Annotated in this window: 54 protein-coding genes, 1 tRNA gene and 1 pseudogene; 29 read left to right on the forward strand and 27 right to left on the reverse strand. The window is 28.5% G+C overall.

The features are described 5' to 3' along the window. The 4 genes and pseudogenes from CRV02_RS13490 to CRV02_RS13505 form a co-directional block, all read right to left on the reverse strand. Positions 1 to 562 (reverse strand): annotated as a pseudogene (locus CRV02_RS13490) (hypothetical protein); the annotation flags it as partial. Between the two features lie 116 nt (positions 563 to 678). Further along, on the reverse strand, positions 679 to 2952 hold the full coding sequence (locus tag CRV02_RS13495) for a cache domain-containing protein (RefSeq protein ID WP_129090781.1): 2274 nt from the start codon (positions 2950 to 2952) through the stop codon (positions 679 to 681). Positions 2953 to 2964: 12 nt separating this feature from the next. Further along, positions 2965 to 3360 carry a PAS domain-containing protein gene (locus CRV02_RS13500; RefSeq protein ID WP_129090782.1) on the reverse strand — a complete coding sequence of 132 codons (396 nt, stop codon included), beginning with the start codon at positions 3358 to 3360 and terminating at the stop codon, positions 2965 to 2967. 9 nt (positions 3361 to 3369) lie between these two features. Continuing rightward, the gene (locus tag CRV02_RS13505; protein ID WP_129090783.1) at positions 3370 to 4770 is read right to left on the reverse strand and encodes a methyl-accepting chemotaxis protein; all 1401 of its coding nucleotides are present in this window, start codon (positions 4768 to 4770) and stop codon (positions 3370 to 3372) included. Positions 4771 to 5220: 450 nt separating this feature from the next. Between CRV02_RS13505 and CRV02_RS13510 the strand changes: the two genes are divergently transcribed. From CRV02_RS13510 to CRV02_RS13525, 4 genes are all read left to right on the forward strand, one after another. Then, the gene (locus CRV02_RS13510) at positions 5221 to 5916 is read left to right on the forward strand and encodes an endonuclease (protein WP_129090784.1); all 696 of its coding nucleotides are present in this window, start codon (positions 5221 to 5223) and stop codon (positions 5914 to 5916) included. Between the two features lie 21 nt (positions 5917 to 5937). Next, positions 5938 to 6282, forward strand: a complete 345-nt coding sequence (locus CRV02_RS13515) for a nucleotide pyrophosphohydrolase (RefSeq protein ID WP_129090785.1) — start codon at positions 5938 to 5940, stop codon at positions 6280 to 6282. After that, positions 6283 to 7950 carry a DUF2075 domain-containing protein gene (locus CRV02_RS13520; protein ID WP_129090786.1) on the forward strand — a complete coding sequence of 556 codons (1668 nt, stop codon included), beginning with the start codon at positions 6283 to 6285 and terminating at the stop codon, positions 7948 to 7950. Between the two features lie 72 nt (positions 7951 to 8022). Continuing rightward, entirely contained in the window at positions 8023 to 8451 is a 429-nt protein-coding gene (locus tag CRV02_RS13525; protein WP_129090787.1) for a hypothetical protein, read from the forward strand. Between the two features lie 85 nt (positions 8452 to 8536). Here CRV02_RS13525 and CRV02_RS13530 read toward each other — a convergent pair whose 3' ends face one another. Both CRV02_RS13530 and CRV02_RS13535 read right to left on the reverse strand, forming a co-directional pair. Continuing rightward, on the reverse strand, positions 8537 to 9142 hold the full coding sequence (locus CRV02_RS13530) for a hypothetical protein (RefSeq protein WP_129090788.1): 606 nt from the start codon (positions 9140 to 9142) through the stop codon (positions 8537 to 8539). Then, positions 9139 to 10167, reverse strand: a complete 1029-nt coding sequence (locus CRV02_RS13535; protein WP_129090789.1) for a hypothetical protein — start codon at positions 10165 to 10167, stop codon at positions 9139 to 9141. The genes CRV02_RS13530 and CRV02_RS13535 overlap by 4 nt, the downstream gene beginning before the upstream one ends. Positions 10168 to 10262: 95 nt before the next feature. Here CRV02_RS13535 and CRV02_RS13540 point away from each other — a divergent pair, with 95 nt between their 5' ends. The 5 genes from CRV02_RS13540 to CRV02_RS13560 all read left to right on the forward strand — a co-directional run bounded on the left by CRV02_RS13540 (position 10263) and on the right by CRV02_RS13560 (position 14742). Next, positions 10263 to 11411 (forward strand): hypothetical protein, encoded by a 1149-nt coding sequence (locus tag CRV02_RS13540; RefSeq protein WP_129090790.1) that lies wholly within the window; start codon positions 10263 to 10265, stop codon positions 11409 to 11411. 113 nt (positions 11412 to 11524) lie between these two features. Beyond that, entirely contained in the window at positions 11525 to 11782 is a 258-nt protein-coding gene (locus CRV02_RS13545; RefSeq protein WP_129090791.1) for a hypothetical protein, read from the forward strand. Positions 11783 to 11909: 127 nt separating this feature from the next. Further along, positions 11910 to 13262: a hypothetical protein gene (locus CRV02_RS13550; RefSeq protein WP_129090792.1), complete on the forward strand. Its 1353-nt coding sequence runs from the start codon at positions 11910 to 11912 to the stop codon at positions 13260 to 13262. Continuing rightward, positions 13246 to 13551 (forward strand): helix-turn-helix domain-containing protein, encoded by a 306-nt coding sequence (locus CRV02_RS13555; RefSeq protein ID WP_129090793.1) that lies wholly within the window; start codon positions 13246 to 13248, stop codon positions 13549 to 13551. Before CRV02_RS13550 ends, CRV02_RS13555 begins: the two co-directional genes overlap by 17 nt. 84 nt (positions 13552 to 13635) lie before the next feature. Next, positions 13636 to 14742 carry a site-specific integrase gene (locus tag CRV02_RS13560; RefSeq protein ID WP_129090794.1) on the forward strand — a complete coding sequence of 369 codons (1107 nt, stop codon included), beginning with the start codon at positions 13636 to 13638 and terminating at the stop codon, positions 14740 to 14742. Positions 14743 to 14823: 81 nt separating this feature from the next. On the opposite strand, the gene CRV02_RS13565 is transcribed toward CRV02_RS13560, so the two are convergent. Next, positions 14824 to 14900: transfer RNA gene (locus CRV02_RS13565), tRNA-Arg, on the reverse strand. A 114-nt stretch (positions 14901 to 15014) separates the two neighbouring features. Between CRV02_RS13565 and CRV02_RS13570 the strand changes: the two genes are divergently transcribed. Next, positions 15015 to 16805 carry a mechanosensitive ion channel family protein gene (locus CRV02_RS13570; RefSeq protein ID WP_129090795.1) on the forward strand — a complete coding sequence of 597 codons (1791 nt, stop codon included), beginning with the start codon at positions 15015 to 15017 and terminating at the stop codon, positions 16803 to 16805. Between the two features lie 20 nt (positions 16806 to 16825). Here the strand turns inward: CRV02_RS13570 and CRV02_RS13575 are convergent, their stop codons facing one another. Next, positions 16826 to 17638: a GGDEF domain-containing protein gene (locus CRV02_RS13575; RefSeq protein ID WP_129090796.1), complete on the reverse strand. Its 813-nt coding sequence runs from the start codon at positions 17636 to 17638 to the stop codon at positions 16826 to 16828. Between the two features lie 84 nt (positions 17639 to 17722). Next, entirely contained in the window at positions 17723 to 18595 is an 873-nt protein-coding gene (mqnP, locus tag CRV02_RS13580) for a menaquinone biosynthesis prenyltransferase MqnP (protein ID WP_129090797.1), read from the reverse strand. A 51-nt stretch (positions 18596 to 18646) separates the two neighbouring features. Between mqnP and miaA the strand changes: the two genes are divergently transcribed. The 8 genes from miaA to CRV02_RS13620 all read left to right on the forward strand — a co-directional run bounded on the left by miaA (position 18647) and on the right by CRV02_RS13620 (position 26056). Further along, positions 18647 to 19522: a tRNA (adenosine(37)-N6)-dimethylallyltransferase MiaA gene (miaA, locus tag CRV02_RS13585; RefSeq protein WP_129090798.1), complete on the forward strand. Its 876-nt coding sequence runs from the start codon at positions 18647 to 18649 to the stop codon at positions 19520 to 19522. Between the two features lie 84 nt (positions 19523 to 19606). Beyond that, complete coding sequence (rpmE, locus tag CRV02_RS13590; RefSeq protein WP_114838050.1) at positions 19607 to 19807, forward strand: 50S ribosomal protein L31; 201 nt, start codon at positions 19607 to 19609, stop codon at positions 19805 to 19807. A gap of 13 nt (positions 19808 to 19820) precedes the next feature. Next, positions 19821 to 20636 (forward strand): 16S rRNA (cytidine(1402)-2'-O)-methyltransferase, encoded by an 816-nt coding sequence (gene rsmI / locus CRV02_RS13595; protein WP_129090799.1) that lies wholly within the window; start codon positions 19821 to 19823, stop codon positions 20634 to 20636. 2 nt (positions 20637 to 20638) lie between these two features. Next, positions 20639 to 21322, forward strand: a complete 684-nt coding sequence (gene rlmB, locus CRV02_RS13600; protein ID WP_129083978.1) for a 23S rRNA (guanosine(2251)-2'-O)-methyltransferase RlmB — start codon at positions 20639 to 20641, stop codon at positions 21320 to 21322. 10 nt (positions 21323 to 21332) lie between these two features. Then, the gene (locus CRV02_RS13605; RefSeq protein WP_129083979.1) at positions 21333 to 22157 is read left to right on the forward strand and encodes a hypothetical protein; all 825 of its coding nucleotides are present in this window, start codon (positions 21333 to 21335) and stop codon (positions 22155 to 22157) included. Positions 22158 to 22160: 3 nt separating this feature from the next. Beyond that, positions 22161 to 23369, forward strand: a complete 1209-nt coding sequence (locus tag CRV02_RS13610; RefSeq protein ID WP_129090800.1) for an LL-diaminopimelate aminotransferase — start codon at positions 22161 to 22163, stop codon at positions 23367 to 23369. Positions 23370 to 23377: 8 nt separating this feature from the next. Next, positions 23378 to 24637 (forward strand): homoserine dehydrogenase, encoded by a 1260-nt coding sequence (locus tag CRV02_RS13615; RefSeq protein ID WP_129090801.1) that lies wholly within the window; start codon positions 23378 to 23380, stop codon positions 24635 to 24637. A 69-nt stretch (positions 24638 to 24706) separates the two neighbouring features. Beyond that, on the forward strand, positions 24707 to 26056 hold the full coding sequence (locus CRV02_RS13620; RefSeq protein WP_129090802.1) for an MATE family efflux transporter: 1350 nt from the start codon (positions 24707 to 24709) through the stop codon (positions 26054 to 26056). Here CRV02_RS13620 and CRV02_RS13625 read toward each other — a convergent pair. The 4 genes from CRV02_RS13625 to CRV02_RS13640 all read right to left on the reverse strand — a co-directional run bounded on the left by CRV02_RS13625 (position 26049) and on the right by CRV02_RS13640 (position 28527). Further along, positions 26049 to 26741, reverse strand: a complete 693-nt coding sequence (locus CRV02_RS13625; protein ID WP_129090803.1) for a putative DNA-binding domain-containing protein — start codon at positions 26739 to 26741, stop codon at positions 26049 to 26051. The genes CRV02_RS13620 and CRV02_RS13625 overlap by 8 nt on opposite strands. Beyond that, positions 26734 to 27555, reverse strand: a complete 822-nt coding sequence (locus CRV02_RS13630) for a DUF692 domain-containing protein (RefSeq protein WP_129090804.1) — start codon at positions 27553 to 27555, stop codon at positions 26734 to 26736. The genes CRV02_RS13625 and CRV02_RS13630 overlap by 8 nt, the downstream gene beginning before the upstream one ends. A gap of 18 nt (positions 27556 to 27573) precedes the next feature. After that, positions 27574 to 27882, reverse strand: coding sequence for a hypothetical protein (locus CRV02_RS13635; RefSeq protein ID WP_129090805.1), 309 nt, complete (start codon positions 27880 to 27882; stop codon positions 27574 to 27576). Between the two features lie 66 nt (positions 27883 to 27948). Next, the gene (locus tag CRV02_RS13640; protein ID WP_129090806.1) at positions 27949 to 28527 is read right to left on the reverse strand and encodes a YceI family protein; all 579 of its coding nucleotides are present in this window, start codon (positions 28525 to 28527) and stop codon (positions 27949 to 27951) included. Positions 28528 to 28633: 106 nt separating this feature from the next. On the opposite strand from CRV02_RS13640, the gene CRV02_RS13645 reads away from it, so the two are divergent. Further along, entirely contained in the window at positions 28634 to 29293 is a 660-nt protein-coding gene (locus tag CRV02_RS13645; RefSeq protein ID WP_129083990.1) for a response regulator transcription factor, read from the forward strand. After that, positions 29268 to 30446 (forward strand): cell wall metabolism sensor histidine kinase WalK, encoded by a 1179-nt coding sequence (locus CRV02_RS13650; RefSeq protein WP_129083991.1) that lies wholly within the window; start codon positions 29268 to 29270, stop codon positions 30444 to 30446. The genes CRV02_RS13645 and CRV02_RS13650 overlap by 26 nt, the downstream gene beginning before the upstream one ends. Here CRV02_RS13650 and CRV02_RS13655 read toward each other — a convergent pair. Then, positions 30443 to 30925: a hypothetical protein gene (locus CRV02_RS13655; RefSeq protein WP_129090807.1), complete on the reverse strand. Its 483-nt coding sequence runs from the start codon at positions 30923 to 30925 to the stop codon at positions 30443 to 30445. The genes CRV02_RS13650 and CRV02_RS13655 overlap by 4 nt on opposite strands. A 174-nt stretch (positions 30926 to 31099) precedes the next feature. Here CRV02_RS13655 and CRV02_RS13660 point away from each other — a divergent pair, with 174 nt between their 5' ends. Both CRV02_RS13660 and CRV02_RS13665 read left to right on the forward strand, forming a co-directional pair. Further along, on the forward strand, positions 31100 to 31915 hold the full coding sequence (locus tag CRV02_RS13660) for an OmpA family protein (RefSeq protein ID WP_129090808.1): 816 nt from the start codon (positions 31100 to 31102) through the stop codon (positions 31913 to 31915). Position 31916: 1 nt separating this feature from the next. After that, a complete protein-coding gene (locus tag CRV02_RS13665) occupies positions 31917 to 32330 on the forward strand; it encodes a hypothetical protein (RefSeq protein WP_129090809.1) in 414 nt (137 codons plus the stop codon). A gap of 23 nt (positions 32331 to 32353) precedes the next feature. Here CRV02_RS13665 and CRV02_RS13670 read toward each other — a convergent pair whose 3' ends face one another. The 8 genes from CRV02_RS13670 to CRV02_RS13705 all read right to left on the reverse strand — a co-directional run bounded on the left by CRV02_RS13670 (position 32354) and on the right by CRV02_RS13705 (position 37553). Beyond that, positions 32354 to 32557 (reverse strand): hypothetical protein, encoded by a 204-nt coding sequence (locus CRV02_RS13670; protein ID WP_129090810.1) that lies wholly within the window; start codon positions 32555 to 32557, stop codon positions 32354 to 32356. Between the two features lies 1 nt (position 32558). Beyond that, complete coding sequence (locus tag CRV02_RS13675) at positions 32559 to 32786, reverse strand: hypothetical protein (protein ID WP_128992100.1); 228 nt, start codon at positions 32784 to 32786, stop codon at positions 32559 to 32561. Positions 32787 to 32884: 98 nt separating this feature from the next. Continuing rightward, complete coding sequence (locus CRV02_RS13680) at positions 32885 to 33292, reverse strand: ester cyclase (protein WP_129090811.1); 408 nt, start codon at positions 33290 to 33292, stop codon at positions 32885 to 32887. Beyond that, positions 33276 to 34397, reverse strand: a complete 1122-nt coding sequence (locus CRV02_RS13685) for a peptidase M42 (protein ID WP_129090812.1) — start codon at positions 34395 to 34397, stop codon at positions 33276 to 33278. Before CRV02_RS13685 ends, CRV02_RS13680 begins: the two co-directional genes overlap by 17 nt. Before the next feature lie 44 nt (positions 34398 to 34441). Beyond that, positions 34442 to 34696, reverse strand: coding sequence for a hypothetical protein (locus CRV02_RS13690; protein WP_129083999.1), 255 nt, complete (start codon positions 34694 to 34696; stop codon positions 34442 to 34444). A gap of 310 nt (positions 34697 to 35006) precedes the next feature. Continuing rightward, positions 35007 to 35453, reverse strand: coding sequence for a low molecular weight protein-tyrosine-phosphatase (locus CRV02_RS13695; protein ID WP_129090813.1), 447 nt, complete (start codon positions 35451 to 35453; stop codon positions 35007 to 35009). Beyond that, positions 35450 to 36172 carry a carbon-nitrogen hydrolase family protein gene (locus CRV02_RS13700; RefSeq protein WP_129090814.1) on the reverse strand — a complete coding sequence of 241 codons (723 nt, stop codon included), beginning with the start codon at positions 36170 to 36172 and terminating at the stop codon, positions 35450 to 35452. Before CRV02_RS13700 ends, CRV02_RS13695 begins: the two co-directional genes overlap by 4 nt. Then, positions 36147 to 37553, reverse strand: coding sequence for a phosphomannomutase/phosphoglucomutase (locus CRV02_RS13705; protein WP_129090815.1), 1407 nt, complete (start codon positions 37551 to 37553; stop codon positions 36147 to 36149). The genes CRV02_RS13700 and CRV02_RS13705 overlap by 26 nt, the downstream gene beginning before the upstream one ends. Positions 37554 to 37626: 73 nt before the next feature. Between CRV02_RS13705 and CRV02_RS13710 the strand changes: the two genes are divergently transcribed. Together CRV02_RS13710 and CRV02_RS13715 are read left to right on the forward strand one after the other, a co-directional pair. Then, a complete protein-coding gene (locus CRV02_RS13710) occupies positions 37627 to 38310 on the forward strand; it encodes a response regulator transcription factor (protein ID WP_129090816.1) in 684 nt (227 codons plus the stop codon). Further along, a complete protein-coding gene (locus CRV02_RS13715) occupies positions 38297 to 39616 on the forward strand; it encodes a sensor histidine kinase (protein ID WP_129090817.1) in 1320 nt (439 codons plus the stop codon). Before CRV02_RS13710 ends, CRV02_RS13715 begins: the two co-directional genes overlap by 14 nt. Here CRV02_RS13715 and ccoG read toward each other — a convergent pair. After that, positions 39609 to 40946, reverse strand: a complete 1338-nt coding sequence (ccoG, locus tag CRV02_RS13720; RefSeq protein ID WP_129090818.1) for a cytochrome c oxidase accessory protein CcoG — start codon at positions 40944 to 40946, stop codon at positions 39609 to 39611. The genes CRV02_RS13715 and ccoG overlap by 8 nt on opposite strands. A 105-nt stretch (positions 40947 to 41051) precedes the next feature. Between ccoG and CRV02_RS13725 the strand changes: the two genes are divergently transcribed. Beyond that, complete coding sequence (locus tag CRV02_RS13725) at positions 41052 to 41681, forward strand: LysE family translocator (RefSeq protein WP_129090819.1); 630 nt, start codon at positions 41052 to 41054, stop codon at positions 41679 to 41681. Positions 41682 to 41683: 2 nt separating this feature from the next. On the opposite strand, the gene CRV02_RS13730 is transcribed toward CRV02_RS13725, so the two are convergent. From CRV02_RS13730 to trxA, 3 genes are all read right to left on the reverse strand, one after another. Then, entirely contained in the window at positions 41684 to 42010 is a 327-nt protein-coding gene (locus tag CRV02_RS13730; RefSeq protein WP_129090820.1) for a putative quinol monooxygenase, read from the reverse strand. Continuing rightward, entirely contained in the window at positions 42011 to 43243 is a 1233-nt protein-coding gene (locus CRV02_RS13735; protein WP_129084008.1) for a glutamate-5-semialdehyde dehydrogenase, read from the reverse strand. A 130-nt stretch (positions 43244 to 43373) separates the two neighbouring features. Continuing rightward, a complete protein-coding gene (trxA, locus tag CRV02_RS13740; protein WP_129084009.1) occupies positions 43374 to 43688 on the reverse strand; it encodes a thioredoxin in 315 nt (104 codons plus the stop codon). Between the two features lie 124 nt (positions 43689 to 43812). On the opposite strand from trxA, the gene CRV02_RS13745 reads away from it, so the two are divergent. Next, positions 43813 to 44169, forward strand: coding sequence for a helix-turn-helix domain-containing protein (locus CRV02_RS13745; protein ID WP_129084010.1), 357 nt, complete (start codon positions 43813 to 43815; stop codon positions 44167 to 44169). 15 nt (positions 44170 to 44184) lie between these two features. On the opposite strand, the gene CRV02_RS13750 is transcribed toward CRV02_RS13745, so the two are convergent. Beyond that, a complete protein-coding gene (locus tag CRV02_RS13750) occupies positions 44185 to 45159 on the reverse strand; it encodes a YhdH/YhfP family quinone oxidoreductase (protein ID WP_129090821.1) in 975 nt (324 codons plus the stop codon). A 134-nt stretch (positions 45160 to 45293) separates the two neighbouring features. Here CRV02_RS13750 and CRV02_RS13755 point away from each other — a divergent pair, with 134 nt between their 5' ends. The 3 genes from CRV02_RS13755 (at position 45294) to CRV02_RS13765 (ending at position 48580) form a co-directional block, all read left to right on the forward strand. After that, the gene (locus tag CRV02_RS13755) at positions 45294 to 45638 is read left to right on the forward strand and encodes a helix-turn-helix domain-containing protein (RefSeq protein ID WP_129090822.1); all 345 of its coding nucleotides are present in this window, start codon (positions 45294 to 45296) and stop codon (positions 45636 to 45638) included. Next, the gene (locus tag CRV02_RS13760) at positions 45639 to 46454 is read left to right on the forward strand and encodes an alpha/beta hydrolase (RefSeq protein ID WP_129090823.1); all 816 of its coding nucleotides are present in this window, start codon (positions 45639 to 45641) and stop codon (positions 46452 to 46454) included. Between the two features lie 185 nt (positions 46455 to 46639). After that, positions 46640 to 48580, forward strand: a complete 1941-nt coding sequence (locus tag CRV02_RS13765; RefSeq protein ID WP_129090824.1) for an autotransporter outer membrane beta-barrel domain-containing protein — start codon at positions 46640 to 46642, stop codon at positions 48578 to 48580. Positions 48581 to 48706: the final 126 nt, after the last annotated feature.

Below are 48706 nucleotides of genomic sequence, written 5' to 3' on the forward strand. Positions count from 1 at the left end.
CTTTTGCTGCTAGATTATTCATTGATGCTGTCATTGTTGCTGAGTTATTCTCTAGTGTTTGTCCATTATGTAAATTCGCTTTTGCGTTATTACCTAAGGCTTCTCCTAGTTTGTTGATACTTTGCATCAATTCTCTCATCTCATCAGTGTACTGTTCATACACTTTTACACTATCACTATAGTCATCCTTTGTATAACTTGATAAAACCCTTAATATCCTTGTAGTAGCGTCATCTAAACTATCAAGCATTTTATTAAGAGTATTTTTTAGTGTTACAACTGTTGGATTAGAACTTTCTGAATTAATTCTACACTTGAACATACCTTGTTCAACTTTATCTGTAGTAAGAACTATCTCTCCAATAACTCTCATATCTTCTTTTGTTCTTTTATCAACCTCTTTTATCTTTTTATTCCATCTTTTAAGCATTTCATCAACTTTTTTATTTCCTGTTGACTCAATATAATCAAATTCACTTTTGTTGTAAGAAATAAAATCAATAAATTGCATAAAATATTTATCTATGTTTTCTAAATCTCTATTTGAAATAGCGCTGAACACCTCTATCCTTTTTTATTTTTCCAATAATACTAAAAAAGAAGAACTATTGGTATATTATTTTTGTTATCTAATATCAATTCTAATTAATAGTTTTATAAACCTTGGTTAAAAAAATTTTACTTTTTAGAATTTATACTTAAGTTTATTTTGAAACTAGCTCCTTTGTAATATTTATTTTCATATTTAAACTTTTTATTTGAAACTGATATATTACCTTTTAATAATTTGGTAACTATTTCTTGAGACATATAAAGACCTATTCCTGTTCCTTGACTTTTATATTTTGTAGTGAAATATGGTTCAAAAACTCTTGTAATAATTTCTTCATCAATTCCATTTGCACTATCAAGAATCTCTATAGTAACACTCTCACTATCAACTTTTGAATTTATAATTATTAGTTTATTATCAATAGTATTTTCAAGTAAGGCATCCCTTGAGTTGTTTAAAATATTTATTAATACTTGAATCAGTTCATTTTCCAATGTAAATAATCTAATTTCTTCAATATTTTTTACGATAGTTATGCTTTTAGCTTTAAACTGAGCTTCAAGTAAAGCTAAAGATTTCTCAATAGCCTCTTCTAAACTAATCTCTTTAAAGCTACTATTTTTAGGATTAAAGAAGTTTCTAAAATCCTCAATTGTCTGAGATAAATATTGTGCTGACTTATTAATATTATCCATTGCATGAGTTAGGTCTTCATCCTTTAAGATATCCATATCTTTTTGTAGTTTTATTCCTGTTGCCGCTGTTGAGATACTAGACAAAGGTTGTCTCCATTGGTGAGCAATATTATTTAACATCTCACCCATAGCAGCCATTTTAGATTGTTGATAAAGAATTTTTTCTTGTTGTTCTTTTTCTAACTCAAGTTTTTTTCTAGCCGTAATATCTTGAATTGTTCCTATAAGAATATTGTTATGCTTATCTATTTCACCTTTACAATCAATCAATACAGATTTACTATTATCATTTTTTCTAATTTTATAAATACAACTATGTTCTTTATTGTTTAAGATTGAATTATTAATTGATTTTACAAAATAGTCTGTGTACTCTTTGTCCATTAAATCTTTCATAAAATCAAGATTCACTTTTTTATTTTTATCAACTCCAAATATTCTGTAAACCTCATCAGACCAATAAACTTCTTTTGTATTAAGGTCAAATTTCCAATCACCTAACTTTGCAACCTTTTGAGCTCTCATTAAATTCTCATTTTTATTTTTTAATGCAGTTTTATAAGATAAAAATTTTCTCTCTAAGTATTTAGACATAAAATAAGACAATACAAGTACTACAAGTAAAAATGCTGTACTTAAAATTACTAAATTTTTTAAATATTTATCATACTTTTTTTCTAAAATCTTTTGCCTTTTTTCAATAATTGAGTTTGCATCTTCCATATTAAAACCCGAACCAATAACCCAATCCCAATTATCAAATTTTTTCATATATGCAATTTTATTTTTAGGGTACTTATCCTCAATTGTTTTATATATCTTGTAATCAAAAAAATCTCCTCTTCTATTTGAATCTACAAAAAGTTTAAATCTTTTAGATAGTTCTCTATTAATATGAATATCATGGATATTCACACCAATCATCTTTTTGTGGATAGTACTAATAATCTTTCCATTATTATCAATAGCAAAAATATATCCATCATTTTTATACTTTAAATTTTGAACTATTTCTAATGCTTCTTTTTTCACTTCTTTTGTAAAGTCATTCATATACTCACCAGTACCAATAAACCAATCATAGGGTCCAAATCTTTTAAAGAAGCCTATTTTTAAAAAGTCTTCTTCTCCTTCATTTGGTTTATTCCAATACCACTCATAAAAAACCTCATCTTTTTCTTTTAGAAGCTTATTCATCTCTTGAAGAAGAAAAGTTCCTTTTGCATCAACATAATGCCATAGGCTTTTGCCTTCTAATTTAGGAAATGCCGAGTTTAAAACATTTATACCATTCATTTTATAAATGAAAAAATAACCTCTACCGTTTAAAAAACGTATCTCACGGAGTGCTTCTTTTATTAATTTAATAATCTCTTCTTTTGATTTTATATCTTTATTATTTTCATATATAGCCATAGCAATATTATGTGCATTTGTTACATGACTTTTAAGTGTTAACTTTAAGGTTTTAGTTTTTGATTTATCTTTTTTCTCTATGAAATCATATGCTTTGTTTGTAATAAACTCTACTCTTTCTCTCTCTTGTTCTACAAAGTCTTTTTGTATCTGCTCTTTTTCAGATTTTATATTTTGATCATGTTCTATTTTTATAAGATACCCAATAAAAATAGCAATTGAAAAAATAAAAATAATAGGTGAATATTTTATTATATTTAAAATTCTATTTTCATTTTTATCAATCATAATATTACTTTGTTATTTTTCTTCTTTTATCCACTTTTTATATAAAGCCTCATGCTCATCAATCTCTTCTTTTGAAGCTTTCCTTCTACAAGACATATAGCCCTTTGTGCCATCATAGCTCTCAAAAGGATATACTGTTGCAAAAACCCAATAATATCCTCCACTTTTTGTAGCATTTTTTACATAACCAGACCAAGTTTCACCTTTTTGAACTGTATCCCAAAGAGTTTTAAATGCAGCCTTTGGCATATCTTTGTGCCTTACAATATTATGTGGCTGACCTATTAACTCTTCAAAACGGTACTCAGCTATTTCGCAAAATGCATCATTTGCAAATCTAATTATTCCTTTTTCATCAGTTTCACTAACTAAAAAGGTATATTCACCTAAAATCTTCTCTTCAGACATATCTAGCCTTTAGTTAAACTGTTTCTGTTTTGCTTCATCAACTAAATCATTTGCCATAGATAAAGTATTATTTGCTACTTGTGCAACATTATTTGCTTCACTTGCATTTTCTTGAGTTACTCTATCTAACATTGAAACAGTATCATTGATTTGTTCTATTCCAGTCATTTGCTCTTTAGAAGCACTTGAAACATCTGAGATAATTTCTAAGGTTTCAGAAATATGGGCATTTAATTCTTCATATCCTTTTATCATACTATCCGATATCTCTTTACCTTCAACTGTCTTGTTTCTTGCATTTTCCACTAAATTTTTAATTTCTTTTGCTGCTTCAGCAGATCTATTTGCTAAATTTCTTACTTCTTGAGCAACTACAGCAAAGCCTTTACCCGCTTCTCCTGCTGTTGCTGCCTCTACTGCAGCATTTAAAGATAAAATATTTGTTTGGAAAGCAATTTGATCAATAACAGTAATCGCTTCATTAATAGAAGCAACCTCATCATTAATCTCATCCATTGATTTTGCAGTTTTAGAAGCAAGATTTTGTCCACTCTCAACTGATTTTTGAACTGTTCCACCTAAATTTGCCATTTGTACTGCATTGTTAGCATTGTTTCTTGTAATAGATGTAATCTCTTCTAGTGCCGCAGCTGTCTCTTCCAAAGAAGCTGCTTGTTCATTTGCTTTATGCGCAACATTTTTCACTGAGTTATTCATACTAATAGAATTTTTCTCTAACCGTTGCCCATTTTCAAGGTTTTTCTTTGCATTAATTGATAGACTTTCACCTAAAATATTAATTGATTGCATAACCTTTAGCATATCTTCACTAAGTTTAGGAGAGATATCTATTTTTTCTCTATAATCATCATTTGCATACTTCTCTAAAGAGCTTTTTAATTGATTCATATTCCCTTCAGTTGTATCAAGCATCGTATTAATAGTATCTCTTAAAGCTTTAATCATAAAATTTTTTGACTCACTATGAATTCTACATTTGTAAGTCCCTCTTGAAATTTTGTCCATTGTTAAAACTACTTCACCTAGAACTTTCATATCCTCTTTTCTAATCACATCAATTTTATCAACATATGAATTCATCTCAGTAAGAATAAGACCTATCTCATCATTTTTCATATATTGAGCTTTTTGGATTCTATTTGTTCTCATAAAAACAAAATCCATGATATCATCCATATATCTTTTGAACCTTTCAATTCCACCTGTAATTCTTTTCATTGCAGCAAAGTTTAAATATCCAACAATAATTGCGAAAAATAAGTTAACAATTAAGATTGCTACTAAGTCATTTGATGTAATAATTGCTGTTGTAGTAATGACAGCAAAGCCTATTTGTGCTAAAAGCATATTAATTAAAAGTTTTGCTTTTGAAGAAAGATTCTTATACATTATAGTCCCCATAATATTTTATAAAGATTATTATATCATATTTTGATTACTTTTGAGACATTTCTGAGACATCTATAAATGTTATATTAAGTTAAAAAACTACTTTGTTTATTGTTACTATGTTACTAAATCTAAAAGTATTGTAATAAGGCTATTTTAAATAATTATTTTTTTGAGATTTCATTAAAATAAGGAAGTGATTTTTTTTTGAAAATTTTATCAAAATGGCACGCCTGGTAGGAAAATCCTAAAGCGATTTTAAAAACATAAAATGCCTTAAAAAGGCACTTCTTTTCTTCAAAAAAATATATTTTATAGTTATATATAGTTATTTTTGGCGCAAAATTGGAACAATTAAAATATATAGTAACTACCTCAAATAAATAAACTTTAGTATTATCTAACTAGATTTATAATACAATCAAAATAAATTATAATCAAGGATTTATAATAAAAACTCTAATAATTATATTAATATTCACACTATCTTTAAATGCTGTATCTTTTTCAAAATCTAAAAAACTACTACTTAAAAAAGTTTATCATGATAATATGGTTACTTTTTATTGTGAAAATCCTTATGAAATAAAAAGAGTAAAGGGAAAAGAGAAAACTCTTATTATTCAAGATGAACAATACTATACTCCAAGAAATAAATATTATAAATCTGGAAAAATTAATACCCGAGCACAAAGAGTTGAATGGGAACATGTAATGCCTGCTCATAACTTTGGAAAACATCTTCCTTGTTGGAGAGATGGAGGAAGAAAAGCTTGTAGAAAAGATAAAACTTTTAAAACAATGGAAGCTGATATGCATAACTTAGTTCCTGCTATTGGTGAAGTTAATGGAGATAGAAGTAATTATAGATATGGTGCTAATAAGCCAAAAGCTAATCAATATGGTAACTGTCAGTTTGAAGTAGATTTTAGATTTAAAAGAGCATATCCAAAAGAAGATATAAGAGGTGATATTGCAAGAACTTACTTTTATATGTCAGATAAATACAATGTAAGACTATCTAAACAAGAAAGAAAGATGATGGAAGCTTGGAATAAGCAAGACCCCGTTTCAAAATGGGAAAGAATCAAGAATAAAAGAATTGAAAAACTTCAAGGAAATAGAAATGAATTTATCTATAAATAAAACAAGCAAAAGGTATTTATAATGAATTTAGATAGTATTCAAAATGAAATTAAGTCTTTTTCCAAAAAAAGGGATTGGGATAAGTTCCATTCTCCTAAAAATCTATCTATGGCTTTATCAGTAGAAGCCTCTGAATTAGTTGAAATATTTCAATGGCTAACTGAAGAACAATCTTATAATCTAGGTGACTCAAAGAAACTACATGCAGAAGAAGAAGTAGCAGACATTGCTATATATCTTTTAAGAATATGTACAAAACTTGATATTGATTTAGAAGATGCTATTTTAAAGAAAATGAAGAAAAATGAAGAAAAATACCCAGTAGAAAAAGTAAAAGGTTCTGCTAAAAAGTATACGGAAATATAAATGTCATTTGAGTATTTAACTAAAGATTTTATATTTGACCATAATGCTTTTGACCAAATAAAAGAAGAAGCTCCAAATTATTATATTTTTCCAACAGTTTATATAATTTATTGTAAAAAGACAAAAAGAGCTTATATTGGTGAGACAACTAATATATTAAATAGATTAAATCAACATCTGAAAAACTCTGATAAGAATCAATTAAAGAATGTAAAGGTTATATTTAGTCCTTTCTTTAATAAATCTTCTGTTCTTGATATTGAATCAAACCTTATTCAAAATATGTTAGCTGATAATCAGTTCAAACTATTAAATGGTAATGATGGTATTTCAAATCATCACTATTATCAAAAAGTAGAATATACAAATACTTTTAAAGACATTTGGAAAAACTTACAGTTTGAGAAATTAGTTAAGCATGACCTATTGGATATTCAAAACTCCGACTTATTTAAATATTCTCCATATAAATCACTTTCAGAAGACCAATATCAAGCTATAAGAGAATACTTATTTACACTTCAAGGTTCATCTGATAAAACAACTACATTTATTCAAGGAAGTGCTGGAACAGGTAAAACGATTCTTGCAGTTTACCTTATAAAACTATTACTAAGTAATATAGATGAAGAAGACTTAGAGGATAACTTTGAAGTAAGTCCACTTATTGAATTGTCACAAGAAGTAAAAAGTAACCTTACTAATGATAAAGATGAACTAAAAATAGCTTTAGTTGTGCCTATGACATCACTTAGAAAAACTCTTCAAAATGTATTTAAAAGTATTCATGGATTATCAAAAAATATGGTTATAGGTCCGAATGAAGTAAAGAAAGACTATTATGATTTACTAATAGTAGACGAAGCCCATAGATTAAAGAGAAGAAAGAATATTACTGGCTATGCAGAGTTTGATAAAACAAATAGACATTTTGGACTAGATGAAAACGGAAATGAACTTGATTGGATATTAATGTCTAGTGATAATCAACTATTCTTTTATGATGAAAAGCAATCTATAAGACCTACAGATGTTGAAAAAGAAAAGTTTCAAGCTATTAAAGACTCAAGTAATACAATATTATTAAAATCACAAATGAGAGTTGAAGGTGGTGAGGGTTATATTGAGTTTGTAGATAGATTACTAAGTAACAATGATGTTCAACCATTTGAATCTATAGGTTATGAATTAAAGTTGTTTACATCAATGCCTCAAATGATTAAAGAACTAGAAGAAAAAGAGAAAAGGCATGGGCTTTGTAGAACAATCTCTGGTTACTCTTGGAAGTGGGTATCAAATAAAAATGATGTTCCTGATGTAACAATAGATGGAGTTGATTTATATTGGAATAGAACAAGTCAAGATTGGATTAACTCAACAAAACAAATGACAGAAATGGGATGCATTCATACAACTCAAGGTTATGACTTAAATTATTCAGGAATCATCTTTGGTAGTGATATTACCTATAATGAAGAAACTCAAAAAATAGAAATTATTAAAGAAAACTACTTTGATAGAAACGGTAAGGTAGGTATCTCAGATGAACAACTACATGGCTATATCATTAACATCTATAAAACTATAATGTATAGAGGAATAAAAGGTACCTATGTTTATTGTTGTGATGAAAAACTTAGGAATTATTTTAAAAGATTCATCATATAAATAATATCTCATACAAAATAATAACCTAAATAAATTTATTGTAATATTATAATAAAATTCAAAGGATATAAAGTGATTTATAAATTAAAAGACTACAAAGCACTTCTTTATAGGTACGGATTTGCATGTATGTTTATAATACTAGGTCTATATGTAAATTTTAAAAATACAAGGACAGGTATTCCTAGACTTGAATCTTTAATGGAAAATATTACTTTAGTATGGTATGTGTTAATGTTATTATCTTTTTTATATATAGTGCTAACAATTCGTAATACAATCAAAGGAATAGTTATAAACGCTGAGCAAAAAACAATTGAATTTCCTACATTATTCACAAGAAAAAATGCTAACTATAGTGAAGTTACCCATGTAAGGTATGAACCAGGGAAAAATGAAATAATTTTAACTGGAAAAAGTTCTCCAATAGTATTTAAAGTATACTCTGATATTGTAGCGCAAAATATACTATCAAAAATCACAGAAGCTAAAGCTAGTTAAATACACCTAAAGTAAAAATATAATTTTGATAAATTTAAAGATATTAGGTATTTAAGAATTACAGTTAAAAATAGTTTTCTAAAAATTAATTTATATTAAATTGACTATTTACAAAAGCACTTATTTCCTTATTTATGGCATTTTTTATTTGCACGTATTTATCTTTGAATTTATTTAACTCATTTTGCTTCATTAAAGGAATTTTATTTATTGCTATATCATTATAAGTAGCTACGATAAAATTATCTAGTTTCCTTAAATTATCTATTATATTAACAGCATTAATCATATTTAGCTTAGTTGTTGAAAATGTTAAATATTCATTAGTCTTTAAAAAATCCTTTTCTATTGATTTGAATACATCTTTATTATCGTACTGCTTTAAATAAGTTTTTTTATTGTTTATCCTTACCGAAATATCATGCCAAGTAGATATAAGACTTTCTACTATTTTATAATACTTATTTAGTTCAATACTTATATCTTCTATATTTTTTAAATTGTATTCTCTTCTTTTTTCTTTTAATATATTTTTTTTGCTTAATTCTTCTTTTTTTATTTCACTTTTATAGCGTTCAACTTCACTCTTTAAGTTATTGTTATTAGTATGTCTTGTTGCTAAAAATGTAATAAAGGCTGGTAATCCAATTGTTATCGCTGTTTTTAAAACTTCTGCTATTGGTTCATTCATTTTAATTCAATTTCATTTGATGGTTGTTCAAGTTCAAGATTATCTTTCATTTTCTTATACTTTTTATTCAATAATTTTGAAGCTATCATATGTCTTATTTCTTTATCTATTATCCCATCAAATCCTAACTTGGAATTTCCAAAAATCATACTATAAATAACAATTGCTGTTGCCATTTCTTTATAATTCAATGCAAGCATAGCCCAAGCTTCACCTGGTGACATAAAACTTGCTCTAGTAGATAATGAGAAGTCATCAAAACAAGCAATATCATCATCATAAGTACTTTCATTAATATTTTCACTTTTAATTATATATTCCATCTCATCAAACATTGAGAAAAGTTGAGAAATATATCTATTATTTAAACTATCTTTCTGATTTATATTTACACTAAAGTGAAAGTTCTTATTATCATAAATATACATAGGATGAACCATATGTAAAACTGAATGAATTTCTTTAATTTGAGCTACAGTCTGGGGCTTCATTAATGTTTTAAATAAAGAAGGAGGAAGCCTATCTTTATCAACTTCATGTTCCCAAATAATGTCTCTTCTTAAAGATAGATTCATAATAATATTGTAATGTTTACCTTTTAAATCTTCTCCTGTAATCCTTAACTCGCTATCATCTAAAGCTATATATTTAGTTGCATAGCCAACTAGTATTTTTTCTTTTCCAACGGTAATAATAATATCATCCTCTTTTATTACATCGATAAAAGTTAAAGCTTGATTTACATAAACTTTTGCAGTTCGTTTTGCAGAAGTTTTATCTTTACCTGTTTGTGAAGCAATTCTTTCTGTTAATTTAATTTCTGCATCCATTGGATTTACTAAAAAATCATCGACTGATTTATAACCTAATGCATCTATATGTCCAATTGCAGCAATTCCATATTCTTTAAAGTTATCATAATATCTTGAATGTTTTTCGCATCTAACCAACCAACACTTTGTTTCTGAATTAAATTTTTTAATATTTAACATTTCTAATAACTTTTTAAACTCATCTGAACTCATGGTTTACCTTATAATATTTATTTTTACTAAATTATATTTTAAGTTCTCTAAATATATTATAATAAATGTATATATTAAAAGAATCTCAGATTAAAATGATTTATGAACTTCTCTTCTCATGGCTGCAAATATCCTTCAAAAACAACCATAAAAAACTATGGAAAAACTTTTTTGATACTAATCTAAAAAAGCATTATATTTTATATAAAAATGAAAATGCATATTTAAAAAAGTTTAATTTAGACAAAGAACAAGTAATAAGAAATAGTATTGAGTCTTTTTATCCTAATTTAGATGATTATTATATTTCTTGTTTGATTGAATATTTTGAACTATTTACAATTAACAATAAAATTAGAATACTAAAAAAAGATGATTTAGAAATACCTATTTATTTAGAAGTTATTGAAGCATTAACTTATATAAGAAAAATAGATTCAATTATAGAAAAATCCCCTAAAAGAGATGGAAATCATCATGGTACTAGACATAGACAAAGCAGTATAAAGAATCTAATAAATACCCAATTAAACATTTTAAGAAATAGATTAGATAATCCTTTCTTTTCTATATCAAATGAAGATGAAATTAGTAAAACAAAGTTTCAAATAAAGTTTATAGAAGCTTCATTAAAAGATAAATATAAAAATCTTCCTGAGTGGTTAAACTTTATAAAAATAAATGTAGGATTTGATAATTCACTATTAGAGTTTACTAATAATGAAATTGAAGCATTTAATCAATTAACTTACTTCTTTAATGGTATAAAAACATCAAATGAAGAACTAATTAAAAGTGTAACTATTATTTTAAAAGAAAAATCAAATATAAAATCTTCTCAAAAAGAGTATCATAAAAAACTAGTAGAAAGTATTTATAACTTGACTTACTTCTTTTTTGAAAAAGATATACAATCATTTGAATTAAAAAATAAAAAAAGAACTTTTAGTTATAAAGAAAAAAATATAACTAGACAAACTCAAATTAAAACATTTCTATATGATACCCCTATATATACTTACAAAAATAAAACCTCAAAAGATGCTTTAGAAGAATTATTTGAAATAGGATTAGATAGTATTTTTGGTATACAAACTATGCTTGAAGAAGACAAAGAAGTTACTAAAGAAATATCTGAATTTAAAGAACTAAAAAACTTTCTTAGATTCTTAAAAAAACTTGGTATTAAAAAGGATGATTTAAAACAATTATCAAAACTTCTTGAAACTCAACAAATTAAATAAGAGCAAAAAAAGCTTTTAGATAAATTCCTAAATAACACTCCTCTAATATAAACTTCTTTCTGTAATTACACAAAAGATAACGCGTTATCCAAACAACACACAAAGGATAAACAATGTTAAAACTAAAAGGAATACTAATTAATACAATTGGTAAAAGCAAGTATAAAAAAGAGGATGGCTTAGAAGTTGAAACAAAAGCAAAGCTTCAAATCTTAGCAGAAGTTGTAAGAGCAAATGGAACAAAGGTAAAAGAGCTTCATACAATCTCTATTCCTGATTCAAAGATTGAGTTATACAAAGGGAAAGAGAACAAAGAGGTTGAAGTTGATGTAGGAATCATATCTTCTAAGTATAGTTTCTATGGTCTTTAATCTATGGGGACACTCTTTATAAAAAATCTTGATAAACGGAGGTTTATTAAATTTTTTTAAAGGTGTCGCAACAAAAAAGTTAGGGGTTATTAGTAATACCCCTTGCTTAAACACAAGGAGAAAAAACATGAGTGAAATAAAAAAACTTTATGGCATTGATACTTTATATTTCTTCTTTGAATCTAATGAAAACTACGATAATTTATTTTTAGATATTTTAGACCAAATAGAAGATATAAAAGGAAAGTTTGAGAAAAGAGAAATTGAGTATGAGAACAATGATATCTCTATTACTATAGAAGATATACATTTAAACTATTTAGGAAAGAAAGAAGGCTTTTATTGGTTTAAAGATTTAAATGAGTTTTTTAGAATTGGATTTAAAGACAAGTATAAAAACAGAGGTTTAAATGATATAAGAGTACAACTACAAGGAAATGGTATTTATACCCTTGGTATTAGTTCTTTAATTACTTTACTAAAAGATATGCTAAAAGGGTATATAAGTGATTATATTCCAGTTACAAGAGCAGATATAAACTGTTTTATACAGTATGATTTATCTTTTATTTCTAAAGATATGTTTAGTACAAGAAAGAGAAAGTATTCAACTATAAACGAAATAGGAGATGCAAACAGTACACAAACTATCTATGTAGGAAAAGAGCCATTTAAACTAAGAATTTACAATAAAGGTTTAGAGCTTAAAAAGTCAAAGAAGTATGAGCTTATGAATGAGTACTTTTTAAATAATGACCTTAGTTTAGATAAACCATTATTTAATATAGAGTTTCAAATGAATAGAACTCATTTAAGAGCCTATGAGATATTAACAGTAGAAGACTTACTACATAATGCAAAGAATCTATTTAATCAAGCTATGGAAGATATAAGACTAATAGATACAACATCTATTACAGATGATACTTTAAAGCATAATAAGTATAAAGCAAAAACTCATAGCTTATGGCAAGAGGTAAAAGATGAGTTTAATATAGTCTCTTTCTTACAATCAAGTATTTGTTTAAAAAGAGTAAAAAGAAAAGTATCTATTTATGATGAAAATAGATTTGAGTTTGAATATATAGCTTTACTAAGAAAAGCATTTATAAATAACTTACTAATAGATAGTGAATACTTATCTAGTTTATTTACAAAAGCAAAAGAATCACAAAATAAAACAACCTCAAATAAAGAACTAAAGAAAAGATATATAGATATAGAAGTTATTAACCCTGATAACTCAAAACAACATTTTAGACAATTAGAAGATAAAACTATAATTGAACCAATTAAAACTATATCTGTATCAACACTAAGTGATTATGATTTACTTAGATACTTAGAAAAGGTTCAACTAAAACAACACGAATCAAAAAGGAATAAAGATATTTATGAAGTTGCATTAAAAGAAGCTCTTAAAAGAGATTTAGTTCCTAATGTTTCGACTAAGGAGGTGCATGATGAACATCTCGTTTGAAAACCTTGAGAAGATAGATACTATTCTTGATAAGTTAAATGCTTTAGAACAAAAAATATCAAGTGAAAAAAGATGGCTAAATGTATCTGAAACAGCACACTATTTAGGATATTCAAAAGACCATATACATAAACTAAAAAATGAACACTTCTTACAAGGAGTTCACTATCATAAGAAAGCAGGAAGAGTACTATTTGACAAAATTGAACTTGACAAATGGGTAACCACTTCTTTATCAAAAGTTGATACAAAAGAGATTATAAATAATGTACTTAAAGGAGTTTTATAATGAACTTCTTAGTAATAATCTTTTACAATAATACTGTAAGAAAAGAGGTGTCTTATTATGGTATTTATGGGAAGGAATCCATAAATGTATAAAATGACTCAACCTAAACTCTACTCAAGGGGAAAAACTCTTTGGGTTAGGTTCTCTTATGATGGTGAAGTTATAAAACGGTCACTAAATTTAGAGAGCACAAAGGCTAATAAAATATTAGCAAACACACAAATTATTCCACAAATGATAATAAAAGTTCATAGTGGAGAGTTCTTTAACATTGAAAAACAAAAAATGCCTACAGTTGATGAGTATATGAAAGTCTCTTTTGAATTGCACAAAGGAAATAGGTCATACTCTACAAGCTACTTATATGATAAAAATTATAATCGTCATGTGAAGCCTGTTTTTGGAGATATGAAATTAGATAAGGTTACTAGTTCAGATATTACAAGATGGCAAAATGAATTAAGAGAAAAGAAAAGACTTAAAAAAGGTTCTATTCTTAGAGTTCGGTCTTGCTTAAATGTAATGTTTGAGGATGCAATTGAAAATGACATTATTCAAATCAATCCTATAAAGAAAGCAAAAAAACTTAGAGAAACTGAAAATCCCTTAGTAAAAAGAGTGAAACTAAAACCTTTTAATCTAATGGAAATTCAATCTATTCTAAATGTTTTAAAAGATTCAGATAAAAATCTTATTGCAACATTTTTTTATACTGGAATGAGAGCAGGAGAAGTCATTGGCTTAAAATGGGAATATGTAGATTTTAATAGAAAGACTATTGCTGTTAGAGAACAAATGGTAAGTGGTGTTCAAAAAGAAATATTAAAAACTACAAAAAGTCAAAGAACAGTTCCTATAATAAATACTCTACTTCCATATTTAAAACATCAATTTGAATTAACTGGTGATTGTGAATATGTATTTTTAACTTCAAGAAGTAAAAAACATTATCATAGTGCAGGAAAAATTAGAGAGCAAATTTGGGTAAAAGCTTTAAAAGAAGCAAAAGTTCCTTATAGAAATTTACATCAAACAAGAGGAACATTTATTTCAACTCTAATTTCAAATGGTGAAGACATAAATTATGTAAGTAAAATTGCAGGACATGAAAATGTTAAAGTTACTTTGGAAAGATATTCTGAATATATTCCATCGAAAAATGATAATTTTGGTGATTGTTTCATAGCCTAATTAGTACAAAATTGGCGCAAAATTGGAACAATCCAAATGTAAAAACGCTACAGATGCCTATTTATGGGGTGTACAGAGAAATGGCACGCCTGGTAGGATTCGAACCCACAACCACCCGGGCCGAAACCGGGAGCTCTATCCAGTTGAGCCACAGACGCGTTAGTTTTGAGAAACGTATTTTACAAATTTTGTCATTAAGACTATCTTATCTTATATCAAAGGTAAGTTTATTTTTACTATAATCCCTATAATTAGCTTTAGAAAGGGCATCTATGAATTATAAAATTACAATTTTTAAACTTTTTATTTTACTATTTTTACCATTTTTAGTTTTTGCACAAGACAATGACATAAAAAAAAGTGTAGATGAACACCTAGATGAACAAATGCTTGTAGCACTAAAAGTAGTTGAAAATATAAATAAAGAAAAATATCTAAGTCAAACTATAAATGAAAGAGAATATGACAAACAAATAAACTATCTGCTAAATAAAATAGCTATAAATCAAAGAGAAGAAAACTTTGTCGCCGTTAAAAGAGATGAGATAAATCTTCAAATCTTACAAGAAAAAAGAGAATATGAAAAAACATTAAAAGAGATAATTCAAGCAAAGAATTCATACAAAGACAAAGACTATTTTAAAAAAATTTTAAAAGATAATATCTCTTTATTAGAAACTAACTCAATTACAAAATATAAAGAAATTTATAAAAAAGCTAAAAACGACAAAGGAAATCAAGTATCATTAGAGCTTATTGATAGTTATAATACATTAAAGAAACAAAAAAATAAACAACACTTTGTTTTAAAATATCTTTTAGGAAATATGGACGCATACAGAAAAAGCTATTTTTTTATAGATAACTTTAATATTGACTATGTAATCTCTAAAATTGATGCCCAACCTATGATTTCAACTATTTCACAATTTACATCTTATTATTTTAAGTTCTCAATTGGCGAAGTTATATTTGTAATCTTTGTAATGGGATTCTTTAGAATAATCAATACAAAACTAATATTCTTGTTTACAACATTCATAAATAAAATATTTATGAAAAGAAGTGATAAAGAAGAAGATGAGATGGAACTTTTCATCAAAGACTCTATTGAAAAACCACTTATCTTTGCACTTTACACACTATCTATTCATATCTCTTTATATGCTTTAATAAAAGATACAGAAGATATAAATACTATAGTTCCATGGATTAATACAATTTATATTGGTATATTAACATGGGCTGTTTACTCTTTACTTGACAACTGGATTTCTAACTATGCAGAAAATCTTGTTGAGAAGTACCCAAATGTAAGAAGAGAAATGATTGCATTTATATTAAGAGTTACAAAGGTGGTTTTAGTCTTACTCGTAATTTTATTTCTTTTCACTCAACTTGGTATTGATATAAAAGCTATTGCCGCTTCTCTTGGTGTGGGTGGTATCGCTATTGCTTTAGCATCTAAAGATACTTTAGCAAACTTCTTTGGTTCATTAAATATTATGACTGATAACTCTTTTTCACAAGGAGATTGGATTGTTGCAAATGATGTTGAGGGAACAGTAGTTGATATTAGAATGAGAACAACAAGAATTAGAACTTTTGATAATGCAATGATTACAATACCAAATTCTGAGTTAGCAACAACTCATATTAAGAACTACTCAAAAAGAAAAATTGGTAGAAGAATTCAAATGTCAATTGGCTTAACTTATGAAAGTTCTATGAGTGATGTAAAAAACCTAAAAGAAGATATTAAAGAAATGCTTATAAATCATCCTGATATAGCAACCATAAACAACTCAATGGTAGGTAGCCCAAGAAGATTTGAAGCTGCAAAAAGAGAAGACCTTCAAGGTGTTAAAAGAACACTTTTAGTTTATATTGATGAGTTCGATAATAGCTCAGTTAATATCTTAGTTTACTGTTTTACTAGAAGTCCAGATTGGGAAGAGTGGCTAAGAGTAAAAGAGGATGTAATTATGAAAATTAGTGAGTTAGTCAATAAAAACAATTGCGAATTTGCTTATCCTACTCAAACACTTTTTGTAAAAAAATAAAGCTTAGGCACTAGAAGTTTCTAGTGCTTCTTTTTCATCTCTCTTTTATTTATATACATTAACTCATCTACTTTATTAAGTAAAGTTTCAAACTCATCACCCTTTTTAAATGGAACTAATCCATAAGAGAAAGAGAATCTAAGAGATTTAATTTTAGAAGACTTTAGTCTTTGTTCAGCTAGTTTTTCTTGAGCTTTAGCCATCTTTTTATCAGGGTTTAAAACTGTTGAGTTATCTTTATTAAATAGTACAATAAACTCATCTCCAGCATACCTTACAATATCTACTCCTGGTAAATTTAATTCTGCTTTTAGGAAGTTTACTAAGTATTTTAATACTTGATCACCTATTATATGCCCATAGGTATCATTTATGATTTTAAAATTATTTAAATCTAAAAATGCCATAAAACCATCATGCAGAAAACTATCATCTTTTAGGTAGTTATCCATAAACCATTTTCTATTATAAGAGTCTGTTAAAACATCAGAAAATAGTTCTTTCTGTAAAAAGTCAATTTGTTTTTGCATTCTTTCAAGCTCTTCATTAATTGTTTGAAGAGTGTCAATATCATTGCTTACAATAGCTTCTTTTGCTTTTTTTGTAGAGTCATGTAATGAAGTTAAATTTTCACTAGTCTTTTGTACTACTTTATCAATTGCATCACAATCTTGTTTTAAATCTTTGAAGACTAATAATTCATCATCTAAATCAAAATCTAGATTTTTGGCATTTTCTTCAAAGAGTTTTGAGTACTTTGAGGGAAGAATAATATTCTCTTTTTTTAACTGTTTTAAAGTTAGATATGTAATCTCTTTTAGTTTATTTTCCATATTATTTCCCTAATTTTTTTAATTCCCTAATTATAGTACATTATGAGTTATATCATTTTTAAGTATGTCTCAAATGTAACACAATTATATTATTGCATCTATTAAAACTAAAAAGAAGAATACAATTCCAAGGTAACCATTTACAGTGAAAAAAGCTTTGTCAATTTTTGTAAAATCTTTATTAACCAAATAGTGCTCATATGAAAGCATAATTGCCCCTGCTAATACTGCAAGATAAGTAAATAATCCACTATCAGAACTAATTGCAAATAGAAGCCAAAATACTACAGTAAGTAAGTGAAATACTCTTGAAATAAGCATAGTGTTTTTTGCACCAAACTTACTAGGAATAGAATGAAGCCCTAGTTTTTTATCTACTTCCATATCTTGTAATGAGTATAAAAGATCAAATCCAGCAACCCAAAACATAACTCCAATACTTAATAAAACTGACCATAAAGTAATAGTTTCACTAACTGCTACAACCCCAGCAATTGGAGCAAGAGCAAGTGAAATTCCTAAAATCACATGGGCTAAATATGAAAATCTTTTAAAGTAAGAGTATGAACCAATGATTACTAAAATTGGAACTGCAAGATAAAAAGCTAAAGCATTTACAAAATATGCAACTGCTATAAATCCTAAAGCATTTGCAATATTAAAAATAAGCATTGCTGTTGGACTTACTCTTCCATCAACATTTGGTCTATTTTCAGTTCTTGGATTTAAAGCATCGATATCTCTATCCATATATCTATTGAAGCCCATTGCAAAGTTTCTAGCTGTAACTGCTGCTAAGATACCTAAAGTTAGGAGTTTAAAACCAAACCAAGCAGAGCCATTTGTTTGAACTGATGCAACAATCATTGCTATAAAAATAAATGGCAATGAGAAAATTGAGTGTTTGAACATTACTAGTTCATTAAAGTCATTTAAAAGTTTCTTTATTTTATTCATTTTGGGATTATATCAAAATATAATTTAGTCTTCTTTTGATAAAATCTTTTTATGAAAGAAATTGCAATTATTGGCTCAACTGCCTCAGGAAAAACTGGACTATCATTAGAAATAGCACAACAAACAAACTCAATAATTTTATCCCTTGATTCTTTATCTGTTTACAAAGAGATTGATATCGCATCAGCTAAACCAACAAAAGAAGAGAGAGGTGATATTATTCATTTTGGAATTGATGAAGTTTATCCAAATGAAAATTTTGATGTAACACAGTTTTTTGAGTGCTACAAAAAAGCTAAAGATTTTGCAAAAGAAAACGACAAAAACCTTATTATCGTTGGTGGTACTGGTTTTTATCTAAAAGCCTTGGTTGAAGGACTTTCAACTGGTATCGAACAAGACATCAAACTTGATATTCCATTAGATGAAGCCTATGAACTTTTATACTCGTTAGATAAAGTTTATATGGAAAAAATTGCACAAAATGATAAATATAGAATAGAAAAAGCTTACTCTGTTTATAAACAATCAAATATGTCTCCAAGTGAATATTTTGAAAAGAACCCTAAAGTTCCCCTTACAAAAGATTTAGAGATTTTTGAAATTGTTTGGGAAAGAGAAGAGTTAAAGAAAAGAATAAACCTGAGAACTTCTTTGATGATAAAAGAAGGAATTATTGACGAAGTAATATATTTAGAAAAAAATTATAGAAGAGCTCCAAACTGTATGGCTTCAATTGGAATAGTAGAAACCTTAGATTTTTTAGATGGGAAACTTACAAAAAAAGAGCTTGAAGAGAAAATTTCTTTAAACACAGCAAAACTTGCAAAGCGTCAAAACACCTTCAATAAGGGACAGTTTAAAAATAAAACTTCAAATATTATAGAAAACTTAAATTCAGATATTATTAAGTATTTTTCGCTATAATCCAATCTCAAATTCAAGAGTTTGATAAAGGGCGACAAAGACTCGACCTTTTATTGAACATTTATCAAAATAAGGAAATTTGAAGTGAAAAAAGAAATTCACCCAGATTACAAAGATTGTACAGTAAGTTGTGCTTGTGGAAACACATTTGAAACTAAGTCAAACGTTGAGTCAATGAGAATTGACATTTGTTCTGCTTGTCACCCATTCTTCACTGGTGAGCAAAAAATTGTTGATGCTGCTGGTAGAGTAGAGAAATTCAAAGCTAAATACGCACAAAAATAATTGTTGCTATAAATTGCTTACTTTAGTTCCGACTCCAATAGGAAATCTTGATGATATCTCTAAAAGAGCTTTAACAGCTCTTTCGGAGGCGGAATTAATTTTTTGTGAAGATACAAGAGTCACAAAAAAACTTCTTCAACTTCTAAGTGAAAGAGAAAACTTAGAGTTTAACTACAAAGATTTAAAATCCTTCCATTCACACAATGAAAATCAAGTTTTAAAAACCTTAACACCTGAAGATTTCAATAAAAATATTGTTTATGTTAGTGATGCTGGTATGCCTTGTGTTTCAGACCCAGGAGCTACGCTTGTTCAATACTGTATTAACAATAATTTAGAATATGACGTACTTCCAGGAGCAAATGCAGTTTTAACAGCTTTTGCGATGAGTGGTTTTTTAAATACTGAATTTACTTTTTTTGGTTTTTTAGCTCACAAAGGAAAAGAGCGTAATGAAAAACTAACAAAGGTAATGCAAAGCCCTATTTTATCAATTCTTTATGAGTCACCCCATAGACTTTTAAAGACCCTAGAAGAGATAAAAAATATAGATGAAAACAGAACTGTCTTTTTAGCAAAAGAGATAACAAAACTTCATCAAAAAACTTACAAAGCATCTGCTTTAAATATTTATGAAGATTTTACTAAAGAGAATATTAGAGGTGAATGGGTAATTGTTATTGAACCTACTGAAACTGTGGGAGCAAGTCTTGATGTAAAAGATATTGAAAATCTTGATATTGCGCCTAAAGTAAAAGCCAAACTTCTTGCAAAAATGACAGGAAAAACTGTAAAAGAGATTTATCAACAACTTTTAGATAAAATCTAGCCATGATTATATATGGCAAACAAGTAGTACTTTACGTATTAGATAAACACCCCGACCTTATTGAAGAGGTAATGTTCTCAAAAGAACTAGAGCCAAAACTTTTTAAAAGATTTGCAAAACTTGATAAACAAATTATCAAGCTTGATAATAAAAAAGCACAAAGTATGGCACGTGGAGGAAATCATCAAGGTTTCTTCTTAAGACTTAAAGATTTCCAAACAACTGGATTAAAAGAGATTAAAAACTCTAAGTTTATTGTAGTTCTTGATGGATTAACAGATGTAGGAAATATTGGAGCTATTTGTAGAACAGCTTATTCACTTGGTGTTGATGCAATTATTGCTTCAAATGTAAAACAACTAAACTATGAAGGTATTGCACGAACTAGTAGTGGTGCTTTATTTGACATGCCATTTTGCCAAACACAAAATGTTTTAGATGTAGTAAATGAACTAAAACAAAACAATTTTACTCTAATGGGTGCATCTATGGATGGAGAAAACCTAAAAGAGTTTAAAAATGAAAATGAAAAAACTGCCCTATTCTTAGGAAGTGAAGGTTTTGGACTTTCAAATAAAGTTGTTAAAAAACTTGACAATAAAGTTTCTATTGAAATGTCAAATAGTTTTGACTCCCTAAATGTTTCTGTTGCAGGTGGAATATTAATTTATAACTTAATGAAATAAGAGAAAAGTGATGATAAAGAAACTATTACTAATTTTTACATGTGCTATTGTTTTAAATGCAAATAATCTTGATGAAAAGATTATTCATCTAATTGGAAATCAAAAATATATTGAAAACAAAGGTTTAATTAACTACCTTTTTTCAAAACAAAATGATTTTTATGATGTAAATGGAAATATTAAATATGTTGATTTATTAAATAAACTTCAAGAAAATGGTTTACTTCACCTAGGTTTTGCAAAACCTGAAAATCTAACAATCACTTTTAATATAAACCATGACCCAATTAAGTCACTTAAAATAGTTTCTGATTCACTAAAATCTTTAGGATATTATCACTACTTCACAAAAAAACTTCTATATACACAAGAAGGTACACTAGAGTGGACAATAAACCTAAAAACGGAAGCCGCCATTGACCCTCTTATGTTATCAAAAGAGTTTGGAAAGCACAATTCAAAACCAACTGATATCATAAAAGAGGGACAATTAACTTGGATATATGATGTAGATACATCCCTGTCAACGTTCAATGATGCAAAAGATTTAGTATCAGGTGAACAGATTGATTTGAAAAAGCCACTTAGACCATATTTTTTAAAAGTTTCTAGTGCAAATAAAATATTAATAAAATCAAAGTTTGGTAATAGATGGTTTCCGCACATTGTTTTTTATGACAGACATTTAACAATTGTAGAAGTTATAAAAAAAGAACAAAGACATCAAAATTTAGAAGTGGAAGTACCACAATATACAAGATATATGAAAATAGATGATCTTTTTACCCTTGCTAATATCAAGCGAGGATTAAGTGTAACAATTAAGGAGAAATAAAAAATGTTTCCAGAGATAGAATTTGAAAGAATGAGAAGACTTCCAAACTACGTGTTTGCAGAGGTTAACAATATTAAAATGGAAGCAAGAAGAGCTGGTGAAGATATTATAGATTTTTCAATGGGTAACCCAGATGGCCCAGCTCCTCAGCATATTACAGATAAGTTAAAAGAAACTGCAGATAAACCAAAGAATCATGGTTACTCTGCAAGTGCTGGTATTTATAAATTAAGACTAGCTATTTGTAACTGGTATAAAAGAAAATATGGGGTTGATTATTTAGACCCAAATAAACATGCTTGTGCAACAATGGGAAGTAAAGAAGGTTATGTTCACCTAGTTCAAGCAATTGTAAATGTTGGTGATGTTGCAGTTGTTCCAGATCCAACATATCCAATTCACTCTTATGCATTTATGTTAGCAGGTGCTGGTATTCATAACTTTGAGTTACCATTTGGAAGAGACTTTAAAGTTGATGAAGAACTATTCTTTGAAAGATTACAAAAGACATTAAATGAATCAATTCCAAAAGTAAAATATGTATTAGTTAACTTTCCACATAACCCAACTTGTGCAACAGTTAGACCAGAGTTTTACCAAAGATTAGTTGATTTAGCTAAGAAAGAGAGATTTTATATCATCTCTGATATTGCTTATGCAGATATCACATTTGATGGATATAAAACTCCATCTATTTTCCAAGCTGAAGGTGCACTTGACGTTGCTGTTGAGTCATTTACTCTTTCTAAGTCATACAACATGGCAGGATGGAGAGTTGGTTTCATGGTTGGAAATGAAAAACTAATCGGAGCTCTTAAAAGAATCAAATCTTGGCTTGACTATGGAATGTTTACTCCTATTCAAGTTGCAGCTACTGTTGCACTTGATGGTCCACAAGAGTGTGTAACTGAACATATTGAGAAATATAGAAAAAGAAGAGATGTTATGGTTGAGGCATTTAAAGATGCAGGTTGGGATATGGATGTTCCTAATGCATCAATGTTTATCTGGGCTAAAATCCCAGAAAAAGCTGCACACCTTGGAAGTATGGAGTTCTCTAAACAACTTTTAACTGAAGCAAAAGTAGCAGTAAGTCCAGGTATTGGATTTGGTCACTATGGTGATGGATATGTTAGAATAGCTTTAATTGAAAATGAAAAAAGAATTAGACAAGCTGCAAAAAATATAAAAAAATATTTAAATACGTTATAGGAAGAAGAATGAAAATAGGTATATTAGGTGTTGGAACAGTTGGTGCAAGTGTTGCAAATATACTAAAAGACAATAAAGATATTATCACTGCACGTGCAGGTGTTGAACTAGAACCAGTAATTGGTTTAGTAAACAATATTAACAAAGATAGAGATGTATCAATTAAACTAACAGATAATGTTGATGAAATCTTAAATGACGATTCTATTGATATTATTGTTGAGCTTATGGGTGGAGTTGAAAAGCCTTATGAAGTAATCAAAAAAGCTTTAGCAAAAGGTAAAGCTGTGGTTACTGCAAATAAAGCATTACTTGCTTATCACAGATATGAGTTACAAGACTTAGCAGGTGATACTCCATTCGAGTATGAAGCTGCTGTAGCTGGTGGTATTCCAATTATTAATGCACTAAGAGATGGATTAACTGCAAACCATATTGAATCAATTAGAGGTATCATGAATGGTACTTGTAACTATATGCTTACAAAAATGATTGGTGAAGGTGTTGATTACGATACTATTCTTGCTGAATCACAAGAGTTAGGATATGCAGAAGCTGATCCAACATTTGATGTTGGTGGTTTTGATGCTGCTCATAAACTTCTTATCTTAGGTTCAATTGCATATGGAATTGATGCAAAACCAGAAGATATTTTAATTGAAGGTATTGAAAATATTGCACCAGCAGATATTGAATTTGCAAATGAGTTTAACTACTCAATTAAGCTTTTAACAATTGCTAAAAAAGTTGGAACAAAAATTGAACTAAGAGTTCATCCTGTACTTATTCCAAACAATGAAATGATTGCAAAAGTTGATGGTGTAATGAATGGTGTTTCTGTGATTGGTGATAAAGTTGGTGAAACTATGTATTATGGACCAGGAGCAGGTGGAGATGCAACTGCTTCAGCTGTTATTGCAAATATTGTTGATATTGCAAGACGAGGAAAAGGTTCTCCAATGCTAGGATTTGAGTCTTCTCATGGAGAAAACTTAACATTAATGCCTAAAGATGAAATTCAAACAAAATACTATCTAAGACTTAAAATTGAAGATAAAACAGGTGTTTTAGCTAAAGTTTCTAATATCTTTGCAGACAAAAATATTTCTGTAGAGAAGATGATTCAAAAGCCACTTGATAACTCTTGTGCCCACTTACTTCTTTCTACTCACACTTGCGTAGAAAAAGATATAAATGAAGCACTTAAAGCACTTGAAGATGCAAGTGTAGTAGCAGAAAAACCTGCTATGATTAGAATTGAGGATTAATCCTTAATTCTAACCTCTTTAAAACTTATCTTCGATAATATGGCTTAAAATTATATATTAGGCTAAAACTTGAAACAAAACTCACACTTAATAAATGATGATATTTCAACCCTTTTAAAACAAATAACTATTCCAGCTAGCACAGGTATGTTTTTTAATACTATGTATAATGTTGTAGATACCTTTTATGCTGGATTAATTTCAACCCAAGCCATCTCTGCACTTTCACTTTCGTTTATGATATTTTTTACAATAATTGGTCTTGGTTACGGTTTCTCATCAGCAATTACAGCTTTAATAGGAAATGCAAGTGGAAGATCAAAAAGATTTTTGGCTTCACTATATGCTCATAAGGGAATCTTCTTTATGCAGCTAATAGCTCTTGCTTTAACTCTTGTTGGTTTTTTAATGTCTCCATATCTATTCACTCTTTTAGGAGCTAGTGGAGCTTATATGGATATGGCTTTAGACTATATAAATATAATCCTAGCTGGAACAATCTTCTTTATGACAAACTTTGCATTAAATGCAATACTTGTTTCAAGGGGAGATACAAAATCATATAGAAATACTTTAATCTTTGGATTCTTTGCAAATTTGGTTTTAAACCCTTTATTTATATATGGATTTTTATTTATTCCAGCTATGGGAATAAAAGGAATAGCCCTTTCAACAGTTTTAATACAACTTATAAATGCTCTTTATCTTCTTAAAAAAGTTATGGATACAAAACTTGTGCACTTTGAGAAAATAAACTATTTTTTCCCCCACAAAAAAGTATATAAAGAGATGATAACACAAGGTATTCCTTCTTCAATGAATATGCTTATTATGTCTATAGGTTCGCTTATTTTAATGTACTTTGTATCCTTATATGGAGTAAAGGCAGTTGCTGGATATGGGATAGGTTTTAGAGTTGAACAAATTATGCTTTTACCTGCACTTGGACTTAGTTCTGCTGTATTATCATTAGTTTCAAATAATTATGGAGCAAGAAAATATGATAGGGTTCAAAAAACAGTTAATAAAGCTTTAAAATATGGTTTTATAATAGCCTCTTTTGGAATAGTTTTTTTATATGTCTTTGGAAAGATGATTGTTTCACAGTTTGATTCTGACCCTATTGTAATTGGCTTTGGATATGACTATCTAGTAGTTGAAGTATTAATTTTCTATGCTTATGTAGTTCTATTTATCTGTGTGTCAACACTACAAGGAATTAAAAAACCTAAGATGATTTTATACATAGCTTTATATCGACAAATCATAGCAAAATATGCTATTGCTTATGTTCTTGTGATTTGGCTTGCCTTGGAGTATATTTATCTTTGGATGGGTGTATTGGTTATGATTTATTCTGCAGCAATCTTTGCATATATTTATACGCAAAGGTTACTAAAAGAGGTTTGTATTAAATAAATACTTTATTTATATAAAGCTCTAAAAGAGGTTCTATTAAAGCTTCTTTTGCTTCTTTAAAGTCTATATCGTTTTCCTTGCATAGTTTCTTTAAAGTGTTTCCTATAGTCTGCTTTTTATTTAAGCTTTTTAACAAGTAGTAAATAATAGGGTTTATCTCTCTATAGACTATATCATCTGTCTCAAAATCATAGTATATCACTAAAAAGTTTTCTCTTTTTGAAGTGAAATCTTTATTTATCAAATCATATTTAAATCTTTTAATTCTAGTACTTTTACTTAATTTATAGCTATTTTTATAAGAAAACTTCTTCTTTTTTTTCTCTTTATACTCTTTCATATAAAGTTCAATTTCTATCCAATCATAATAAAGAAGTTCATAGATATATTTTTTATCATCGAAAAGTTTGTTTTTCTTTACAAACTTTCTATAGTCATTTGCCATTTGCCATACAAAAGGAGTCTCTGGAGTATCTTTCATAAAAGCTTTTATTGAAGACACTAAAGTTTCTTCCTCTACTAAATCAATAAAAAGAGGAAAAGAGTTTTTTATAACTTCATGGTATCTCATATAAACAAGCTTTTGATAAACAGCTACGGAAGAGTTTTCTACCTCATCAGTTTGTGTTAAAAGGTTATCTAAAAACCTTTCTTGAATATCTTTTTCTAGTATCTTCTTAGGCATTTTGTGTCTTTCTCACTATATTACTCATTTGAATATACTCTTTTTCTAACTCACTTAATGGAGGAATATTATTATCTCTTTCTATCATAACAGGAGCGCTGACTTGTTTTAAAGTATATTCTAAAAGCTTCCATGCACCACTTGCAATAGGCATTCCATGAGAATCTATTTTTAAACCCAGTTCTTCATCATTATAATGCCCTGCCATATGCATATATGCAATTTTACTTTTATCAATTTCATCAATAAATTTTCTAGCTTTAAAAGAGTGATTTACAGAGTTTACAAATACATTGTTTACATCAAGAAGCATTTTAGCACCAGACTTTTCTAAAACCTCGTTTATAAAATCAACTTCTCGCATCTCTGCATAAGGAACATAATAGTAAGTTGCATTTTCAAGAATCAAGTTTCTTTGAATAATATCCTCAACTTCTTTTACTCTATCACTAATAATTTGAACCATTTTTTTAGTCATTGGTACAGGCAATAATTCATAAGATTGCTTACCATTCATAGAAGAGAAAGAAAGATGTTCAGAATAATATTCTATTTCATATCTATCTAGAAAAGTTTTCATCTGTTTGATGAATTTTTTATTTAATCCATCAACAGATCCAATAGACAAAGATAAACCGTGTGCGACTGTTGGTCTTGAAAATACAGCTTCTTCAAAAGCTTTTTCATAAACCTTAGGCATATGCATCCAGTTTTCAGGAGTAACTTCCCACCAATCTGGTTGGAAATCACTACTTTCAACATCTAGTAAAAAGTCACTTCTTAGGCCTAAGCCACACCCTTTAATGTTTATCATTTACTTGTCTTCACCATTTCACCCACACTTACCAGCGCCACAAGAACCTTTAACTTTTTGTTTAGCTTCTTTCATTGCTTCACCTTTGTCGTTTGCACCACATTTACCAGCTCCACAAGCTCCAGAAGCTTTTTTACCTGCATTACCTTTCATCTCATCTTTAGAACCACATTTACCAGCTCCGCAAGCACCTTTTTTTTCCATTTTTTTAGCTTCACCACCACATTTACCAGCTCCACAAGAACCATTACCTGCGTATGCTCCCGTACTTGATAATGCTGCACCTAAAAGTACACCAGCTAATTTTAATTTTGCTTTATTTTTCATCTTTATCCCCTTTTTTAGTATAATGATTATATTTACTTATTTTTAAATTTACTTAAAAATATAAAACTATTTCTCAACAGCTTGAACTTCAACAATTAGTTTTACAGTTTCACTAACTGCAACCCCACCAAACTCTAAAGCTTTGTTCCATTTTAGTCCAAAGTCCATTCTATTTACTTTACCTTCTAATGTAAACCCTACTCTATTGTTTCCATCAAAATCTTTTACTGTAGCAATATCTTCAACTTCAAGTTCTACTTCTTTTGTAATTCCTCTCATTGTAAGATCACCAACCATTACACCTTCATCTCCATCTTTTTTATAAGATTTCATTTTAAATGTAATCTCTGGATATTTTTCAGCTGCAAAAAAATCATCACTTCTTAAGTGGTTATCTCTTTTTACAATACCAGTATCAATTGATGTTGCTTTAATTTTTGCTTCTAAAGCATTAAAAGTTTTTGTATCATGGTCAAAGTCAATCTTTCCATCATAGTCAGTAAAGTTACCTTTTACATTTGTAATCATTAAATGCTTTACTGAAAAACCTACATCAGAGTGTCCCTTATCTAAAGTATGTGGTGTCGCATTTGCAAGTGAAAGTGCAAGTACCGATGATAATAAGATTTTTGTTAATGACTTCATCTTAGTCTCCTTTTTTAATATCTACTGAAATTTTAATAAAGTTTTGTTAAGTTATTGTGTAGCAGCTGTGTAGATTTATTTTTTTAATGTATGATATACTTTACTTATGAAAATTTTACTACTAGAAGATGATTTAATATTAAATGAAATAATCGAAGAGTTCTTACAAGATTTAGGATATGACGTTACTTGCGTGTATGATGGGATGAAAGCAAGTGAGATTATGTATGATGAACAATTTGATTTATTAATACTTGATGTTAATGTACCAAGTATTACAGGCTTTGACTTTTTAAAAAGTTTAAGGGATGAGTCTATTACTACTCCTGCTATTTTCATTACCTCTTTAAACTCTATTGAGGATATTGAAGAAGGCTTTAATGTAGGAGCTGATGATTATTTAAAAAAGCCATTTGAACTAAAAGAGCTTGAACTTAGAATAAACAATATAAAAAGACTTCTTCATCTTGATTCAGATGAGTTAGTTATTGGAGAAGGTATTAATTTTAATACAAAACTAAACTATATTGATTATGATGGAATTAAAACAAAGTTACCATTAAAAGAAGCACAAGTTTTGAAATATCTGTTAAAAAACACTAATAGATGTGTTTCTCAAGATGAACTATCATCAAATATCTGGTCATATGAGTCTGCACCTACATCTTCAACTATAAGAACATATATAAAAAATATAAGAAAGATTGTAGGAGAAGAGTATATTGAAACAATAAAAGGGGTTGGTTATAGATTTAACAAGAAATGAGAAGACTACATTCTTTAGATTCCTAGGTTTATACCTAGGTTCTTCTTTTATTCTTCTAACTATTATATTCTGGCAGTTTTATAAAATAGAATACAAACTGTACTATGATTTAGTATCTTCAAATATGCAAAATATTGCCTCAAAAATATCAGCAAATATAATCTATGCAGACATGTCAAACCTTGCAATTGATACATCTAAAATATCAGATACAATTCAATACAAATATGCCTTATATGATAAACAACACCAGAAATTAGCTGGAAATATTGACATAGATGTGGATATAAATGCCCCCATTCAAAAAATCAAAGGTGATTATATTTTAGTTGATAGCACTCCACGTGGTCACCTTGGAGTTTTTCATATAGCTATTCAAGAAAATAGTTTTAAAAAGATTAGGACAGAACTTCTTGAAGATATGGTTTTTTATTTTGTAGTAATTTTTTCACTTATTTCACTTGTTGGTTACTACTTAGCAAATCTATTTATTAGCCCAATTATTAATGAAAGAAGAAAACTAAATACCTTTATTAAAGATACAACCCATGAGCTAAATACTCCTATTACAGCTATTTTGATGTCCACTGGTAAAAATGCTGCACTTACAGAAAGAAATATGGAAAGAATTAACCTAAGTGCAAAAAGAATTTCAGAAATATATAAAGACTTGGTTTATCTATTTTTACAAGAGAATAAAAGAGTTATAGAGCCAACAATTTTACAACTTGATACTACAATTCTTGAGCAATTGAAATATTTTGAAGCCTTTGCAAGTAAAAAAGGTCTTAAAATAACCCATGATTTAGAAAGAACTACTTATAAAATAGATAAAGAGAGTTTTATAAGAATGTTCAATAATATCGTATCAAATGCTATTAAATACAACAAAATTGGTGGAACTATAAATATTACACTAAAGGAAAATATTCTAAAAGTAGAAGATAGTGGAATAGGTATAAAAAAAGATAGATTAAAAGATATCTTCAAAAGATACTACAGAGCTACTAAAGAACAAGGTGGCTTTGGAGTTGGACTAAATATTGTTCACCAAATCTGTAAAGCTTATAATATAAAAGTAGATGTTAAATCCACTGAAAATGAAGGAAGTACTTTTATTTTCAAATTAAACAAAAAAGAAGAGAAGTTTTAAAACTCATCTTCTTTATGGTAGTACTTATTAACTCCATTAAAGCCTTCTAAAAAATATAAAAAGAAAGTTACATCTTCTATCTCTTCTTCTGAGACTTTTCCTTTCATACTAGGCATTGTTTCAAAGTGTCTAATTACACCTTCTAAACAGATTGTTTTAGTTCTATCTGGATTATATAAGTAATCTTTTACAAAATCCATTGCTTCTAAAAGCTGAAACTCTATATCATCCCTACTTCCAATCTGGCTTTTTAATCTAAAAGAAATCTCATTTCCAGTGGGAGCTTTTAGGTTTAGAAGTTTATTATCCTCTTCTATAAAGTTTTTCATAAGTAGTTGAATATCCATAGATTTTACATGACATTCACTACATTTATTTTCAAAGACCTTTTCCCCTTTATTGTAAGTTTCTCTATCAAACTCATCGGGTAAGGCAACCAAAGAACTTATCATTAAAACTATTAATATTAAAACTTTCATAACAATTCCTTTGCATTTTAATAAAGTATATTGCTTTTATTTATAATCAAACCTTAGATTTTTCAATTAAATAATATCGGTAAATATTGAAAAAATAGGCATGTTTCAAAAACTTTTGATTAAAAATAAGATAAAATAATTAGAATTTAAATTAAATCAAATAAAAGATAGCGAATGAGTCCAGCAAAAAAAATATTTTTTTTATGTCTAGCATTAATTATTTTAATCGTTTTATGTGTAAATACACACCTTGAAAAACTAGCTAAAAATGCAGGAATAGAAACACAACAAGAACCTAAAACTATAAACTTAAATACAGAAATCAAAAAAGTTGAAAAAATTGAAGAAACACCTACTTTAGAGCCTATAAAAGAAACAGAGTCTAAAGAAATAGAAACTGTAGATACTACAGAAAAGAAAGATGAAGAATTAAATACAAGCTCTAAAACTGAGAGTTCAGAAAATCAAATAAAAAATGAATTAAAAACAACAAATGAAGAAACTGCTGAAAAAGTAGTTGAAGAAAATGAAGAAAAAACAGAAGATGAGCCTTTAATTACAACTGATAAAAAATATAAAAGAACAGGCAATGAAAAGCCTATTCAAGAGATGTCAATCAATACTCAACTTTTACAAATTAGAATTAGAGATTACGTAACAAAATATCCAATTACTTTTAGAACATCAAGTAATCAAATTACGAAAAAGAGTTTAAATACAATTAGTACAGTAGTAAAGATTTTAAAGAATTATCCAAATTTAAAAATAGAAGTTGCAGGACATACTGATGCTGCTGGTTCTAAAAAGTATAATCTTGGAGTTTCTGTAAGCCGTGCAGTTGCAGTTAAAAAGCAAATGATTGCTTATGGTTTTGATAAAAATAAAATAAAAGCAAGAGGATATGGAGAAAACATTCCTATTGTAGAAAATAATCAAAATGGCTACTCAAAAGTAAATAGAAGAGTAGAGTTCAATATTATAGAGGAATAACATGGTAGAAATAGCATCTCAAATAGTTTTATGTTTAGTAATTGCAGCATTAATAGGTTTTTTTATTGGCCTAATTGTTGGAAAACTTATTGGTGAAAAAAATAAAAGCTCTATTTATAGTGCAAATACAGTTTCCCATGTTGGGGCTCAAAGTAATATCTACAATAAGCCTCTAATTAGGAGTGCCCCTAGACCTATGGGAAAGGACTCTTTACAAGAGATTGAAGGAATAGATAAAAATCTAGAAGTAAAACTAAATGAAATTGGGATTTTCCATTTTGATCAAATTGCAGAGTGGACACCAAAAAACTGCAAGTGGATTGAAGAACACCTAAAACTTGAACATAAACAAATTGAAGATGAAAACTGGCTAGTTGAAGCTAAAAACTTATCTAAAAACCCAAAAATAAGATAAAACTTCTTTCTTCAGATGATGAGTTAAGACTCATCATCTAAATCATAATTATAAAACTCATCATAAGCATCATAATCAACTGTGAAAACTTTTTGATAACCTAACTTTACAAGCTCTGTATCAACATTCTCTTCAGATAGCCTATTTTTAACACTTTCTAGAACCTTTTGAATATCTTCTTCTTTTATATCATTGGCTCTTAATTCATAAACATAAGACTCAAGCATTTTATTTCCTTGAAATTAGCGTATCTGCTAAAGTAATAAAATCATTAAAAGATAACCTTACTGTTCTTAATGTAATATCTTCTAAAGTTATCTTATTTTGTGATATTAAACCAGCTGCTCCAAGATAATCTTTTCGCAGTTTAATACAATCAACAATCTCATAAACCACCCTATTTAAAGGGTTTTCAAATTCATATCTTTCAATGAACTCTTCATAATAACTTGCCACTTTTTATCCTCATAATCACAGCAAACTACCATTAATAAAACCTAAGTTTTCTTGTTAGTATTAAGTATTCACTTTTGTGAATACACCAAACCTTAAATCTACTTTTTTAACTGTTTATAAAGTGCAGTTAAATCACCTAATACCCAAATACTAACTATCTTGTTATCTTCAAATTTAAAAAAAGAAGCCCCATTGTATTTGATTCTATTATTACTTGCTTCAAACTCAAATAGTTGTCCTTTATGAGTTCCATTGTAAACTGCTTTTACAGCAATACAATTGTTCTCTTCAACCATTGTTTCAATGCCATGATAGAGATTAGGAATTCCAGTTAAAACCTTATCCATATACTCTTCAAACTCTTTTTTACCTTTTGTATCAATATTTAAAGACCCATGAAATTCAATATCTTCATGAAATAAAATATCAATATACTCTTTGTTTTGTTTATTCCAAAGTTCTTCGTAATACTCTTTTACAAGAGTTTTATTAGTTTTTGTTTTCATTTTCTTTTTTTAATAAATTTTTTAATACATACAATACACTTTTTACAGACTTTACAGTTGTTGTTTCCTCAACTGTATGGTAACCAGTTGTAGGTAACTGTAGAGTTGTTCCTTGTATTGAACCTTTTGACTCTTTTACTATTCTTCCAAGCTCTGTACTTCCTAAAGATAATAAAGGAAGATTCTCTTGGCTTAAAGACTTATTTATCTCTTGAATAAAATTATCCTTACAAGAGAAGGCAATATTATTTTTATGACAAAAGTTCTTTAAAAGCTTCAATAATGGAGATTTAAACCTTGCATTTGCATCTCTATTTCTTAAAACTACATCTTGAACTTCTGCTTCTTCTCTTGTATTATATGGACTTGTATCCAAAACTAATAGTTCTGAAGTTGTTAATTCATTCTTCTTAAACCAATCATATACAAATCTCCAACTTCTCCCTGCCTCTTCTTGTGCAGTAAAGAAAGCTGTACCTTGGTAACCATTTTGATATAGATAAATTATTATTGCTGCAGAGATTACATTGTCTAACTGCGCACTTATTAATTGTGAATCTATTTCTAACTTATCTACAAAAGCAACTGGTGTTCCTGGAAGCAAATGTTCTAAACCTTTTATTTTAAACATAAGGTTGTCAATTTGCTCATTCATATAAACTTCTGTTATCTGTCCAATTCCTAGATAACTTCCTGACCAAGGTTCATATGCTTGAACCTGCTGATTTATAAACCTAGATGAGATAGCTTGATATGTTTGTTCTGAAACAGAGTTCCCTTTTAAGTCAATTCTGTTTTTACTTTGAAAAGCAGCAAATTGAAACTCATTTGGTCCTGTACAAACTAAACCATGTCTATCTATATGTGCACTTAGCATCCCTGCTGTTGGTTCATCACCTTGCGCAACTAATAAACCATCATAATACTCTGTTTTTATTCCTAACTCATCTAGTTCTCGTTTTAAATATAAGAAAAATGAGTGTTCATACCCTATTACTGATGGTACTCTAATTAACTGTTTTAATGTATCTAGAAAAGAAGTATAATTCTCAACATCTTCAATCAATTTTGTTGACTTCTCAATAGATAATTTCCGAAATCTCATTTTTATGCCTTTTAAAATTGCATAGAATAAGGCATCCTAAATATTTAGTTTGTAGGCTCTTCTTTTTCGATTGTAGCCTCTAAAGCCTCTTCAACTTGTGCTTGACAAGCATATAATTTAGTTTCACATTTCGAATTACACTCTTCAAAAGAACCATTTTTCTCTTCACATTGAGTAATACATTCATCATATTGTTTTTCACATGAAGCATATTTATCTTCAATTGTTTGTTCAAAATCTGTATTTGCATTTAACATTGCAATTGATAAAAAAGCTAAAAAAGCAATTTTCTTTAACATTTATATGTCTCCTATATTAATAAGACTTTTTATTTAAACGTACTTAGATATTTCAAGTACACCAAAAAGGAAACCAAAAGGCACTCTAAAGTGCTTTACTTAGCTTTCCGTAATCAAGTTCCTTATTCTATATTGGAATTATAAATCCAAATTTTAGAAAAATACTTAAAAATTTCTTAAAGTGATTTTGCCTTAATAGAAAGTGGCTTTTTTTGAGCCTTTATTTAATAATTTTTTTTAATTGTAATTTTGATTTTTTTATGAAAAAGTAGAAAAAAGCTAAACTTTTTTGAAAAATTTAGCTTTTATATTAATTTTTGATTGTATCTATAAAGTTTTTTGTGCAAGTATTTATCATTGAAAAGACTTTGTCAAAGCCTTCAAAACCATCAAAAAAGTATGGGTCAGGAACATCTTCCCCATCATAACCATAGTCACCTAGTTTTAAAACATTTTTACAACCAAGATTTTTTAGGTTTTGAACATTTGAATCATCAAGTCCAATTACATAATCAAATTTTTCAAAATCTTCTGTTTTTACTTGCCTTGCTCTTTGTTGTGAAATATCAAGACCATTTTGACGTGCAACTTTTATAGAGTTTTCACAAGGAGGTTCACCAATATGCCAACTCCCTGTTCCTGCACTTTCTACATCGATATCAAGACCTTTGTCTTTGATATATTGTTTTGCTGCACCTTCTGCAAGGGGTGACCTACAAATATTTCCTAAACAAACAAAGATTATTGATTTACTCATTTTTTCTTTAGTCCTATATCTATATATTTTCTGATTTTTTTAATCTCTGATAAATCCATCTCATGCTCAATTTTATCTTTTGAGTCATTTCTGTACTCATCTCCCCATGGAGTAATAATTCCACTTCCCTTTGCCATATTATCATCTGCACCATTTGCAGTTAATACATAACATTGATTAGCTACAGCAAGAGCTTTTGTCATAGTTTCAAAGTGAGCTTTTCTTTTCACTCCCCACATAGATGGGTTTAAAATTAAATCTGCGCCTTGAACTTTTAACCAAAATTCTGGAAATCTAACCTCAAAACAGATTAAAGTGGCTACTTTAAGTCCATCTATATCAACTATCTTCATGTTTTCTAATTTCCCTTTAGTGAAATAATCAGGTTCATCACCTAAAGGAAATAGTTTGTGTTTTGATTGAGTATGTACTATTTTTTTATTATGGAAAATATATAGAGTATTATAAAACTCTATATCCTCTTTTTCAATAAGTGTTATTGCAATAGTTTTATTCTCAGAGTATTTTTTTAGCTTCTTTATAGCCTTTTGAGCAAATTCTGCTGCTTCGTCCATTCTTTCATATGCAAAACCTGTTAAGCATACTTCAGGAGCTAAAATAAAAGAACCATCTTCACATGATTGAATCTGTTCTTTTAATTTTTTTAAATTCTTTTTAAAATCGTCACTTGTTTTAGTTTGCAGTGCTACTAAGTTCATCTTTCGCTTCTCTTATTAAGTTATTTAATTGTCTTTCATACTCTTTTGCTTCATTTTCATCAGTTGATTCAAATCTTGTTACAAGTACAGGAGTAGTATTTGATGCTCTAACTAATCCCCAACCCTTATCAAAAATCACTCTAACACCATCAACATCAATGATATCTCTGATTTTTGGGAAACCTGCAGGTGGGTTTTGTAATAGAGTTTTTAATTTATCTATTAAGATAAACTTCTCATCCTCTGTTGTTTCAACTTTAATCTCTTCAGTAGAGTATGTTTGTGGTAAGCTTTCTATTTCTTTATCAATATCCATTCCATTTTTGATAAGCTCTAAAGTTCTAAATGTTGCATAAATTGCATCATCAAAACCATAATATCTATCATTAAAGAAGATATGTCCAGAAACCTCAGCTGCTAAATGAGCATTTACCTCTTTTAGTTTTACCTTTAAGTTTGAATGCCCAGTTTTATACATATGAGCTTCACCTCTTTGATTTATAAGGTCATACATTACTTGAGTACATTTTACTTCACCTACAACAATAGGGTTCTCAATATCTTTTGAGAACAGTAAAGCCATAATGTCACCTTTTACATTATTCTTTTTCGTTAAAAATGCAATTCTATCTGCATCTCCATCGTAGGCAAACCCATATTCAAAATCACCTTCTAGTCTCTTTTTAATATCAACTAGGTTCTTTTCAACACTAGGGTCTGGGTGATGATTTGGGAATGTTCCATCTGGTTCGCAATATAAACCTTCATAATTCAATTGTAGTTTATCTAAAAGAAGTGTCAAAACGGTGTCAGCCACGCCATTACCGCAGTCAATAATGATTTTTTCTTTCATTCCTTTTAAGTGAGAAAACTCTTTTAACATATAATCAACATATAAAGATTTAACATCAATTTCATAGGCTTTATCATTATCATCAACCTTTATATTTGAAGCAATGATTTCATCACCTAAAGAGTAAATATCTTCAGCAAAGAAAGGTTTTTTATCAAAAGTAATTTTAAATCCATTATATTCACTTGGATTATGGCTTCCAGTTATCATAATAGAGGCACTTGGTGTTATATCATTGTTTTCAATATTAAAAGTTTGATAGTTTGCAAAGTAGTTTATTCCAGTTGCTACCATATGCATATTTAGTACTTTACATCCAGAAGCATTTAATCCACTTGCTAAATAAGAGAAAAGTTCAGGTGAGTGAGTTCTTGCATCATAACCTATTGCAACATAAGAGTTTTCACCAAACTTTTCAAAAACTTTCTTACCAAAAAAGTATCCAATAAGTTTTACAGACTCTTTATTTAATTCACTACCAACTATTCCTCTAATATCATACTCTCTAAAGATTGATTTATTTACCATGATTAACCTTGAAAAAATTTTGAGAATTATAACAATTATTGTGTAGTAAAGAAATTAAGAGATATAATATTAAATGCAAAAAGAACTGACAAAAAATATAAAAATATTATATGTTGAAGACGATGATATCGCTAGAGAAAACGGTGTTGAGTACCTAGAAAACTACTTTGATGAAGTTTATGAAGCAAGTGATGCTTTAAGTGCTTTAAAGATATATGACAAATATAAACCACATATTATTATTACTGATATTCAAATGCCAAAATTAAATGGTTTAGAGTTTGTAAAAAGAATAAGACAAAAGGATAAAGAGACACAGGTTATTATTCTTTCTGCTTTTTCAACAAAAGAGTATCTTTTTGAGGCAATTGAACTACAACTTGTAAAATACCTTACTAAACCTATTTGTGAACATGAACTTGATAAAGCCCTTGAAATATGTGTTGATACATTAAGAAACTCTAATTCAAATATTATAAAACTGGATGAAAACACTACTTTTGATACTTTTAACCAAGTATTACTTATGAACAAAGAGATAGTTAAAATTAGGAAAAAAGAGCAAGACCTTTTATATCTACTTTGTAAAAACCTAAATAGATTTGTGACCTATGAAGAGATAGAAAACTATGTTTGGCAAAATAGTGTTATGAGTAAAGATGCTTTAAAAACTGTTATTAAAAACCTTAAAAATAAAATACCTAAAGATTTAATCATAAATCTTTCTGGAACAGGTTATAAAATTGAGCCTAGATAGTTTAACAGTAATTCTTCTTTATGGAATAACTTTTGGTATTGTTATTATGACAATTGCCTATACTTTTATTAGATATATCTACTCAAAAGAGATATTTTATATCTCATATTGTTTGATGCAGGTCTTTTCTCTTATTTATATAGTTTCTTATAGTTCTTTATTTGATATTCCTCATTTTATGGAACAAATCTCTTTACTATTTGCAACCTTACTAGCCCTTGTTTTTGCCATAAACTTTTATGAGGGAAAGTTTATTCCAAACTCAAAAAGCCATAAAGACTTGATAATAAATACTTTACTTTTAAATATAGTTATTCTAACAGCCTTTTATCACTATATTCTTTTTGAGTATTTACCTTTTACAATCATTTATGCCATACTTTTTATCTCTGTGATTTTCAATATTAAAAATGTTGGACCAACACTTATTTATACTGCTGGTTGGTCAATATTTTGTTTTACTCTTTTTGTTTTTGATTTTAAAGACTATTATGAACAAAATCACCTTTTAGATATCGTTCTTATTGCTTTTGCTATAGAAGCTATTTTATTTACCTTCTCTGTTTCTCACAGATATAATCGTCTTGAACAAAAAAATGAAAACTTTGAAAATATGCTTTTACAACAATCAAAAATGGCAAAAAGTGGAGAAATGCTAGCAAATATTGCCCATCAATTTAGACAACCACTTAATAATCTTTCGTATATTTTGATGAATATAAAAAAGCGATATGAAAATGAAAAACTAGATGAAAAGTATTTCCATAAAAAATATTCTCAAGCAAAAGAGCAGTTAGAGTTTCTTTCACATACAGTTGAAGAGTTTAAAGAGTTTTATACCCCTTCAAAACAGAAAGAAAAGTTCTTAGTTAAAGATGCTATTTTAAATACTATGTCTATTTTAAATGAAGACTTGAAAAAAAGAAATATCAAATATACACTTAACTTTTTAAAAGATGAAAATGTACAAATCTTTGGAAGTAAAAATGAACTTTCACAAGTTATTCTTTCACTTGTTTCAAATGCAAGTGATGCTTTAAAAGATATTGAAAAACCTCTTATTGAGATTAATGTTGATTCAACTTCAGCAGATGTAATAATCAATATAAAAGATAATGGAAAAGGAATTAATAAACGAAGTCAAGAAAAACTATTTGAGCCATACTTTACAACAAAAGAAGAAGGTACAGGCTTAGGACTTTATTTATCTAAACTTATTATGGAAAAGAGTTTTAATGGAAAGATTGAATTAAAACCTTCAAAAGAAGGAAGTTGTTTCTCCCTTCTTATTGAAAAGGCTATTTAAGTAAGTCCCTTCTTGGGTACATAAAAGATACTTCTCTTATAACACTTACTTCTTTATTCTCTTTAGCGAAGATTCTAATCTTTGCTTTATAAGGAGTGTCTTTTCTATTTGTTGAAGCTAACTTTCTAGTAGTATTTAAAATCAATACTGTTTTAAGTCTTTGTTTTGGCTCTAATTTAAGTGCTCTATATCTTTTCACTTCAAATCTTGGGTCAAGAACTTCTACACCAAATGTATACTCTTTTTTATTTGTATTATGAATAGTAAGTAAATAGTTGTTTGTAACTGTCCCTTCTTTAATACCATATAGTTTTGTTGTTTTATTTACATTTACTAAGAAATCTTCTTTTTCACCAGCAAAGAATACAGCTAACAGTAAACAAGCTAAAAGTGATACCATATAAACAATATTTTTCATTGCAAAAAGTGGTGACCTCTTTTTATTGATTACAGTGTTTGTACTTCCCCAGTCAATCAGTGATTTTTTCCCAAGTTTTCCCATAACTGTTGAACAAGCATCAGAACACTCTAAACAGTTGATACACTCAACTTGTAAACCTTTTCTAATATCAATATGAGTAGGACAAATTTTTACACAAGCTTCGCAAGTAGTACACTCTTGACTTCCAGCCCATTGTTTAACATCAAATATAGATTTAGCACCATTTTCATAAATGTCTCCACCTCTATTTGTATTATAAACAACTTGTTTTGTGTCATCATCATAAAGTGCTGATTGAATTCTTGAATATGGGCATACATAAGTACAGAAATGCTCTTTCATAAAAACAATATCATATATTAAAAATAGAGCTGTACTTACTACAAACATTATCATAAAGAAGTGTTCATGTGGATCCATTACATATCTAAAGAAGTCTTCTGGTGGAACAAAATACCACATGAAGTTCATAGATGCAACTAATGATAAAATACCCCAAATAGTTAAAGAGATATATTTTTTTATTTTTGTTGATGTTTTAGAATAGTCAATATCTTTTTGTTTATTTTTAATTCTTCTTAGACCTAAAATCTTTGATTCAATTAAATCTCTATAAATAACTCTAAAGATAGTTTGAGGACAGGCCCATCCACACCAAACCCTACCAAACATAGCTGTCATAGCAAAAATTCCAATAAATAGAAGCATTAATAAAAATGGCATAACATAAAGCTCATTCATATTAAACACTAAACCTAAAAAGTGAAATTGCATTTTATCAAAAGATAAAAGTAATAAATGGTTACCATTTATTTTAATAAAAGGTATTACAAATACCAGTATAGTAATTATTAGATATGTTAAATATCTTCTTTTTGAATAGTTCAAATCAAACCTCCTACAGTTTATAAAAGAAGTCTATTATGAAAAGGTGTTCATTTGGTGGTATAAAGTAAGTTTTTTATATAATCTTTGTTTTAAAGGAGAAAAATAATGATAGATTTTACATCTTTATATATGTTTATAGCTGCTTCATTTCTTTTATGTTTAGCACCAGGGCCTGATAATATTTATGTTTTAACACAAGGTATGACAAAAAGTAAAAAAGCTGCGATTGTAACAACCCTTGGACTTTGTTCTGGCATTGTTATTCACACTTCAGCTGCTGCTTTTGGTATATCAGTTATTTTCCAAACATCAGAATTAGCTTTTAATCTTGTAAAATATATTGGTGCTGCTTATTTACTTTATATAGCTTATCAAGCATTTAGACATAGAAATGACAAATTAGATTTAAGTGTACAAGACTCTAGTAATGAGTTAAAAAAAATGTATGCTAAAGGTTTTATTATGAATATTTTAAATCCAAAAGTATCTATATTTTTCTTAGCTTTTCTTCCTCAGTTTGTAAACCCTGAACTAGGAAATGTGCCTATGCAAATGATTATTTTAGGTTTAGTATTTATGGCTTTAACAGTAGTTGTTTTTTCTTCAATAGGAATAGCAGGAAATATGTTAAGTAGTAAACTAATGGAAAATCCTAGTATCTCTAAGGTTTTAAATATTCTTACTTCTTTTGTGCTAGGTGCTTTAGCAGTTAAATTAGCTCTATCTTCAAGATAGAACTAATTTACTTCATCAGAATAAACACATACATTAAAGTCTTCTACAAAACCATCTTCATCTACACAATGTGTTTGAAAAAAGTTTGCAATGTATGGTTTATTGCAGTGTAATTCAAAAGCCTCTTTTGACTCCCAAATTTCATTAAATACAATAGGAAATGATTTTCCCATTGCATTTGGATGTTCTATATGTTTTGTAACAATATATTGAATACATCCATCTTCTCTAAGTGTTTGAGGTTCAAGTCCTTGTAAAACCTCTAATAACTCTTGTTCTTTACCCTCTTTTGCTTTAAATGAAGCAATACAATAAATCTTTTTTGACATCTATCTTACCTGTCCTGTTCCATAAACTTTATATTTAAATGTTGTTAAATCATTTATTCCCATTGGTCCTCTTGAATGAAGTTTATTTGTTGAAATACCAACCTCAGCTCCAAGTCCAAAAGCACCACCATCTGTAAACCTTGTACTTGCATTTGCATATACACAAGCAGCATCTACTTCATTTAAAAACTTATTTACAATAGAATAGTTTTCACTAATAATAGCTTCTGAGTGCCCTGAACCATATTTTGAGATATGTAAAATTGCATCATCTACACTATCTACGATTTTGATATTTAGTTTGTTTGCTAAATACTCAGTATCATAATCATCATGGGTAGCACATTGAATATCTATAAACTTTCTTGTTGCATCACAACCTTTAAGTTCTGTTCCGTACTTTTCATATGCTTCATGCAGTGGAGGTAAAATATATGCCGCTACATCTTTATGAATAAGTAAAGTCTCCATTGCATTACAAACACCTGGTCTTGAGCATTTTGCATTTATTGCAATCTCAATTGCTTTTTGATGATTTGCATCTCTATCTAAATAGATATGGCAAAGTCCTTTATCGTGTTTTACAACTGGAACAGTTGAATTTTCACTTACATACTTAATAAGTGCTTCTCCACCTCTTGGAACTATTAAATCTACATATTTATCTTGTTTTATTAGGTTTGCAACCCCTTCTCTACTTGAATCGGGAAGTAATGAGATAGCTTGTTCTGGTAGTTTATTTTTTGCTAATACATGTCTTAAAATATTTGCAATGGCTTTATTTGAGTGTTCAGCTTCTTTTCCACCTTTTAATACGCATACATTTCCACTTTTAAAACAAAGTGCAGCTGTATCAGAAGTAACATTTGGTCTACTTTCATAAATAATACCAATTACTCCAATAGGAATAGAAACTTTTTGAATATTTAAACCATTTTCAGTAACCCATCCATCAAGAGTTCTTCCAACTGGTTCTTTTAATGTTGCTATTTCTCTAATAGCATTTGCCATACCTTCAACTCGCTCACCAGTAAGAAGAAGTCTATCTAATAAAGCTTCATCAAGATTTCCAAGTCTTCCAACACTCATATCTTTTTCATTGCAACCTACTATATAGTCACAATTTTCAATTAAAGCGTCAGCCATCTCATTTAATACTCTATTTTTTACTTCACCACTAAGTGTAGCAATCTCTTTACTAACTTTTTTTGATTCTTCTAAAAATTGTTGCATCAATTTTCCCTAATTATTTTTTGATTTGTTATTTTATCTAATTATACTTATTTTAAATATGAAAGTTTTTGAAAAAGAGGAGTTAAAGTAGCAGCAAGTCACTGCTACTTTTAAATATTGTTATTTAATATTATAGTGAGTTTAATTTATCAGCTAATGCTTGTTTAGATTGTGCACCAACTAAAGTATCAACTACTTCTCCATTTTTCATGAATACAATTGTAGGAATTGATCTAACTCCATATTTAACCGCTAAATCTTGTTGCTCATCTGTATTTACTTTACAAATGTTCGCTTTACCGTCAAAGTCTTCTGCTAATTCATCAATTACAGGAGCAAGCATTCTACAAGGTCCACACCATGGAGCCCAGAAGTCTACTAAAGATACACCTTCGTTTACTGTTGCTTCAAAATTATCATTTGTTAATTCAATATATTTACCCATTTAATTATCCTTTTTTTTATTTTAATTGTTGTATATTAACTTATTAGTTGACAATTGTCAAGTATATACCGAATAGTAATATAGGCACTTTTTGGTAACTATAAACACTATAAAAGGCTTGATTATGGAAGCAAAAAACTACAACTGTTTTTTTCAATTAGCAACAGATATGATTGGTGGGAAATGGAAAGCTATGGTTCTTTGGGCACTAAAAAAAGGTGTTAAAAGAAATGGTGAATTAAAAAAGCTAATTCCACAAATTAGCCAAAAGATGCTAACCCAACAACTAAGAGAACTAGAAGAAGTTGGTATTGTAGAAAGAATAGCCTACCCAGTTATTCCCCCAAAAGTTGAATATAAACTAACTAAAAATGGAGAAAAACTTATTCCTATTTTACAAGAGTTACATGATTGGGGGAAAGAGTATGCAAAAGAGCATGATATAGCTATTACAAAAGATGCAAATTGTGTGATTGAATAACCACACAATTTAATATTAAATCTTAACTAAGTATCTTCCTACAGCTTTTCCAGCTAATAGTTTTTCATATGCTTCTTTTACTTCATCTAAAGAGATTTGCGTAGTTAACTCTTCTAAAGTATCAATTGCAAAATCAGAAGCTAACTTTTCCCAAGCAGCTGTTTTCTTCTCAATTTTACACTCAACTGAGTCAATACCAACTAATCTTACACCTCTTAAAATAAATGGAAATACATTTGTAGGTAATTCATGAGATGAAGTTAATCCACAACAAGTTGCTACTCCATCATATTTTACTACTTTTAATGCTTCCGCTAAGATATTTCCACCAACAGTATCAATTACACCATCATACTTTTCACTTCCCATTGGTCTTTTATTTTCAACATCAAAATCAGCTCTTAGGATAACCTCTTTTGCTCCTAACTCTTTTAAGAAAGGAATCTTATCCTCTTTCCCAGAAATAGCAGTTACTGAAAATCCAAGCTTACTTAAAATAGCAACAGCAATACTTCCAACTCCACCTGTTGCTCCTGTAACAAGTACTTCTCCACTTGTAATACCATTGTTTAAAAGCTCATTTACAGAAAGTGCTGCAGTAAGTCCAGCTGTTCCATAAGTCATGATTTCTCTATCAGAAATTCCCTCTGGAATAGTAACCACCCATGAAGCTGGCACCCTTACATATTCACTATGTCCACCATCTGTATTCATACCTAAATCATATCCTGTAACAAGAACTTTTTGCCCTACTGCAAAATCTGAACTTGTTGACTTTTCTACAGTTCCTGCTACATCAATTCCAGTTACATGAGGAAATACTCTTGTAACTCCGGGATTGCCAACTGAGCTTAAGGCATCTTTATAGTTTAAAGATGAGTACGTTGCTTTAATTAATACTTCATTTTCTTCTAATGTTGGAACTTCAATATCTTGAATTCCACACTCAAATTTTTTGTCTTCTAGTTTTTCTACTACAAATGCTTTCATGAATTATCCTTTTAGTTTTTGATTTTTATTTCTTTATATTAAAACTTTAGCTAAAATCAGACAAAGAGACAAGAACTAACTAAAAAGAAATGTACTATCTAAAAAGATAGTTAAGCGAATTAAAGGTATCTATAATGAATAAAAAAATTAAAGAATTAGAAGAAGATATAGTAAAGTGTCCAGTAGAAACTGCACTTGATGTACTTGCTGGTAAATGGAAAATATTGATTTTATGGTATTTAAGACGAGATACCCTAAGATTTAGTGAGCTTCAAAAGATGCTTCCAAGAACAACAGAAAAGATGTTAATACAAAAACTAAGAGAACTAGAAAAAGATAATATTGTCCATAGAGAAGTATATCCTGTAGTTCCACCAAAAGTAGAATATAGTTTAACACCTTATGGGGAGAGCTTAAAGCCTATATTAAAACAGCTATATCTTTGGGGTGAAGTTCATAAAGAGAAGTTTGATAAATAAATGAAATCTTTCTCTCTATTTTTATTTGTAGTTTTATTTTTTTCTGCTTGTTCTTCTATTCCTACAGTTGAAGAAAGAATAACTACTTCAAATGAACTTATAAAAAAAAGACAAATCAAAAAGGAAGTTCTTCATACAAATACCTTCTCTTTATACTCTTTGCAAAAAGCTTCTTCATGCAATACTTTAAGAGTGTATATCGAAGGGGATGGTTTATCATGGGTAAGCAGAACAAAAGTTTCTAATAACCCTACTCCTATAAATCCTCTAGCTATGAAGCTATTTTTAAAAGATAAAAGCTCTTGTAAAATCTACTTAGCACGCCCTTGTCAATATACAAATGATAATAGCTGTGAAAAAAAATACTGGACTTCACATAGATACTCAAAAGAAGTGTTAAGTTCTTATTTAAGCGCCTTAGATTTATTAAAAGAAAAGTTTTTAAATAAAGAGTTTGAACTTATAGGATATTCAGGTGGAGGAGCAATTGCCACACTTATAAGTGCTAAAAGAGAGGATATAAGCTTTTTATTAACACTTGCAGGAAATATAGACCACAAATACTGGACACAAAAACATAATATAAGCTCTTTACATGGTTCTTTAAATCCACCACAGTTTGCTAAAAGTTTAGAGAAAATAAAACAAGTTCACTTAATCGGAGGAAAAGACATTATTATAGATAGCTCTATTTTCAACTCCTACAACTCTTATTTTAAGGATACTTCGAATATAAAACATACTGTTTTAAAAGAGTTTACTCATCAAAAAGGATGGGAAGAAAACTGGATAAGAATATTAAACAATAAATTTTAATTATCAAATAAAATAAACTTACTAAAAATGCTATTACTGAAGAAATTCTACTTTATCTAATCAAATAGTTTCAGATAAACTTTCTTGACAATTCTAAAATAAATTAAAAAAATTATTTAATTATGACTTTCATTTGACTTTCAGATGTTATCGTAAATAAATGAATATTATATTTTGGAGAAAAAATGAAAAATGACTATAAATCAAGATTTAAAATTTTTAAAAGTGGTAAAATTTCAGTTGTAGTTTCAGCACTAGTTGTGAGTATTGTAACTACTAATGCAAATGCTGCTTTACCTTTTATTCTTAATAGTACTGCTGTTGGAGAAACAACAAGTGGAGGACAAATAGTTACAGGGACAATTGTAAATAATGGAATAGTATTACAACTTGGTGGGATACTACAAGATGATACTCATCTTACTAATAATGGGTCATTTGGTGAATATCTACATACTTATGATAATGGCAGATATAATTACAGTATAAATACAGTGAAAGAAACTTCTTCTAACACTACAATAGTTAATAATGGAGACTTATTCTATGGCATCTATGCATATGGTGGATTAGGAAATATTGTAAAAAACAATGGAAATATCTACCTAGATATTATTGATAATAAATCAAACTCAACTGAGTATGAAATAGTTACAAACAATTTCACACAAACATCAAATGGAACACTTCGAATAAAAGTAGATAATAGTGCAGATGCAAATACTCCAAAATACTCTCAAGTTTTTGCAAACAATATTACTTTAGAAGCAGGAACTACTATTGATTTTAATGTAGTAAAAAATCCAAATGAAAAACTTCTTGTAGGACAAACATTAAGAGATGTTTTTAGGGCAAGCAATGAGATTATAGCATCAGATTTAACTATTACAGATAATAGTGCCTTGCTTAATTTTGAAGCTGAATATATAGCTCTTGTAGGTGGTGGACCTGGTGATATCACAATAAAAGCAATTGATTTCAACATAGTAGAAGGTAAATCAATCTTTGATGCAACAAACCCAAATGACAAGCAATCTTCAGATGCTGCAAAAGTACTTGATAAACTAAAAGATAGTGGAAATAACTTAAATGGTTTTATCTCTGCTTTAAATAGTAAAGCAACAGATAAAGAAGTGGCACAAGCTGTTAAAGAAACAACTCCCGTGATTGCTTCTGCAATAGTAAATACTTCAAACCAAGTTCAACAAACAATTGGTAGTGTTATCTCTGGAAGGCAACTTGGTATTAGAGGTATTGGTTTTTCTTCTGGTGCTAATTCAGGGGATTATCTACAAGGTAACTATTCTGCTTGGTCAAAAGTTTTTGGTGCTAAAGCAAAACAAGATGACAAAGATGGTTTTGATGGATATGAGTTTGATTCATACGGTATGGCATTTGGTGCAGACAAAGAGTTTAGTGAAAATAAAAGATTTGGTTTAGCATTTGTTTATGCAAATGGAGATGTTGATACAAACAATGTTGAACAATCTAGTTCTTTAGATATTTATAATTTAGTAGCTTATGGTTCTACTCCTATTTTAGATAAAGATACTATCTTTTTTTATCAATTTAGTTTAGGTATTCAAGATACAACGACTTCAAGAAAAGAGAATACAACAAACTCTACGGCAACAGCTTCATACAATGGTAAGATTGCTAGTGCTTCTGCTAGAATCATTAGAAATATTCAAATCAATGACAAGCTTTTAGTTGTGCCTACAGCTAAAGCTATGTATACATATATGAAAAATCCTGCTTATACTGAAAGTGGTGCTGGAGTATTGAACCTAGCTGTTGATAAATTCTCATCTAAGAACTTTAAAGTTGTGATAGGTACAGACCTAGAGTATAAACTGCAAAATAATTATACTCTTCTTTCCAATGCCATGATTAATTATGATTTAGACCAAGGAGAAAACTCTAATACTTCTTCATATGCAGGAAATTCTAATTTATCATTTACTACACAAGGAATGGAAAATGATAAGTTATCATATGAAATAGGAGTTGGTATTAAGAAAACTATCAACGAAGAGACTGATTTAAGATTTGAATATAATTATGAAGGGAGAGATTCTACTTTCTCTAATCAAACTGTTTCAGCTAAACTTTCTTGGCAATTTTAAAATAAAACTAAAGAAATTATTTGATTATAAACTTCATTTGACTTTCATTTGACTTTCACTTGTTAGAATATTTAAATATTCAATTAACAAGGGAAAGAATAATGAAAAGACTAGTTGATTTTAGCT

This window comes from Arcobacter sp. CECT 8989 (assembly GCF_004116715.1).
Taxonomy (GTDB): domain Bacteria; phylum Campylobacterota; class Campylobacteria; order Campylobacterales; family Arcobacteraceae; genus Halarcobacter.

Coding starts and splice junctions, on each gene's coding strand:
- CRV02_RS13690 (WP_129083999.1), bottom strand. CDS start 34,696: ATGTTAAAGAAAATTGCTTTTTTAGCTTTTTTATCAATTGCAATGTTA.
- CRV02_RS13710 (WP_129090816.1), top strand. CDS start 37,627: ATGCAAAAAGAACTGACAAAAAATATAAAAATATTATATGTTGAAGAC.
- CRV02_RS13750 (WP_129090821.1), bottom strand. CDS start 45,159: ATGAAAGCATTTGTAGTAGAAAAACTAGAAGACAAAAAATTTGAGTGT.
- CRV02_RS13575 (WP_129090796.1), bottom strand. CDS start 17,638: ATGGAAAATAAACTAAAAGAGATTACATATCTAACTTTAAAACAGTTA.
- CRV02_RS13665 (WP_129090809.1), top strand. CDS start 31,917: ATGGTAGAAATAGCATCTCAAATAGTTTTATGTTTAGTAATTGCAGCA.
- trxA (WP_129084009.1), bottom strand. CDS start 43,688: ATGGGTAAATATATTGAATTAACAAATGATAATTTTGAAGCAACAGTA.
- CRV02_RS13500 (WP_129090782.1), bottom strand. CDS start 3,360: ATGTCTGAAGAGAAGATTTTAGGTGAATATACCTTTTTAGTTAGTGAA.
- CRV02_RS13685 (WP_129090812.1), bottom strand. CDS start 34,397: ATGAGATTTCGGAAATTATCTATTGAGAAGTCAACAAAATTGATTGAA.
- CRV02_RS13495 (WP_129090781.1), bottom strand. CDS start 2,952: ATGATTGATAAAAATGAAAATAGAATTTTAAATATAATAAAATATTCA.
- CRV02_RS13645 (WP_129083990.1), top strand. CDS start 28,634: ATGAAAATTTTACTACTAGAAGATGATTTAATATTAAATGAAATAATC.
- CRV02_RS13640 (WP_129090806.1), bottom strand. CDS start 28,527: ATGAAGTCATTAACAAAAATCTTATTATCATCGGTACTTGCACTTTCA.
- miaA (WP_129090798.1), top strand. CDS start 18,647: ATGAAAGAAATTGCAATTATTGGCTCAACTGCCTCAGGAAAAACTGGA.
- CRV02_RS13760 (WP_129090823.1), top strand. CDS start 45,639: ATGAAATCTTTCTCTCTATTTTTATTTGTAGTTTTATTTTTTTCTGCT.
- CRV02_RS13515 (WP_129090785.1), top strand. CDS start 5,938: ATGAATTTAGATAGTATTCAAAATGAAATTAAGTCTTTTTCCAAAAAA.
- CRV02_RS13545 (WP_129090791.1), top strand. CDS start 11,525: ATGTTAAAACTAAAAGGAATACTAATTAATACAATTGGTAAAAGCAAG.
- CRV02_RS13725 (WP_129090819.1), top strand. CDS start 41,052: ATGATAGATTTTACATCTTTATATATGTTTATAGCTGCTTCATTTCTT.
- CRV02_RS13730 (WP_129090820.1), bottom strand. CDS start 42,010: ATGTCAAAAAAGATTTATTGTATTGCTTCATTTAAAGCAAAAGAGGGT.
- CRV02_RS13550 (WP_129090792.1), top strand. CDS start 11,910: ATGAGTGAAATAAAAAAACTTTATGGCATTGATACTTTATATTTCTTC.
- CRV02_RS13555 (WP_129090793.1), top strand. CDS start 13,246: ATGAACATCTCGTTTGAAAACCTTGAGAAGATAGATACTATTCTTGAT.
- CRV02_RS13705 (WP_129090815.1), bottom strand. CDS start 37,553: ATGGTAAATAAATCAATCTTTAGAGAGTATGATATTAGAGGAATAGTT.
- CRV02_RS13680 (WP_129090811.1), bottom strand. CDS start 33,292: ATGAAAACAAAAACTAATAAAACTCTTGTAAAAGAGTATTACGAAGAA.
- CRV02_RS13700 (WP_129090814.1), bottom strand. CDS start 36,172: ATGAACTTAGTAGCACTGCAAACTAAAACAAGTGACGATTTTAAAAAG.
- CRV02_RS13610 (WP_129090800.1), top strand. CDS start 22,161: ATGTTTCCAGAGATAGAATTTGAAAGAATGAGAAGACTTCCAAACTAC.
- CRV02_RS13765 (WP_129090824.1), top strand. CDS start 46,640: ATGAAAAATGACTATAAATCAAGATTTAAAATTTTTAAAAGTGGTAAA.
- CRV02_RS13570 (WP_129090795.1), top strand. CDS start 15,015: ATGAATTATAAAATTACAATTTTTAAACTTTTTATTTTACTATTTTTA.
- CRV02_RS13660 (WP_129090808.1), top strand. CDS start 31,100: ATGAGTCCAGCAAAAAAAATATTTTTTTTATGTCTAGCATTAATTATT.
- CRV02_RS13735 (WP_129084008.1), bottom strand. CDS start 43,243: ATGCAACAATTTTTAGAAGAATCAAAAAAAGTTAGTAAAGAGATTGCT.
- CRV02_RS13630 (WP_129090804.1), bottom strand. CDS start 27,555: ATGATAAACATTAAAGGGTGTGGCTTAGGCCTAAGAAGTGACTTTTTA.
- CRV02_RS13560 (WP_129090794.1), top strand. CDS start 13,636: ATGTATAAAATGACTCAACCTAAACTCTACTCAAGGGGAAAAACTCTT.
- rlmB (WP_129083978.1), top strand. CDS start 20,639: ATGATTATATATGGCAAACAAGTAGTACTTTACGTATTAGATAAACAC.
- CRV02_RS13670 (WP_129090810.1), bottom strand. CDS start 32,557: ATGCTTGAGTCTTATGTTTATGAATTAAGAGCCAATGATATAAAAGAA.
- CRV02_RS13615 (WP_129090801.1), top strand. CDS start 23,378: ATGAAAATAGGTATATTAGGTGTTGGAACAGTTGGTGCAAGTGTTGCA.
- CRV02_RS13605 (WP_129083979.1), top strand. CDS start 21,333: ATGATAAAGAAACTATTACTAATTTTTACATGTGCTATTGTTTTAAAT.
- CRV02_RS13530 (WP_129090788.1), bottom strand. CDS start 9,142: ATGAATGAACCAATAGCAGAAGTTTTAAAAACAGCGATAACAATTGGA.
- CRV02_RS13540 (WP_129090790.1), top strand. CDS start 10,263: ATGATTTATGAACTTCTCTTCTCATGGCTGCAAATATCCTTCAAAAAC.
- CRV02_RS13625 (WP_129090803.1), bottom strand. CDS start 26,741: ATGCCTAAGAAGATACTAGAAAAAGATATTCAAGAAAGGTTTTTAGAT.
- CRV02_RS13520 (WP_129090786.1), top strand. CDS start 6,283: ATGTCATTTGAGTATTTAACTAAAGATTTTATATTTGACCATAATGCT.
- CRV02_RS13745 (WP_129084010.1), top strand. CDS start 43,813: ATGGAAGCAAAAAACTACAACTGTTTTTTTCAATTAGCAACAGATATG.
- CRV02_RS13505 (WP_129090783.1), bottom strand. CDS start 4,770: ATGTATAAGAATCTTTCTTCAAAAGCAAAACTTTTAATTAATATGCTT.
- CRV02_RS13535 (WP_129090789.1), bottom strand. CDS start 10,167: ATGAGTTCAGATGAGTTTAAAAAGTTATTAGAAATGTTAAATATTAAA.
- mqnP (WP_129090797.1), bottom strand. CDS start 18,595: ATGAATAAAATAAAGAAACTTTTAAATGACTTTAATGAACTAGTAATG.
- CRV02_RS13635 (WP_129090805.1), bottom strand. CDS start 27,882: ATGAAAAATAAAGCAAAATTAAAATTAGCTGGTGTACTTTTAGGTGCA.
- CRV02_RS13655 (WP_129090807.1), bottom strand. CDS start 30,925: ATGAAAGTTTTAATATTAATAGTTTTAATGATAAGTTCTTTGGTTGCC.
- CRV02_RS13695 (WP_129090813.1), bottom strand. CDS start 35,453: ATGAGTAAATCAATAATCTTTGTTTGTTTAGGAAATATTTGTAGGTCA.
- CRV02_RS13755 (WP_129090822.1), top strand. CDS start 45,294: ATGAATAAAAAAATTAAAGAATTAGAAGAAGATATAGTAAAGTGTCCA.